This is a genomic window from Arthrobacter sp. TJ-238, from assembly GCF_058269215.1.
This window is the reverse complement of the sequence record NZ_JBZCNH010000008.1, coordinates 107961-153771: the sequence shown is the minus strand read 5'-3', so window position 1 is coordinate 153771 and position 45811 is coordinate 107961. Positions and strand designations below refer to the sequence as shown.

Annotated in this window: 46 protein-coding genes and 1 pseudogene (1 of these 47 running past the window's edge); 28 read left to right on the top strand and 19 right to left on the bottom strand. The window is 69.2% G+C overall.

What is annotated here, in order from left to right; all coding sequences use genetic code 11:
• Positions 1–593: LacI family DNA-binding transcriptional regulator (locus AC4D2O_RS16790; RefSeq protein ID WP_490908490.1), on the top strand; the 593-nt coding region annotated here is incomplete at its 5' end.
• A 312-nt stretch (positions 594–905) separates the two neighbouring features.
• Here AC4D2O_RS16790 and AC4D2O_RS16785 read toward each other — a convergent pair.
• Together AC4D2O_RS16785 and AC4D2O_RS16780 are read right to left on the bottom strand one after the other, a co-directional pair.
• On the bottom strand, positions 906–1598 hold the full coding sequence (locus tag AC4D2O_RS16785) for a FadR/GntR family transcriptional regulator (RefSeq protein WP_490908489.1): 693 nt from the start codon (positions 1596–1598) through the stop codon (positions 906–908).
• Between the two features lie 4 nt (positions 1599–1602).
• Positions 1603–1929: pseudogene (locus AC4D2O_RS16780) on the bottom strand (nitrite/sulfite reductase); the annotation flags it as partial.
• A 211-nt stretch (positions 1930–2140) separates the two neighbouring features.
• Between AC4D2O_RS16780 and fdxA the strand changes: the two are divergent.
• Together fdxA and cysK are read left to right on the top strand one after the other, a co-directional pair.
• The gene (fdxA, locus tag AC4D2O_RS16775) at positions 2141–2458 is read left to right on the top strand and encodes a ferredoxin (protein ID WP_490908488.1); all 318 of its coding nucleotides are present in this window, start codon (positions 2141–2143) and stop codon (positions 2456–2458) included.
• Positions 2459–2534: 76 nt separating this feature from the next.
• Complete coding sequence (gene cysK / locus AC4D2O_RS16770) at positions 2535–3470, top strand: cysteine synthase A (RefSeq protein WP_490908487.1); 936 nt, start codon at positions 2535–2537, stop codon at positions 3468–3470.
• A gap of 136 nt (positions 3471–3606) precedes the next feature.
• Here cysK and AC4D2O_RS16765 read toward each other — a convergent pair whose 3' ends face one another.
• Together AC4D2O_RS16765 and AC4D2O_RS16760 are read right to left on the bottom strand one after the other, a co-directional pair.
• The gene (locus AC4D2O_RS16765) at positions 3607–4404 is read right to left on the bottom strand and encodes a sirohydrochlorin chelatase (protein ID WP_490908486.1); all 798 of its coding nucleotides are present in this window, start codon (positions 4402–4404) and stop codon (positions 3607–3609) included.
• 171 nt (positions 4405–4575) lie between these two features.
• On the bottom strand, positions 4576–5373 hold the full coding sequence (locus tag AC4D2O_RS16760; RefSeq protein ID WP_490908485.1) for an alpha/beta fold hydrolase: 798 nt from the start codon (positions 5371–5373) through the stop codon (positions 4576–4578).
• 53 nt (positions 5374–5426) lie between these two features.
• Here AC4D2O_RS16760 and AC4D2O_RS16755 point away from each other — a divergent pair, with 53 nt between their 5' ends.
• The gene (locus tag AC4D2O_RS16755; RefSeq protein ID WP_490908484.1) at positions 5427–5957 is read left to right on the top strand and encodes a helix-turn-helix domain-containing protein; all 531 of its coding nucleotides are present in this window, start codon (positions 5427–5429) and stop codon (positions 5955–5957) included.
• A 123-nt stretch (positions 5958–6080) separates the two neighbouring features.
• Here AC4D2O_RS16755 and AC4D2O_RS16750 read toward each other — a convergent pair whose 3' ends face one another.
• Both AC4D2O_RS16750 and purB read right to left on the bottom strand, forming a co-directional pair.
• On the bottom strand, positions 6081–7523 hold the full coding sequence (locus AC4D2O_RS16750) for a lipase maturation factor family protein (RefSeq protein ID WP_490908483.1): 1443 nt from the start codon (positions 7521–7523) through the stop codon (positions 6081–6083).
• Positions 7524–7608: 85 nt separating this feature from the next.
• On the bottom strand, positions 7609–9039 hold the full coding sequence (gene purB / locus AC4D2O_RS16745) for an adenylosuccinate lyase (protein WP_490908482.1): 1431 nt from the start codon (positions 9037–9039) through the stop codon (positions 7609–7611).
• Positions 9040–9152: 113 nt separating this feature from the next.
• On the opposite strand from purB, the gene AC4D2O_RS16740 reads away from it, so the two are divergent.
• The 7 genes from AC4D2O_RS16740 to AC4D2O_RS16710 all read left to right on the top strand — a co-directional run bounded on the left by AC4D2O_RS16740 (position 9153) and on the right by AC4D2O_RS16710 (position 16038).
• Positions 9153–9458, top strand: coding sequence for a hypothetical protein (locus AC4D2O_RS16740; protein ID WP_490908481.1), 306 nt, complete (start codon positions 9153–9155; stop codon positions 9456–9458).
• A complete protein-coding gene (locus AC4D2O_RS16735) occupies positions 9455–10741 on the top strand; it encodes a hypothetical protein (RefSeq protein WP_490908480.1) in 1287 nt (428 codons plus the stop codon). Before AC4D2O_RS16740 ends, AC4D2O_RS16735 begins: the two co-directional genes overlap by 4 nt.
• Positions 10738–11892 (top strand): histidinol-phosphate transaminase, encoded by a 1155-nt coding sequence (locus tag AC4D2O_RS16730; protein WP_490908479.1) that lies wholly within the window; start codon positions 10738–10740, stop codon positions 11890–11892. The genes AC4D2O_RS16735 and AC4D2O_RS16730 overlap by 4 nt, the downstream gene beginning before the upstream one ends.
• A gap of 145 nt (positions 11893–12037) precedes the next feature.
• A complete protein-coding gene (pdhA, locus tag AC4D2O_RS16725; protein ID WP_490908478.1) occupies positions 12038–13252 on the top strand; it encodes a pyruvate dehydrogenase (acetyl-transferring) E1 component subunit alpha in 1215 nt (404 codons plus the stop codon).
• Positions 13252–14226, top strand: coding sequence for an alpha-ketoacid dehydrogenase subunit beta (locus AC4D2O_RS16720; RefSeq protein ID WP_334211233.1), 975 nt, complete (start codon positions 13252–13254; stop codon positions 14224–14226). The genes pdhA and AC4D2O_RS16720 overlap by 1 nt, the downstream gene beginning before the upstream one ends.
• Before the next feature lie 9 nt (positions 14227–14235).
• Entirely contained in the window at positions 14236–15807 is a 1572-nt protein-coding gene (locus AC4D2O_RS16715; RefSeq protein ID WP_490908477.1) for a dihydrolipoamide acetyltransferase family protein, read from the top strand.
• 9 nt (positions 15808–15816) lie between these two features.
• A complete protein-coding gene (locus AC4D2O_RS16710; RefSeq protein ID WP_490908476.1) occupies positions 15817–16038 on the top strand; it encodes a hypothetical protein in 222 nt (73 codons plus the stop codon).
• Between the two features lie 3 nt (positions 16039–16041).
• On the opposite strand, the gene AC4D2O_RS16705 is transcribed toward AC4D2O_RS16710, so the two are convergent.
• Positions 16042–17346, bottom strand: coding sequence for an aminotransferase-like domain-containing protein (locus AC4D2O_RS16705; protein ID WP_490908475.1), 1305 nt, complete (start codon positions 17344–17346; stop codon positions 16042–16044).
• A gap of 67 nt (positions 17347–17413) precedes the next feature.
• Positions 17414–18382 carry a LuxR C-terminal-related transcriptional regulator gene (locus AC4D2O_RS16700; protein WP_490908474.1) on the bottom strand — a complete coding sequence of 323 codons (969 nt, stop codon included), beginning with the start codon at positions 18380–18382 and terminating at the stop codon, positions 17414–17416.
• Positions 18383–18756: 374 nt separating this feature from the next.
• Between AC4D2O_RS16700 and AC4D2O_RS16695 the strand changes: the two genes are divergently transcribed.
• The 3 genes from AC4D2O_RS16695 to AC4D2O_RS16685 all read left to right on the top strand — a co-directional run bounded on the left by AC4D2O_RS16695 (position 18757) and on the right by AC4D2O_RS16685 (position 20182).
• Positions 18757–18897 (top strand): hypothetical protein, encoded by a 141-nt coding sequence (locus AC4D2O_RS16695; protein WP_490908473.1) that lies wholly within the window; start codon positions 18757–18759, stop codon positions 18895–18897.
• 86 nt (positions 18898–18983) lie between these two features.
• Positions 18984–19934, top strand: coding sequence for a lantibiotic dehydratase C-terminal domain-containing protein (locus AC4D2O_RS16690; RefSeq protein WP_490908472.1), 951 nt, complete (start codon positions 18984–18986; stop codon positions 19932–19934).
• 59 nt (positions 19935–19993) lie between these two features.
• A complete protein-coding gene (locus AC4D2O_RS16685; protein WP_490908471.1) occupies positions 19994–20182 on the top strand; it encodes a hypothetical protein in 189 nt (62 codons plus the stop codon).
• 173 nt (positions 20183–20355) lie between these two features.
• Here AC4D2O_RS16685 and AC4D2O_RS16680 read toward each other — a convergent pair whose 3' ends face one another.
• Positions 20356–20916, bottom strand: a complete 561-nt coding sequence (locus tag AC4D2O_RS16680) for an NAD(P)H-dependent oxidoreductase (RefSeq protein WP_490908470.1) — start codon at positions 20914–20916, stop codon at positions 20356–20358.
• Between the two features lie 114 nt (positions 20917–21030).
• Between AC4D2O_RS16680 and AC4D2O_RS16675 the strand changes: the two genes are divergently transcribed.
• From AC4D2O_RS16675 to AC4D2O_RS16665, 3 genes are all read left to right on the top strand, one after another.
• Complete coding sequence (locus AC4D2O_RS16675) at positions 21031–21639, top strand: TetR/AcrR family transcriptional regulator (RefSeq protein WP_490908469.1); 609 nt, start codon at positions 21031–21033, stop codon at positions 21637–21639.
• A gap of 78 nt (positions 21640–21717) precedes the next feature.
• Complete coding sequence (locus tag AC4D2O_RS16670; RefSeq protein WP_490908468.1) at positions 21718–22542, top strand: GAF and ANTAR domain-containing protein; 825 nt, start codon at positions 21718–21720, stop codon at positions 22540–22542.
• Between the two features lie 4 nt (positions 22543–22546).
• Positions 22547–23638 (top strand): Gfo/Idh/MocA family protein, encoded by a 1092-nt coding sequence (locus AC4D2O_RS16665; protein ID WP_490908467.1) that lies wholly within the window; start codon positions 22547–22549, stop codon positions 23636–23638.
• Positions 23639–23668: 30 nt separating this feature from the next.
• Here the strand turns inward: AC4D2O_RS16665 and ald are convergent, their stop codons facing one another.
• Positions 23669–24781 (bottom strand): alanine dehydrogenase, encoded by a 1113-nt coding sequence (ald, locus tag AC4D2O_RS16660; RefSeq protein ID WP_490908466.1) that lies wholly within the window; start codon positions 24779–24781, stop codon positions 23669–23671.
• 265 nt (positions 24782–25046) lie between these two features.
• Here ald and AC4D2O_RS16655 point away from each other — a divergent pair, with 265 nt between their 5' ends.
• On the top strand, positions 25047–26270 hold the full coding sequence (locus tag AC4D2O_RS16655; protein ID WP_490908465.1) for a PucR family transcriptional regulator: 1224 nt from the start codon (positions 25047–25049) through the stop codon (positions 26268–26270).
• On the opposite strand, the gene AC4D2O_RS16650 is transcribed toward AC4D2O_RS16655, so the two are convergent.
• Positions 26267–26689, bottom strand: coding sequence for a helix-turn-helix domain-containing protein (locus tag AC4D2O_RS16650; protein WP_490908464.1), 423 nt, complete (start codon positions 26687–26689; stop codon positions 26267–26269). The genes AC4D2O_RS16655 and AC4D2O_RS16650 overlap by 4 nt on opposite strands.
• 160 nt (positions 26690–26849) lie before the next feature.
• Here AC4D2O_RS16650 and AC4D2O_RS16645 point away from each other — a divergent pair, with 160 nt between their 5' ends.
• Both AC4D2O_RS16645 and AC4D2O_RS16640 read left to right on the top strand, forming a co-directional pair.
• A complete protein-coding gene (locus AC4D2O_RS16645; protein WP_490908463.1) occupies positions 26850–27113 on the top strand; it encodes a hypothetical protein in 264 nt (87 codons plus the stop codon).
• 138 nt (positions 27114–27251) lie between these two features.
• Positions 27252–28016, top strand: a complete 765-nt coding sequence (locus AC4D2O_RS16640) for a MerR family transcriptional regulator (RefSeq protein WP_490908462.1) — start codon at positions 27252–27254, stop codon at positions 28014–28016.
• A gap of 8 nt (positions 28017–28024) precedes the next feature.
• On the opposite strand, the gene AC4D2O_RS16635 is transcribed toward AC4D2O_RS16640, so the two are convergent.
• Complete coding sequence (locus AC4D2O_RS16635; protein WP_490908461.1) at positions 28025–29587, bottom strand: GGDEF domain-containing protein; 1563 nt, start codon at positions 29585–29587, stop codon at positions 28025–28027.
• Between the two features lie 279 nt (positions 29588–29866).
• Here AC4D2O_RS16635 and AC4D2O_RS16630 point away from each other — a divergent pair, with 279 nt between their 5' ends.
• Both AC4D2O_RS16630 and AC4D2O_RS16625 read left to right on the top strand, forming a co-directional pair.
• A complete protein-coding gene (locus tag AC4D2O_RS16630; protein ID WP_490908460.1) occupies positions 29867–30709 on the top strand; it encodes a DUF1206 domain-containing protein in 843 nt (280 codons plus the stop codon).
• Complete coding sequence (locus AC4D2O_RS16625; protein WP_490908459.1) at positions 30706–31080, top strand: DUF2256 domain-containing protein; 375 nt, start codon at positions 30706–30708, stop codon at positions 31078–31080. The genes AC4D2O_RS16630 and AC4D2O_RS16625 overlap by 4 nt, the downstream gene beginning before the upstream one ends.
• A 9-nt stretch (positions 31081–31089) precedes the next feature.
• Here AC4D2O_RS16625 and AC4D2O_RS16620 read toward each other — a convergent pair whose 3' ends face one another.
• Both AC4D2O_RS16620 and AC4D2O_RS16615 read right to left on the bottom strand, forming a co-directional pair.
• The gene (locus tag AC4D2O_RS16620; RefSeq protein ID WP_490908458.1) at positions 31090–32034 is read right to left on the bottom strand and encodes an alpha/beta hydrolase; all 945 of its coding nucleotides are present in this window, start codon (positions 32032–32034) and stop codon (positions 31090–31092) included.
• Positions 32035–32111: 77 nt separating this feature from the next.
• Positions 32112–33125: an SDR family NAD(P)-dependent oxidoreductase gene (locus tag AC4D2O_RS16615; protein WP_490908457.1), complete on the bottom strand. Its 1014-nt coding sequence runs from the start codon at positions 33123–33125 to the stop codon at positions 32112–32114.
• A 157-nt stretch (positions 33126–33282) separates the two neighbouring features.
• Between AC4D2O_RS16615 and AC4D2O_RS16610 the strand changes: the two genes are divergently transcribed.
• Positions 33283–33831 (top strand): TetR/AcrR family transcriptional regulator, encoded by a 549-nt coding sequence (locus AC4D2O_RS16610; RefSeq protein WP_490908456.1) that lies wholly within the window; start codon positions 33283–33285, stop codon positions 33829–33831.
• A 137-nt stretch (positions 33832–33968) separates the two neighbouring features.
• Positions 33969–34742, top strand: a complete 774-nt coding sequence (locus tag AC4D2O_RS16605) for an ANTAR domain-containing response regulator (RefSeq protein ID WP_490908455.1) — start codon at positions 33969–33971, stop codon at positions 34740–34742.
• Between the two features lie 37 nt (positions 34743–34779).
• Here AC4D2O_RS16605 and AC4D2O_RS16600 read toward each other — a convergent pair whose 3' ends face one another.
• The 5 genes from AC4D2O_RS16600 to rhaI form a co-directional block, all read right to left on the bottom strand.
• A complete protein-coding gene (locus AC4D2O_RS16600; RefSeq protein WP_490908454.1) occupies positions 34780–35169 on the bottom strand; it encodes a VOC family protein in 390 nt (129 codons plus the stop codon).
• A 166-nt stretch (positions 35170–35335) separates the two neighbouring features.
• Positions 35336–36598 carry an alpha-hydroxy acid oxidase gene (locus AC4D2O_RS16595; RefSeq protein ID WP_490908453.1) on the bottom strand — a complete coding sequence of 421 codons (1263 nt, stop codon included), beginning with the start codon at positions 36596–36598 and terminating at the stop codon, positions 35336–35338.
• Entirely contained in the window at positions 36595–38130 is a 1536-nt protein-coding gene (locus tag AC4D2O_RS16590; protein WP_490908452.1) for a rhamnulokinase, read from the bottom strand. The genes AC4D2O_RS16595 and AC4D2O_RS16590 overlap by 4 nt, the downstream gene beginning before the upstream one ends.
• Before the next feature lies 1 nt (position 38131).
• Entirely contained in the window at positions 38132–40210 is a 2079-nt protein-coding gene (locus AC4D2O_RS16585) for a bifunctional aldolase/short-chain dehydrogenase (RefSeq protein WP_490908451.1), read from the bottom strand.
• Between the two features lie 2 nt (positions 40211–40212).
• A complete protein-coding gene (gene rhaI, locus AC4D2O_RS16580; RefSeq protein WP_490908450.1) occupies positions 40213–41379 on the bottom strand; it encodes an L-rhamnose isomerase in 1167 nt (388 codons plus the stop codon).
• A gap of 232 nt (positions 41380–41611) precedes the next feature.
• Between rhaI and AC4D2O_RS16575 the strand changes: the two genes are divergently transcribed.
• The 4 genes from AC4D2O_RS16575 to AC4D2O_RS16560 form a co-directional block, all read left to right on the top strand.
• Positions 41612–42643, top strand: coding sequence for a LacI family DNA-binding transcriptional regulator (locus tag AC4D2O_RS16575; RefSeq protein ID WP_490908449.1), 1032 nt, complete (start codon positions 41612–41614; stop codon positions 42641–42643).
• A gap of 160 nt (positions 42644–42803) precedes the next feature.
• Positions 42804–44324, top strand: a complete 1521-nt coding sequence (locus AC4D2O_RS16570; protein ID WP_490908495.1) for a sugar ABC transporter ATP-binding protein — start codon at positions 42804–42806, stop codon at positions 44322–44324.
• Positions 44321–45367 (top strand): ABC transporter permease, encoded by a 1047-nt coding sequence (locus AC4D2O_RS16565; RefSeq protein ID WP_490908448.1) that lies wholly within the window; start codon positions 44321–44323, stop codon positions 45365–45367. The genes AC4D2O_RS16570 and AC4D2O_RS16565 overlap by 4 nt, the downstream gene beginning before the upstream one ends.
• Positions 45368–45467: 100 nt before the next feature.
• Positions 45468–45811: the 5' portion of an ABC transporter permease gene (locus AC4D2O_RS16560; protein ID WP_490908447.1), read on the top strand. The gene runs 745 nt beyond the window's last position; 344 of the gene's 1089 nt are visible here — the first part of the coding sequence; its start codon is at positions 45468–45470; its stop codon lies beyond the right edge, outside the window.

Below are 45811 nucleotides of genomic sequence, written 5' to 3'. Positions count from 1 at the left end.
TGGGCGGCAAGGTCGCGTTCATCAGCCAGGACGCGGCTCCGTTCGCCACCGTGCTCCTTGACAACTTCGGCGGAGCCCGGAACCTGGCCGTCACTCTCGTGGAGCTCGGCTACCGGGACATCGGCGTGGTGGCCGGGCCGCCGGAGATCCGGACGGCAGCGGATCGGCTTGCCGGGTTCATGGCAGGACTCGCGGACCACGGTATCTCCGTGCCGCCCGAGCGCATCATCCACACCGAGTTCACGCGCGACGGCGGCTACCGTGGCACCGAGCAGCTGCTCGCCTCGGGGGCGTCGGTGGACCTGGTGTTCGCCGTCAACGACGTCATGGCCGTGGGCGTCGTCTCGGCCCTGCGCGATGCCGGGATCGTGCCGGGCGAGGGGATCGGCGTGGCGGGCTTCGACGACATCCCCACCGTCCGTGACATCACGCCGGCGCTGACCACGGTGCGGATCCCCCTCGAGGACGTCGGGCGGCGCGCCCTCCGGCTGGCGACCGGAACCGCCTACGACGCCCCGGGCGAGGACACCGGTGATGGCCCTGCGCCGATTCCCACCGAGACGATCATCCGGGGAAGTACGCCCCGACGGTAGTCCGGACAGAGGACCGCATCCGGCTGTCGAACCTGCGGATACCAGGGTTGTAAATGCCACGACATGCCGGACTCATCGGCGGCACGACAGGATGGTCGGTCCGCCACCTGGAACTGCACGACATCTACTACCCGCGCTGAGGCCCGCGCCCCGTCCGTCGAGCGGCGCGCCGGCCTCAAACCGGACGGAACGAGCCGATCATCCGGTCCCTGCTCACCGGCATCGATTCCGGGCGCCTCCCGCTTCTGGACGATCTGCTTCGCCTGATTCGCGACCGGCACCGAATCCCCGCAACAGCAGAAGGGCTCCTGGTCACTCAGCGCGAACCGGAGCTAGGCGTGCCCGCGAGTTCGACAGGTGTGTCCGCATTGCAGCTGCGCTGCCCTGGGGATCCCTGCGTTGAATGGCGTCATGAACCGCCTGGTGCTCATCGAGCACGCGACCGTAGTGTGCGCCCTGTGCTTCTGGACCGCTGTGCATCAGACGGGTCTGAGGCATTGCGATCATCGTCGTTCCGAGGGACTCGAGCAGGTCGAGGTAGAAGCGGTTGTTCGCGGTGATGGCGATACGGCGGTGGAACTCGTAATCAGCCGTGACGGCTGCAGACGGTTTCTGCCGTGACGCAGCGAACGCATTCAGGGCGTCACCGATAGCCCCCAGCTGCGCCGTGGACCGGTGTTGCGCAGCCAGAGCGGCTGTCTCCGTCTCCATGCCTATGCGGAAATCCAGCAGATCAAGGCGGTCCTGGTGGCTGTGCGCCTCCTGGACCGGTGCGGTGAAGGGGCGGCCGCTCGGGCGGGTGAGGACGTACGTGCCCTTCCCCCGGTACTTCTCGACAAGTCCGGCGGTCTGCAGCCGGGACAAGGCTTCCCGGATCACGGTGCGGCTGACCCTGAATTCCTGCTCGAGTGCGCTTTCGGCCGGCAGTTTGTCTCCAGGGTGCAGCTGCCCGCTGATGATCTGCTGTCGGAGTGAATCGGCGACGGTGGTGCTGAGGTTGCTCATTTCCTCGCAACATCAAATATCTGTCCTCAAGCTCGTGCGGCTCAAGAGTTGCGGTCTTCCCGCCGTCGATGCCCGGCTTTCGCTGGGTATAAAGGCCCCACCAGCGAAAGCGGCCGTGCAGGTCGGTCTTCTCGATGGAATCGAAACCATGCTTCGAATACACCTGCTCGATCCGATCCCGGACGTTCAGGCCACTGACCTGCTGTTTCCATGCCTCATTCGCGTTCAGAGGAGCGGTCCCGTCGACCTTCCACTGCCCATTCGGCTTGCCTGTTTTCGCCGCGCCGAAACTGTTCCGGGCACTCAAAGAGGCTGCTGCTGAACTTGTCATACCGGGACAGTACGTGGACGCATGCCATGACACGAAGGAATTACCACGGTCTTAACCCGGAGTCTCACGCAGTAATACAAAGACGTCACTCGTCACATACCGCCATGAAGTGACTTACTCCCTGGTCGAGGAATGTCGCCCGTACAGTGTCTTCGTCAAGGGCGCACGACTTCGTCGCAGGCACGCGGAGTTCCGAGGAAAGGCGTGGGACGTGACCTACGTAATCGCGCAGCCCTGCGTGGACGTCAAGGACAAGGCCTGTATCGAGGAGTGCCCTGTCGATTGCATCTACGAGGGCGAGCGGTCGCTCTACATCCACCCCGACGAGTGCGTGGACTGCGGTGCGTGCGAACCCGTCTGCCCCGTCGAGGCGATCTACTACGAGGACGACACCCCCGAGCAGTGGGCCGAGTACTACAGGGCGAACGTCGAGTTCTTCGACGACCTCGGCTCGCCCGGCGGCGCCACCAAGGTCGGCAACACGGGCTTCGACCACCCGATCATCGCGGCCGTGCCGTCCCGGAATTAGCACTCCTCTCTCGCGGCCTCAGGCAGCACATCCCTTTCTTTCATCCGCTTACAGCACAGATCAGGCAGGTTCAGTCATGGCCCGGATTTACCACGACGTCACCCAGCTCGTGGGCGGCACCCCCTTGGTGCGCCTCAACCACCTGACCAAGGATCTGACTGCGGATGTGGTGGTGAAACTGGAGTTCTACAACCCGACGAACAGCGTCAAGGACAGGATCGGCGTCGCGATCATTGATGCCGCAGAACAATCCGTGGCCCTACGCCCAGGCGGAACAATCGTCGAAGGTACTTCGGGCAACACTGGAATCGCCCTGGCGATGGTCGGCGCGGCACGTGGCTATAAGGTCATCCTGACAATGCCCGAAACCATGTCCACCGAGCGCCGAGTGACGCTTCGAGCATATGGGGCGGAAATCATTCTCACCCCAGGCTCCGAAGGAATGCGAGGCGCCGTCGAGCGAGCGAAGGAGATTGTCGCGACAACGGACAATGCCGTCTGGGCCCAGCAGTTCGCCAACACCGCTAATCCCGAAATCCACAGGCTGACTACGGCCGAAGAGATCTGGGAGGATACTTCGGGTGCTGTTGATATTTTTGTCGCGGGCGTTGGCACCGGGGACACGGTGACCGGGGTCGGACAGATCCTCAAGAAATACAACCCCGAGGTGCAGATTGTCGCTGTCGAGCCTGCCGAGTCCGCCATCCTCAATGGTGGAGCGCCCGGTCCGCACAAGATTCAGGGCATCGGGGCGAACTTCGTCCCGGCTGTTCTGGACATCAACATCTATGACGAGGTCATCGACGCCTCCCTCGAGGACTCGGTACGAGTTGCCCGAGCCCTGGGAGCCGAGGAAGGTATTCTCGGAGGAATATCGTCTGGAGCCATCGTCTGGGCCGCCCTCGAACTGGCAAAGCGTCCGGAGAACGCCGGCAAGCTCATCGTGGCGATCGTGTGTGACTTCGGTGAACGCTACATCTCGACAGTGCTCTTCAACGACATCCAGGTTTGACGCGCGCTGGTTCATAAGTGCCGATCAGAATGCTCTCGTTGTTGCACTTCGATCCGCTTCTACGTTCGCCACGATGACTGGTCCGTGATGAATTTCGAATACTCCCTGGGCCGCCTACCCGGCATTCCGGGCGGGATCAGGCTGGTTGGGGAGAACCGCCCCTGAGGCACGTTTTCACGCGTGCCCGGCAGGGCCTGGAACACCCTCCCGCACCGACGGCCGCCTCCTCCCCCCGCAGGCGGGCAACGGCGTCGTCATACCGGCTGAGTGCGATCTCGGCGGTGACCGGATCCGGCAGCAGGGGAGCGCTGACGACGTCGGCGCCGGCCCTGGCCAGTTGATCGTGGAAGTACCCGGGGGCCAGAAGGTACGACGCCACCGCCACCGGCGAAACGTCCGAGCCGGTGCGGCAGGCCGCCACGGCCTCGGGCACGGACGGCGACGCTTTGGAACCGAATCCGGATAGCACGGGACCCGTGCGGAGTCCGGCAAGGACGGCCCTCACCTCGGCGACGTCCTCGGCGGCGCAGGCGTCCGAGGAACCGGCGGCGGCCAACACCATGGCGTGACCCTCGTCCACCCCGGCCTCGACAAGACGCTGGTGAAGCACCCGGGCGAGCCGCGGGTCGGGGCCCAGCGGAAGGGCGGACACCGTTTGCGGACGGCCCGCCGCCGCCCGGGCAATGTCTACCTTGACGTGGTAGCCGACCGACAGCAGCAACGGCACAATGACAGCCTCACGCCCGGGCGGAAGGGATGCGACGACGTCCACGAGATCAGGATCCTGCACATCCACGTACGCCTCGAGAACGTCGATGCCGGGCCGAAGGGCCGCGATGCCTGCCCGGACGGCGTCAATTTCACTGCGTCCCTGCACGTTGTCCGTACCGTGCGCGCAGGCGATCAGTACGGGGCCGGATCCGGAGAGAGTCATGAGAGCCATTCAAGCACCAGCGTGGGCTCATACGGCAGCCTCGCCCCCAGCGACAGCGCCCTCGGCGGGGTCCTCCTCCACCAGGCCCGTCCACCTACCGCAGTGCAGCTATGCCAAGGGCTCCTCGGGGTCCTCGGGATGACAGACAGCCACCTGGACAGCCGGAGGGTGTCAGGAGCCTGTCGAGGAGAGGGGAGTGAAGCCCGTCGGCAGCGTCCGGTGCTCGAGCCAGTGACGTGTGGCCTGCTCGAACAGCCGCGGCTGTTCGCCGACCCACCCGTGGTGCATTCCGGGCACGGTCCCGGCAACCGCGCAGGGGATCGTCGCTTGAATCGTCCTGAGCGATCGGAGGATGAGCGTGTGTTCGCTGCTGCCGGCTACCGCAAGAACCGGCACCTCCTTATGCGCCAGGGACTCCGGCAGTGTGAAGTGCAGTGCCTGCCCGTTGATGGTTCGCAGTGACTCACGGTCAGAGGCCTTCGCTGCGGAGCGGAAGCCGTCGACCTGGTCCGCCGGTACCTTGAGCATGCGTGCGTTCCATCGGATGAAGGGATCCGATTGCATCACCGGTGAGAGCAGGTGACCCGTCGCCTTCATCAGCCAGGGATGAGGAAAGGGCAGGACGTTCACCCCACTGACCATCACGCTGCGAACTCTCGAACTGGTTGCTGCAACTTCGAGCCCGACGTACCCGCCGAGGGAAAGCCCCACCAGATGCGCCCGACCACCCTCTGCACGGGCGGCAATGACCTGATCGACCAGGTCCGCCGTCTTCGCCATGGAAACCCAGGGCAGCCTGTTGCTGCCACCATGGCCGGGTAAGTCGGGAACGATGACATGGAACTGTTGCGCCAGGCCCTCACCAACGGAGTGCCACATCCATCCGCTGGTTGCCATGGCGTGCAGAAGGACGACCGAGGGGCCCCGACCACGACCTTGTTCATGCACCTGAACATCCTGCACGAGCATGGATCGATCATTCCCAAACTTGGGAATGTTGTCAACGGCGGCAAGATTGACTCATGGACGAGCGAACAATGACCGAGATCCTGTTCCATCCGATCCGGCTACGCATCGTGCAATCGATGCGCTCGGGCACGACCTGGTCTACCGCGGAGCTTCACCAGCGGATTCCGGACGTACCAGCGAGCACGCTGTATCGCCATGTGCGGACACTCTCGCAGGCCGGCATCCTGGAGGTCGTCGAAGAGCGCGCCGTGCGGGGCACCATCGAACGGCACTATGCCCTTGTTCACGGCGCAGGAAGTGTCACTCCTGAGCAGCTTGCGCATATGGACCGCGATCAACATGCCGCGGCCTTCGGCGCCTTCGTTGCCGGCCTCATAGCGGCCTTCAGCCGGTCCATGGAGAACCCAGGGTTCGACCTTCAACGCGACGGCGTCAGCTACCGACAGGTCCCAGTACAGCTGAGCGACACGGAGCTGGCGGATCTAGCCGCAGCGATCGACGGCGCGGTTGCTCGACTGACTCAGGCCCCTGACCCCGGAGACCGCCGAACGAGGCTGCTGACAATGATCGTCCTGCCGGAATAAGAGCCACCCGATCAACCTGTCCGCGTGGATGTCGGTCCTGGACGCCCTCACCCGAGCGAAGGCGCTGTGGCTGAGCTTTGTCCCTGCTCCCATCGTCGTCTCGAGCTGGTGCACCAGGTCGGCTCAGGATGCCTCGGCGCGCAGTGACGCCGCGTTGACGAGCACGCCCTGCGGTTCGCGGATCCACACCAGCCCCGTCTCCCGCTTCTCCTCCCGCGTCGCGAAGCGGTAGAGGAAGACGCGCGCCCGCACGTAGCGGGGCCGCGCGCCGTCGAACGGGTCCTTCCGCAGCAGTTTCAGGATCAACGGGTCCGCCTGCAGGAGCTTGACCAGGAACGGCGTGAACCAGCCGCCGTCGGACCCGAGCGCGAGGAACCACATCATCCAGTCCAGCCGCAGGTGGTAGGGCGCGAACTGGCGCGGCAGCCGGGACGGGTCCCCGGGCTTGCCCTTGAACTCGTACTCGCGCCATTGCGCGCCTGGCCCGGCGTCGTCGAGCGTGCCCTCCACGATCACCTCGTGGCGGACCTGCGTGACGCTGCCGAAGGCGCCGTACGCGTTGCCGAGGTGCCAGCGGTTGAAGCTCGCATTCATGAGCTGCCGGCGCGCGAACAGGTTCACCAGTGACGGCCAGCTCAGGTAGGCCAGGAGCAGCATCGCGAGGACGACGACGAGCGTGAACCACAGCGGCGTCGGCGCGTACTCACCGGACAGGTCGAGCGCCGGGAACACCGCCTCGTAGAAGGAGTCGGGCACGGCGCCGAACGCCAGGATGATCGTCAGCGTGTTGAGCCACGCGAAGTTGCCGGACAGCACCAGCCAGCCCTGCGTCACGATCATCACCAGCGCCGCGAATCCCGCGACCGGCTGGGGGGCGAACAGCAGGAACGGTACCGCGAGCTGCGTGACGTGGTTGCCCGCCACCTCGATGCGGTGCAGCGGCTTGGGCAGGAGGTGGAAGAACCGGCTGGCCGGATTCGGCATCGGCTGGGTCTCGTGGTGGTAGTACAGGGCCGTCAGGTCACGCCACGATCGGTCACCACGCATCTTGATCATGCCCGCGCCGAATTCGAGCCGGAACACGAGCCAGCGGATCATCAGCAGGACCAGGAAGGGCGGCGCCACCTCGTTCGACCCGAGGAACGCGACGATGAAGCCGGCCTCCAGGAGCAGGCTCTCCCAGCCGAACCCGTAGAACGTCTGGCCCACGTTCACGATCGAGGTGTAGAGCCACCAGATGAGGAGGAACGCCACGAGCGGCACCCAGGGTGGCCCGGCCTGGGGGAGCCCGAGGACCAGCAGGGCGGAGACGGCCGCTCCGGCCCACGCAACGGTGAGCAGCAGGCGGTCCGAGTAGTGCCGGCGGAACAGCGACGGGCCGGCGCGGCTGCCCGCCCGCTCGAGGAACACGGGAACGGGCATCAGCCCTTTCTCACCGAGGAGGGCGGGGAACTGGGCGACGGCGGACAGGAAGGCGACGAGGTACACGGCGGCCACGCCGCGCTGCACGATCTGGCGGCCCACCTCGTAGTCCTCGGCCGTCAGGACACCGGTCACCCACTCCATCCCTCCAGCGTTCTCCCCGTGCGGAGACGGCGTCAAGGAGGCATGCGAGCGCCGACGGAGAGCGCGTTCTGCTAGCGGTCCGGGCTCAGCCGAGGTGGTCCACGAGGCGGTCCGCGATGCCGGTGTAGCTCGCGGGGGACAGGGCGAGCAGGCGCTGCTGGGCCGCGTCACTCAGGCCGAGACCACCGACGAACTCGCGCATGCGGTCCGCGTCCACCCGGCGGCCGCGCGTGAGCTCCTTGAGCCGCTCGTACGGGTCGTCGAGCCCCGGCACGCCCGCGATCGCCTCGGCCCTCATGACCATCTGTACCGCCTCGCCGAGCACCTCCCAGTTCCCGTCGAGGTCCGCCGCGAGCACGTCCTCCGCGACGTCGAGCCGGGCCAGGCCCTTGGCGACGTTCGAGATGGCGAGCAGCGAGTGCCCGAGGGCCACCCCGATGTTGCGCTGGCTCGACGAATCCGTCAGGTCGCGCTGCCAGCGCGAGGTCACGAGGGTGGAGGCCAGGACGTCGAGCAGCGCCGAGGAGATCTCGAGGTTCGCCTCCGCGTTCTCGAAGCGGATGGGGTTGACCTTGTGGGGCATCGTCGAGGAGCCAGTGGCCCCCGCCACCGGGATCTGGGCGAAGTATCCGATGGAGATGTAGCTCCACACGTCCGTGCAGAAGTTGTGCAGGATCCGGTTGAAGCGGGCCACGTCCGAGTACAGCTCCGCCTGCCAGTCGTGCGATTCGATCTGGGTGGTCAGGGGGTTCCAGGAGAGCCCCAGGCCCTCCACGAAGGACCGGGACACCTCCTGCCAGTCGGCCTGGGGGGCCGAGGCGTAGTGGGCGGCATACGTGCCGGTGGCCCCGTTGATCTTGCCGAGGAACTCCGTGGCGGCGATGCGGTCGAGCTGCCGCGTCAGGCGGTGCGCGACGACGGCCATCTCCTTCCCCAGCGTGGTGGGCGTGGCCGGCTGGCCGTGGGTGCGGGACAGCATCGGGGTGTCCCGTGTGGACCGTGCGAGGTCCCCGATCGCCTGGACGAGACTGCGCGCGGCAGGGAGCCAGGTGCCGAGCACGGCGCCCTTGATCCCCAGGGCGTAGGAGAGGTTGTTGATGTCCTCCGAGGTGCAGCCGAAGTGGACGAGGGGCTTCAGGTGGGCGATACCGAGTCCCTCCAGGCGCCGCCCGAGGTAGTACTCCACGGCCTTCACGTCATGCACGGTGACGGCCTCGATCTCGCCGAGCTCGGCCACGGACGCGGCGTCGAAGGACGTGACGACGGCGCGGAGGCCGGCCTCCTGCTCCTCGGAGAGTGGCTCGGTCCCGGGCAGGACGGACCCGCGCGTGAGGTGGATGAGCCACTCGACCTCGACGTGCACGCGGTCGCGGTTGAGGGCCGCCTCGGAGAGATGATCGATGAGCGGGGCGACCGCCTCCCGGTACCGGCCGTCCAGCGGTCCGAGGGTCAGCGACGTCCCCTCGCCTCGGGACAGTGCAGCGAATTCGACGCGGGGGAGAGCGGAGTCAGCCATGCTCCCATCCTTTCATGGCCCGCGGAGCCGCCGGTGTCCACATAGCCGCCGGTCCCGCCGTCCCGCGCCGTTCCCCTTCCTAGCGTGGAGGGACGCCAGGAAGGGGAAAGGTCATGGACAGCACGCCAGGCGCTGCAGGATGGGAACCGGGAGTGGCCGCGAGTCGGCAGGTCGCGGGCATGGAGGCCGCCCTCCGGCGTCATGCGGAGCAGCTCCAGGGCATCCGGCGGCACGCGCTGTCGGTCTCCCTGCTCTCCTGGGAGTCGCCCGCCGGTGCCGCGTTCAGGGCCTATCTCTCAGAGCGGTGCACCGAGCTGTCGCGGACCATCGACCTCCTGGACTCGGCGGCAGCAGACCTGCGCGTCTACGGAGGTCTTCTCCTCGAGGCGGAGGTCCTGCAGGGGCAGGCGGCGCCGTGACGGACGGACTCCGCCCCGTCCAGGGCGACGACGGTCCGCTCACCGTCCGCGGAGGCGTGGGCGGCATCCGGTTCCAGTGGGAGGAGCTCGACGAGGCGGTGCGGGTGCTCTCGCTCCTTGCGACGGACACCGGGGGCGTCGCCGTCGCCCTCACCTTCCTCGACCGGGACCTCAGTGAGCTGCCCTGGCGGATCCTCCACCTCGATCCGCCCGGCGGCGTGGCGGGGCCGTCGTACCAGGCGGCCCTCGCGCACCTCGACGCCGCCTGGACCTCGGCGCTGGACAACGGCCGCGCGCTGTCCGTCACGAGGGACCGGCTGGGCGCGAGCCTGACGGCCTATCGTCTGGCGGACACGGCGGCCGACGCAATCATCGAGGCGGCCCGAGCCCGGCACGAGGCGGCGGCCCGCGCCCTCGCCCGCGGAGCCGTCCGCGGCGGCGCACTGGAGGTCGGTCCCATCAAGCTCCGCGGGCGGGATGCCGGTACGCCGGTCGCCTTCGACGGCACGGTCACCGGACTCGTCGATCGTCTGGCCGCCGTCGAGGCCGAGGACCCGGGGACCTTCGAGGTGCTCCGGGCCGGGACGGTCAGGGATCCCGTCTACGTCGTCGTGCTGCCGGGCACGCAGGAGGGGCGCATCCGCGGGCCGGGCAGCAACCCGTTCGACGCCGGAGGGGTCGCGGAGGCGTTCGGGGAGGACAGCCGGTTCACCGACGCAGCGGTGCTCGAGGCGCTCGGGCGGGCGGGCGCTCGCGACGGCGATGCGGTCATCGTCGCCGGCTACAGCCAGGGCGGACTCCACGCCGTGAACCTCGCTGGGTCGGGCGGGGTCGGCGAGCGGTTCGATGTGCAGGTGGTCCTGACCGTCGGCTCGCCCACCGGGCTGCACGCGGCGGGTGCGGGCGAGTACCTGCACCTCGAGCACCACGACGACGCCGTGCCGCGGCTCGACGCCCTGCCCAACGCCGATGGCCGCCACCGGACCACCGTGGAGCTCGACACCCCTGTGCCGGGCCCCGCCCGCACGGAGGACGGCTCGCAGGAGCCGCGTGGCCTCGGAGCCGCCCACGCGCTGGAGAACTACGCGGTCGGGGCGCGGCTGGTGGATGCCAGCGACGCCCCGTCCCTGGCGCCGGCGTCGTCCCTGCTGGCCACTGCGGCGGCCGCGGGGACGGCCCACCGCTACTCCTTCACGGCCACCCGGAAGCCTCTGCCGGCGCGGGACGCCGGCCTCCGGACCCCGCGCGCCTCCCGGGACGGCGGGTCTAGGCTGAACCCATGACGTCGATCGATGACCTTCCGGCACCCCCCTCCGACCAGGCGGATCCCCGCAGCGACGCCGGCATCCGGCCGCGCGGCGTCCTCGGGAAGCTGCCGCGCTACGCGGCGGGCAAGCCGCCCGTCGTCGTGGAGGGACTGGAGAGCTTCAAGCTCTCCTCGAACGAGAACCCGCTGCCGCCCCTCCCGGCCGTGCTCGAGGCCATCGCGGCCGAGACCTCCATCAACCGCTACCCTGACCCCCTGACGACGGCCCTGCGGACCGAACTGGCGGCGTATCTGGGCGTCCCTCCCACCGACATCGTGACCGGCGCGGGCAGCCTCGGCGCTCTGAACCAGATCCTCGCCACCTTCGCCGGGCAGAACGACTTCGACGCGCCCGACGAGGTGGTCTACGCCTGGCGGTCCTTCGAGGCCTACCCCATCAGCGTGGGCCTCGCCGGCGCCACGGGCGTACAGGTCCCGGTCAGGTCGGACGGGACCCACGACCTCGAGGCGATGGCCCGGGCTGTCACCGACCGCACGCGCGTGGTCCTGCTCTGCACGCCGAACAACCCCACCGGCCCGATCCTCACGCGGGACGAGGTGGTCGGCTTCCTCGCGGAAGTACCCGCGCACGTCGTCGTCGTCATCGACGAGGCCTACCAGGAGTTCGTCCGGCGCGACGACGCCGTCGACGGGATCGAGCTGTACCGGGAGTACCCGAACGTCATCGTCCTGCGCACCTTCTCGAAGGCCCACGGCCTCGCGGGACTGCGGGTCGGGTACTCCGTCGCGCAGCAGGGGCTCACCGAGCACCTCAGGGTCTCGGCGGTGCCGTTCGCGGTGTCGCAGGTCGCCGAGCATGCTGCCGTGACCTCCCTGCGCCACATCGACGCGGTGGAAGCCAGGGTGCAGTCCATCGTGGACGAGCGGACCCGCGTGGTCCGCGGGCTCCGTGACCTCGGCTGGGCCGTTCCCGAGGCGGAGGGGAACTTCGTCTGGCTGGCGCTCGGCGAGCACACGCAGGACTTCGCCGCGCGGGCTGCCGAGCGGGCGCTCTCGGTCCGCGCCTTCGGCTCGGAGGGCGTGCGCGTCTCGATCGGGGAGGAAGCGGCCAACAGCCGTTTCCTCGAGCTGTGCGGAGAGTACAGCCACCGCCCGGCCGCAGGGTGAGGCGATGCGACCCCGTCTTAAATAGGCCTAAGGGCGCGCGCTGATTAGTCTTGGTCGAGGTGCCGCCGGAACATATGTTCGGCGGTGTATGACTTACGGCACACATTCCTCTTACGGAATGTACAGCGTCGGGTAAGGAGCAGAAATGAACAGCAGCCGATTGCCGGCAGCGGAATTCGAGGCCGAGGAGGTCCTGCGTGCCACGCTGCCCGCGGAGCCCGACGGGGAACACGGCGTCGTGACGCTGCAGGTCCTCGCGGCCGACGGGACCATGGCCCGCAGCCTCACCGCCACGATCGCCGGCGAGCACGTCGACTTCTCGCCCTACCTCGCAGCGGACGACGCGGGGCACCTGCGCTCGCTGTACCGCGACATGTTCCTGATCCGCCGCTTCGACCAGGAGTCCACCGCCCTGCAGCGCCAGGGGCAGCTGGCACTCTGGGTCCCGCTCACCGGGCAGGAGGCGGCGCAGATCGGCTCCGGGCGGGCCCTCGCGCCGCAGGACTATGCGTTCCCCACGTACCGGGAGCACGGCGTCGCCCTCACCCGCGGCGTCGAGCTGTCCGACATCCTCCGCCTTTTCCGGGGCGTGACGAACGGCGGCTGGGACCCCCGCGAGCGGAACTTCCACCTGTACACGCTGGTGCTGGCCGCGCAGTCCCTGCACGCCGTCGGCTACGCCATGGGGCTGCAGCGGGACCAGCTCGCCGACCCGTCGCTGCCCCGGGCCGCCTCCATCGCGTACTTCGGCGACGGCGCGAGCTCGGAGGGCGACATCCACGAGTCCATGGTGTTCGCCGCCTCCTTCGACGCCCCCGTGGTGTTCTTCTGCCAGAACAACCAGTGGGCCATCTCCGTCCCGTCGAGCGTGCAGGCGAAGGTGCCCCTCGCCCAGCGGGCCAAGGGCTACGGCTTCCCCGGTGTGCGGGTGGACGGCAACGACGTCGTCGCCGTCGAGGCGGTCACGCGCTGGGCGCTCGAGCACGCGCGGTCCGGCAGGGGCCCGGTGCTGATCGAGGCCTACACATACCGGATGAGCGCCCACACCACGGCCGACGATCCGACGAAGTACCGACTGACCCAGGACGAGCAGGAGTGGCTGCCCCGCGACCCGCTGATCCGCCTCGAGGCGCATCTCCGCGCTGCGGGCCTCGCTGACGACGCCTTCTTCGAGGACCTCGGCGCCGAGGCCGCCACCATGGCCGCCGATCTCCGTAAGGCGGTGCTGGCCATGACCGCACCGGACCTCGAGAGCCGCTTCGCCGCGGTCTACGCCGAACCGCATCCGCTCATCCAGGAGGAGCTGCGGTTCTTCCAGCAGTACGAAGCCGGCTTCGCCGACGAAGGGAAGCACGCCTGATGGCGACGATGACCATCGCGAAGGCGATCAACGAAGGGCTGAGGGCGTCGCTCGAGAACGACCCGAAGACGCTCCTCATGGGCGAGGACATCGGCGAGCTCGGCGGCGTGTACCGCGTGACCGACGGCCTGAAGAAGGACTTCGGCGCCCTGCGGGTGGTCGACTCGCCGCTCGCGGAATCCGGCATCATCGGCACGGCCATCGGGCTCGCCCTGCGGGGCTACCGCCCCATCTGCGAGATCCAGTTCGACGGCTTCGTGTTCCCCGGCTTCAACCAGATCACGACGCAGCTCGCGAAGCTCCGGACGCGCAGCGATGGCATGCTGAGCGCGCCCGTGGTCATCCGCATCCCCTACGGAGGCGGGATCGGCAGCGTGGAGCACCACTCGGAATCGCCCGAGGCGCTCTTCGCCCACACCGCCGGGCTGCGCATCATCACGCCGTCGAATGCACAGGACGCGTACTGGATGATCCAGCAGGCCGTCACCTGCGAGGACCCGGTCATCGTCTTCGAACCCAAGCGCCGCTACTGGCTGAAGGGCGAGGTGGACACGTCGGCCCCGGTCGGGGATCCGTTCTCCGCCCACGTCCTGCGGTCCGGAACGGACGCCACCATCGTCGCGTACGGCCCGCTCGTTCCCGTGGCGCTCGCTGCCGCCGCGGCCGCGGAGGAGGACGGGCGCAGCGTCGAGGTGATCGACCTCCGGTCCATCTCGCCGATCGACTTCGACACCGTCACCGAGTCCGTGACCCGCACCGGCCGGCTGATCGTGGCCCACGAGGCCCCGACCTTCGGCGGGATCGGCGGCGAGATCGCCGCACGGATCTCCGAACGCGCCTTCCTCTCGCTCGAAGCACCCGTCATCCGCGTGGGCGGCTTCCACATGCCCTACCCCGTGGCCCGTGTGGAAGAGCAGTACCTGCCGGACATCGACCGCATCCTCGAGGCACTCGACCGTGCCTTCGCATACTGAAGGACCCCCATGACGCTCAATACGTTCAACCTGCCCGATGTCGGAGAGGGCCTCACCGAGGCGGAGATCGTGCAGTGGAAGGTGGCACCCGGCGCCACGGTGTCCGTCAATGACGTCATCTGCGAGATCGAGACCGCGAAGTCCATCGTCGAACTCTCCTCGCCCTACGCGGGCACTGTCGCCGAACTGCTCGTCGCCGAGGGCGAGACAATCGAGGTCGGCACCCCGATCATCTCCGTCGAGGACGCAGCCGCGGTGCCCGGCACGGCGCACGACGGCGGGCCGGTTCCTGCCGGTGCCGCCGACGACGCCGCCGGTGCCGCCGATGATGCCGCCGACGCCGCCCCGCTCCCCGTCCCCGAGATGCCGGGCGAGTACGCGAGCCCCCGCGCCGGGGCGGGCGCGCCGGCCGCTGCGGCGCCCGGTGCCGCAGCTCCCGAATCCACCCCGGACGCCGCTCCAGGACCGCTCGTCGGCACAGGACCGAAGGCCGACGCCGTCAAGCGCCGCCCCCGCAAGCCGCAGGCGGCACAGGCGACCGGGGCCGATGCTCCGCGCGCCCCTCGAGTGGACGGGCCGAGCCCTGCCGGCGGGGCAGCCCAGGGCGTTCCGGCTCCGCGCCCGGCCGGAGAGCCGGCATCGCTACCGCAGCCGGCCGAGGCGGAGCACCCCGCCCGGGTGAACCCGCTGAACCAGCTCATCAATCGCGTGCTGGCCAAGCCGCCGGTCCGCAAGGCCGCCCGGGATCTCGGCATCAACCTCGCCGACGTCCCGGCCACGGGGACCGCCGGCGAGGTCACCAAGCAGGACCTCATGAGCTACCAGTCCCAGCGCGACGCCGAACAGGACGGGGCCGATTCGTTCTGGGCGGAGCGGACGCTGCTCGGCGGCGGCCGGATCGAGCGTATCCCCGTCAAGGGCGTGCGCAAGGCGACGGCCCGGGCGATGGTGCAGAGCGCCTTCACGGCCCCGCACGTCAGCATCTTCGTGGACGTGGACGCCTCCCGCACCATGGAGTTCGTCAAGCGCCTCAAGGCGTCCCGGGACTTCGAGGGCATCAAGGTCTCACCCCTGCTGATCCTCGCGAAGGCCGTCATCTGGGCCGCTGCGCGCAACCCCTCCGTCAACGCCACCTGGGCGGAGGACGAGATCCTCGTCAAGCACTTCATGAACCTCGGCATCGCCGCCGCGACGCCGCGCGGCCTCATGGTCCCCAACATCAAGGACGCCCAGGACCTCTCCCTCAAGGAACTGGCGCTGGCGCTGAACGACCTCGCGACGACGGCGCGGGCCGGTAGGACGCAGCCCGCCCAGATGCAGGGCGGAACGCTGACCATCACCAACATCGGGGCGCTCGGCATCGACACCGGAACGCCGATCATCAACCCGGGGGAGGTCGCGATCGTGGCGTTCGGCACCATCAAGCAGAAGCCCTGGGTGCTCGACGGCGAGGTCATCCCGCGCTGGATCACCACGCTGGGCGGCTCCTTCGACCACCGGGTGGTCGACGGCGACCTCAGCGCCCGCTTCATGGCCGACGTCGCCTCGATCCTCGAGGAGCCGGCCCTGCTGCTCGACTAGGGTGGGCTCATGAACCAGCCCCTCCCCGGCGACGGTCCCCGGCGGCCGCGCCCGCGCTACCCGCTGAACAGGCTCCTGCTCGTGGTGCTGATCGGGTTCGTCGCGTCGATCGTCCTGCAGGCGGCCTTCCCCGGGCTGGGCACGGTGGCCAGGCTGTCCATCCTGCTGATCGTCGCGGCGCTCATCTCCCTCGCGGTGACGCTGCGCCAGCGGAGGCGCCCGCCGCGGTAGCGATCAGGCGGACGCGGTCCGGTTCTCCTCGATCGCCGTCCGCAGGATCGGCGCGAGGCGCCGCACGCCCTCGACGATGTCCTCGGGGGAGACGGCGCTGAAGGCCAGGCGGAGCTTGTTGGACGGCTCGTCGGACGGGGTGAACGCGGCGCCGGGGATGAACACGACGCCGGCGTCGATGGCCGTGTACAGCAGCGGGTAGGTGTCGATGCCTTCGGGGAGGGTGACCCAGACGAAGAACCCGCCGTCGGGGGTGGTCCAGCGCACGCCGTCGGGCAGTTCCTCCGCGAGGGCACCGAGCATCGCGTCGCACCGCTCGCGGTAGAGGTCACGCATCGAGTGGAGGTGGCCGCGCCAGTCGTAGTCCGTCAGGTAGGCGGTCACGAGCATCTGGGTGAGCGGCGACGGGCAGAGCACGACGGCCTCGCAGGCGAGGTAGAACCGGCGGTAGAGGTGCCTGGGCACCAGCGCCCAGCCGAGCCGCACGCCGGGCGCGAAGATCTTCGAGAAGGAGCCCAGGTAGATGACGTCGTCGGGATTGCCCGCGCGCATGGGCTTCAGCGGTTCGCCGTCGAAGCGCAGCATGCCGTAGGGGTTGTCCTCGAGGACGAGGATGTTGTGTGCACGGCAGATGTCGACGACCCGCTGGCGGCGGTCCGCCGCCATCGTGATGCCGCTCGGGTTGTTGAAGCTGGGGATCGTGTAGAGCAGCTTGATGGTGCGGCCCTGCCCCTCGAGGTCGGCGATGGTGCGTTCCAGCTCGTCCGGGATCAGTCCGGCGTCATCCATCGGGATGGTGACGGCGTCCACCTCGTACGCCTCGAACGTGTTGAGGGCGCCTACGTAGGTGGGGTCCTCGCAGAGGATCACATCGCCCGGGTCGCAGAACACCTTGGCCGCGACGTCCTGGGCCGACTGTGAGCCGGTGGTGATCACGACGTCCTCCGGGCTGGCGCCCTCGATGCCCTCGGCGGCCATGACGTCGCACACCAGCCGGCGCAGCTCCTCCATGCCCTGGCCCCCGCCGTACTGCAGGGCCTCGAGGCCGTGCTCGGCGATGATCTTCTGGGCTGTCCGTCCGAGGTCCTCGAGCGGGAGTGACTTCAGGTACGGGCTCCCGCCGGCCAGGGACACGAGCCCCGGACGGATGGAGATGTCGAAGACGTCCCGCACCGCGGACTGCTTGATGTTCGCTGCCCGCACGGAGAACAGCGCATCGTGCCGGTTGGCGGAGTCGACGGCCCTTTCGAGGGCTGCCTCTGTCTCGGCGGGCAGGAGGTCGGCGGGGGCTTCGCTGGAGGACGTCACGCCCAGAGTCTAGGCGGGGGTTCACCGTCAGGCAACAGGTGTTGCACAGGAGTGCGTTGCGGCGAACCTAGACCCAGCCCGCGTCCCGTGCCTTCAGCGCGGCCTGGAAGCGGCTGTCCGCGCGCAGGGTGTCCAGCATCCAGGCGATGTGCCGCCGGCACGTCCTCACGTTGATGTCCAGGCGCCGGGCGATCGACTCGTCGGACAGGCCGTTGGCCAGTCCCTGGATGATCGAACGCTGCAGGCTGCTCAGGGGCGACTCGACGCGCTCGGGTGCGAGGAAGGATTCGCTGATCTCCCAGGCGACGTCGAACAGGAGCGTGAAGATGTTGATCAGGCTGGAGTCTCTGATGACCAGGGCGGCCTTGTCCTCCCGCGTGAGCTGACGCCCCACGAGCGCCAGCTTCTCGTCGAAGATGAGCATGCGCAGGGGGATGAACGGGAGGACGCCGAACTCGCCCCCGCCGGCCGCGATCGCCTCGACCGCCCTGCGGGTGGGTACGTGGTCGCGCAGGCTCGTGTCGTACAGGGTCCGGCGTCGCACGCCGTGCTCCAGCAGTTCGAGATCCTTGCGGATGCTCTCCTCGTGGACGTCCGCCGTCGAGCCCTGGCCGGGCTGCGCGATGTAGACCTTCTCGGTGACGTCCCGCCCGTAGTCGATGAGCACCCGGTGGATGAGGTGGGGGTCCTCGAGCGTCTCCACGGAGGTGCTGGCGAGAACGCTCTTGCGCGCTTCGAGGAAGGCGGGCAGGAGGCTGGAGAGCTCGCGACGCTGGCTGCTGATGCGCGCCTTCAGGTCCTGGAGGGAGCGTTCGTCGGCGTCGACGAGATCCGCGAGGGCGACGTCGGGCGATACCGCCACGAGACCGTCCGGTCGTCCCGCCTCAGGGCTGAGCAGCCGGCGATTGGAGAGTTCGGCGATGGCCGCCTCGATACGGCGCAGGGTCAGGCCCAGGGCATCCGACGCTTCGGCGCGCGTCCAGCCGGGATGCCCGACGGCGTAGCGGTATACCTCGAGCGACGTGGCGTCCAGCATGGGCAGTCCTTGTCCGGGCCACCGGTGCGGTAGCGGCATCGTCACAAAGCGAAAAACATGACGTGTCCAGTTAATGACAGATCAGGGAGGCTGGCAATTTCATGAGACCGAAGACGCCGTCCAGACCCGCCATTCCGCGGATTTCCCGACTGCGAAGCAGCGTACCAGCAGCGCCGGCGACGTGTCCGCGTCCTGTTTGCGCCATGTCCGCAAACGGCCATGCGTACCGCTGGACACCGCCTCCCGGCGGCCGACATTCTGGGTGAGCCAGCCCGCAGGGAAGCCCCGCAAAGGGACCCGCAGGGACTCCGGACGCTGCGGACCAGCAGCGCACCACAGCTCGACCTCCCGGGAACGGGCCAGGAAGGATCGCGATGAAGAAGGTATTCGGCGTAGTTGCGGGCCTGCTGATCGTGGGGGCAGCCGTGGCGCCGGCACAGCAGTCGGTCGACGCAGCGAGTTGGGACTGGCCCAAGGGCCAGATCACGGCAGGCAGCTGGGACTGGCCGAAGTAAACGGGGAGACCTCGGACTAGAGCCCGGAGCCTCCCCCCGAGAACCCGCCCCAGCGGGGGTGATCACAGACCCTGAAGGAGAGAGCCATGAGCCAGGTGACCGCCGTTCGAACCGCCTCACGAACGGTCGTCAGCACTCAGTGGTGGCATCTCTCCCTCTCGACGGGTGGCTTCGATGTAGCGGACGGCATCATCGAAGAGCTGGTCACCCCGCTGGTGGCGCAGGCACAGGCGCTCGGCGCCAAACGCTGGTATTTCAGCCGGTACGAGGACGCCTCGACGGGTGTCGTCAGTCAGGTCCGGCTGAGCATCCATGCCCACCCGCGCGTCCTCGACCGCCTCCGCGCGTTCCAGAGGGTGCTCCAGACCCGCAGTTCCCGCGCATTGCCGCTGCTCGTGGTGCGCCAGCACATCACCGCACCGGCCAGCAACACCTACTACTCCGGCGGCCAGGAGCCGGCCGACCCCCAGCTCGAGGCCAACCTTGTGAAGTACGGCGGCGTGGAGGGCCTCCACCTCGCCGAGGAGGTCTTCGAGCTCAGCTCAGAGCTGGCCATCTGGGCCAACCAGCGCTTCCCCCGCATGCAGAGCCGCTCGGCACTGGGCGCCCTGGTGCTCTTCGATGCTGCGCAGGCCATGATGCGCGGTCCCCGATCCGCGGGCTGGCCCGACCGCCGTCGCCTCACCTGGGATCTCTACTGGGACGGCCACCTGCGCACCTGCACGGCCGACGTCGGCCCGCGTGCCTCCGGGGTACGCGAGGCGATGACGGCGCAGGTCGCATCCAAGGCCACCGGATTCCATGCCCTCATGGCGGCCACCGCCTCCGAGCCGGCGGTGCAGAACTGGCGACGCCGCTGGTTCCGAACCCTCGACACCTACCTGTACCGTGCGGACAAGGTCCGCGTCAGCCGTAGCGCACAGCACCTCACGGTGTATCAGGCGCACATGGCCCTCAACCGCCTCGGGTTCGTCGCCCGCGAGGAGGCGGCGCTGGGACTGTATGCGCGGACGTGGAATCCCAGGCCCACCTCCTGAACGATGGTCCGGATCCCCTGTCGGCCGGCCCGCCAGAACCACGAGCGAAGGACTGCATCATGAACGCAAGGAACACCATCGTGCTGGCCGTCGATGCAGACCTCTCGGAGGTCCTCGGCTGCTCGTCGGAGGACGTCGAGTCCATGCAGAACGACGGCGTGCTGGAGCCGCAGGGCCAGCTGTGGGAGATCGGCCCGGCGCAGGAATACCTGCGGGACGCCGTCTGGGCCGACAGCCTCTGGCACTGACCTGCCCTTCCCCGGCTGCGACGGACACCTGACAGAAACGGCATATCTGACAGAAACGGCATATCTGACAGAAACGGCACGACGCCGGTGCGGGCACCGGCGTCGTGCCGTTCAGGTTGTTCAGGTCGAACTGTCCGGGTGGACCCGACCGGGTCGGGCCGGATCGGGCCGGACTAGGCCGCGATGGGTGCGGTTGCTCCTGCGAGGGCGTTCAGCACGTCGGTGACGGCGCCGGCTACCTCGGCGTCGTCCTTCGGGTGGAGCTCGGCGAAGCGCGTGATCGAGCCGCCGATGGAGAGCTTGACGCCGTCGACGACGGTGGCGCCGGCGACACCGAGCGCGCGGCGGGCCTCGTCGTGCGCCCAGACTCCGCCGTACTGGCCGAAGGCCGAGCCGATCACGGCTGCGGGCTTGCCCGAGAGGGCACCTGCACCGTAGGGGCGGGACAGCCAGTCGATGGCGTTCTTGAGCACGGCCGGCATGGTGCCGTTGTACTCGGGGGAGACGAGGAGGATGGCATCGGCGTCGCCCGCGGCGGCGCGGAGGTCGTCCGCGGCTTTCGGGCGGTCGGTATCGTTGTCGATGTCCTCGTTGTAGAACGGGATGTCGCTCAGGGCATCGAAGCCGACCACCTCGACAGCGGCGGGCGCGTGCTCGGCGGCGGCCTCGGCCAGCTGGCGGTTGATGGAGCCTTCCCGCAGGCTGCCGACGAGGGTGAGGATCGTGGTGGACATGAAGACTCCCGTGGTTGGGTGACCGTAGGTCGGTACTGACAGAGGACGCGGCGACCGCATCTGAACAACTTAAGCGGACCACGGTCCGTTTTATTCCGCGGCTATAGTGGCGGCATGCAGGGCGAGGGATTGCTCCGGGTCACGGGCGACGACGGAGAGCGCACCGACGCGGCGCGCAACCGGCGTCTCCTGCTCGACGCCGCGGCCGAGATCGTCGCCACGTGCGGGGCGGAGAAGCTGACCACGGACGCCGTCGCCCGGCGCGCCGGAGTCGGCAAGGGCACGGTCTTCCGCCGCTTCGGCAGCCGCGCCGGCCTGCTGCATGCGCTCGCGGACGAGGCCGGGCGTTCCTTCCAGCAGTCCTTCATGGCGGGTCCGCCCCCGCTCGGCCCGGGGGCCGAGCCGCTCGAGCGGCTCATCGCCTTCGGCGAGGCGAGCATCGGGCGGATGCTCCTCGACGGGCAGATCCTCCGTGCGGCGGAGCAGCGGGGCGGACCGGACCCCGAGCACCCGACGCAGCAGCTCATCCGCCTGCACCTGGGCATGCTGCTGCGTGAACTGGGCGTGCATGACCCGGAGCTCGCGGCCTACCAGCTGGCCGCGTTCCTCAACGCAGGGCTCCTGCTCCACCTCCAGGAGCACCGGGGCATGTCCGATGCCCGCCTTGCCGCGTCCTGGCGCGTGCTCGTCACGGGCCTCGCAGCAGCGCAGGATAACGTGTAGCACCGTCCCGGCCCTCTTGTACACTGGCAAAAAAACACCGGCATTTCCGCGCGGTGCCGAGGTGAGGCTGGTGCGCGCATGGAGGAGATCCCGGAAGAACCGTCCGGCGTGCTCGAGGCCGCCGGAGGCGACGTTCCCGGGCCCCACCTGCACATGGTCCCGCGGGAACTCCCGGCCCCCTCACCCGCGGAAGCCGCCGCGCGACTCCAGGACCTCCTGGTCGACCACCCCGACGTCCGGGCATTCCTGCAGGAGCTCGCCGAGTTCGCTGCGGACGCCCTCGGTCAGGACGGCAACACGTACTGCGGCGTCACGCTGCAGCGCTCGCCGCACGAGCAGCTGACCGTCGGCAGCAGCGATGCGAAGGCGCGCGCCATGGACGAGGTCCAGTACGAGCACGACGACGGTCCGTGCCTGCACGCGCTGCGCGTGCACGGCGAGGTCCTCATCCGCGACACCCGGTCGGAGGACCGCTGGCCCGGCTTCATCGAGCATGTCGCCGCACGCGGCGTCGGTGCCATGTTCTGCCTGCCGCTCGATCTCGAGGGCTCGTCGCGCGCGGCCGTCAACCTGTACGCCGAGGACGCGTCCGTGTTCACCGACGAATACCGGCGGGTGGCGCGCGCGTTCGCGGTGCAGGCGTCGCAGGCCCTGAAGCTGGCCGTGCGCGTGGCCCGGCACGCAGCGACGGCGGAGGACCTCCGCTCCGTCCTGCAGTCGCGGACCGAGATCGACCTCGCCGTGGGGATCATCATGGGGCAGGACCGCTGCTCGCAGAAGGAGGCCTTCGACAAGCTGCGCCGGGCGTCCAACGCCCGCAACGTCAAGGTCCGCGTGCTCGCCGGCGGGATGGTCGCCGGCTTCAACGGCTCCCTCCCGCGCGCCCACTTCGATTCGGCCTGAGGGCATGCCGCCGATGCCGACGCCGACGCCGGGTGCGGTGAGGGCCGTGCTGGTCGGGTTCGGCCACGGCGGGCGCGTCTTCCATGCCCCGCTCATCGCCCACGACGCCGGCCTCCACCTCGCCGCCGTCGTCACCCGCAGTCCGGATCGCCGGGCGGGGGCCCGCGCGGCCTACCCGGATGCCGTCGTCGTCGCCACGCTGGAGGAGGCGCTGCGCGCCGTACCGGACCTGGACCTGGCGGTGATCTCCACGCCCCCGGCCACGCACGCGGACCTCGCCGCCGAGGCGCTCGGCCGGGGACTGCACGCCGTCGTGGACAAGCCTTTCGTGGTGCGCGCGGCCGACGGCGAGCGCCTGATCGGGACGGCACGGACGGCGGGGCGGCTGATCGTCCCGTTCCACAACCGGCGGTGGGACGGCGATTTCCTGACCGTGCGGTCGCTGGTCGCCTCGGGCGCGCTGGGCGGCGTGCTGAGGTTGGAGTCGGCGATGGAGTCCTGGAAGGGGCCCAGCACGAAGCGGTGGAAGCGGGACGCGGGAGCGGCGGTCGGCGGGGGCGTGCTGTACGACCTCGGACCGCACCTCGTCGACCAGGCGCTGGTGCTCCTCGGTCCGGCCGTCCCGGTCTTCGCGGAGCTGAGGGCGGATGGTGACGGCGCCGCGGAGGACTCGCTGTTCCTCGTGCTCGAGCACGAGGGCGGCGTCATGAGCCACCTCCACGCGGGGACGCGCGTGCCGCTGGCGCGTCCGCGGTTCCGCGTCACGGGTGCGGCTGCCGGCCTGACGATCACCGGCACCGACCCGCAGGAGGGACTGCTGGCGGCAGGTGTCCTCCCGGGGGATCTCCCTCACGCCGCGGCCGGCCGGGCGGGCACCCACGGCCGGGGGAAGCTGGGGCGCGCCGGGCGGACCGAGCCGCTGGCGATCGAGCCGGGCGCGTACCCGTTTTTCTACGCCGGCGTCGCCGCCGCGATCAGGGGCGAGGGTCCTCCGCCGGTGCGGGCGGAGGATGCCCTCGCGGTGGCGCGCATCATCGAGCAGGTCCATGCGTCCTTCCCGATCGGGAGAGGAAACCGCCAGGGCAACCTGCCCTGAGCCTTGGGAGCCGGTCCTGACGAGGGTCGACTAGACGAGTGCCGCCGGGTCCGCCGCGAGCTCGAGGCCGTGCGCCTGCGACACCGAGTGGTGTGCCACCTGGCCGGCGGCGACGTTGAGCCCGCGGGCGAGTGCGGGATCCGCCTCGAAGGCGCCCCGGACGCCCTTGTCCGCCAGCGCGACGGCGTAGCGCAGTGTCACGTTGGTCAGGGCGTAGGTGGAGGTGTTGGGGACCGCGCCCGGCATGTTGCCCACGCAGTAGAAGAGTGAGCCGTGCACGGTGAACGTGGGGTCCTCGTGCGTGGTGACGCGGGAGTCCTCGAAGCATCCGCCCTGGTCCACGGCGATGTCCACGAGGACGCTGCCGGGCTTCATGCGTGCCACGAGGGCGTTGGTCACGAGCTTGGGCGCACGGGCGCCGGGGATGAGGACCGACCCGATCACCAGATCCGCCTCCAGGACCGATTTCTCGATCTCCAGGGAGTTCGAGGCCACGGTTCTCACCCGGCCGGCGTAGAGCGCGTCGATCTCGCGCAGGCGTGCGATGTTGATGTCGAGGATGGTCACCTCGGCGCCGGTGCCGACGGCCATCGCCGTCGCGTTGGTGCCCGCGACGCCCGCTCCGAGGACGACGACCTTGGCGGGGCGGACGCCGGCGACCCCGCCGAGCAGCAGGCCGGGGCCTCCGGCCGGTGCGGTCATGACCTGGGCGCCCACCTGGACGGAGAGGCGGCCGGCGACCTCGGACATCGGCGCGAGCAGGGGCAGCGCACGCCCGTCCTGCACGGTCTCGTACGCGATGGCGGTCACGCCGGCGTCGAGCAGTGCACGGGTCAGTTCGGGCTCGGCGGCGAGGTGGAGGTAGGTGAAGAGGATGAGCCCACTACGGAACCGGTGGTACTCGGAGGCCACCGGCTCCTTGACCTTCAGGACCATGTCCGCGCGCGCCCAGACGTCGTCCGCCGCGTCGACGAGCTCGGCGCCCGCGGCCTCGTACTCGGCGTCCGTGATGCTCGAGCCCACGCCCGCGCCCCGCTCCACGAGCACGGTGTGGCCGTGGGCCCGGAACTCGTGCACGCCGGAGGCGGTGATGGCCACACGGAACTCGTTGTTCTTCACTTCTTTGGGGACGCCGATGATCATGGGGTTCTCCAGGCTGCGATCGGGCGGACGGGGATGGTTCCAGAATAGGGACCACTCCGGCGGCGTCACCGCCCCTTTCCTCCGGCCGCCCAGGAGCCGTCGGCGGGCGATTCTGCGCCGTCGGCTCCTTGCCGCGCGGCGACGGGCTTCTCGCGCACTGTGACCCAGGGCACTAGCAGATACCCGTTTCCGCCACCATCGACAGATGTCGAGTCCCCGAGCGGCAAGTGTCGTCCTTCGCGTTCTGCCCGCCTATGGTGGGAGGGTGCAGAACCAGGCCATCGACGAGGTCGTCGAGTCGATCGCGCAGTCGCTGGGACGGGGGGTGTCCCTCGAGGACCCCGACGGCGTCCTCCTCGCGTACAGCAGCCATCAGGCCACCGCCGACCGCGTCCGGGTCAACTTCCTGCTCAGCAAGAAGGTCCCCGCCGACGTCAGCGAGTGGCAGCTCCGCCACGGCATCGCCCAGGCGGTGCGCGCCGTCGCCGTCCCCGCCAACGAGGACCTCGGGATGCTGGCGCGCGTCTGCGTACCGCTGCTCGTCCGGGGCTTCCGCGTGGGCTACCTCTGGGTGCAGCAGCAGTCCAGGGAGGACCCCGCCGCCGGTATCCTGGCCGCCCTGCCCGCGGTCCGTCCCCTGATCGACCGTCTGGCCGAGCTCCTCCTCGAGACGGACACGGCGTCCTCCGAGCGCCGGACGCAGCGCGAAGCCACCTTCCTTGCCGCGTGCCGTGGCATCGCCGCCGCGGCCGACGAGCTGCGCGGCTGGCGCGAACTCGGAGGCGATGGCCCGTGGCGCCTGGCCGTGGCGCATGAACCCCGGCCCGCGCCCTCCGACGAAGGCGACCCGCACGAGGCCGCCCTCCTGCAGCGCACCCTTGCCCTCCAGGCGACGGTCGGGGTCGTCCCCGTGTTCTTCAGCGCCGGCGCCACCGGCTTCTCGGTGCTCCTGTGCGCACCCGATGTCGGCCGTGCCGCGCTGCAGCAGGTCCTCGAGCGGTATCGGGGCGAGACCGCGAAGCGTGCGGGCCGCCCTGTCGGCCGGGTCGTGCTCGGGCTGAGCGAATCCGCGGCAGACCCCCGCGACCTGGCCGAGGCGTTCCATCAGGCGCGCCACGCCGTCCAGGCCGCCGCGGTGGACCCGCAGCTCGGCGACGTGTGCTCGTACGCGGACATCGGCGTGTACCAGTTCCTCGGGACCGTCGGGTGGCAGGCGCCGACGCACGGCAGCATCCACTTCGCGGAGCTGAGCGAGGCCGACCGTGTGGATGAGCTGCTGCCCGTCCTCGAGCTGCTGTACGACAAGAACGGGTCCGTGCAGGACGTCGCGGCCCAGCTCCACCTGCACCGCAGCAGCGTCTACAACCGACTGTCGAGGATCCGGTCCGTGATCGGCGTCGACCCGCTCGCCGGGATGGTGCGGCTGGAACTGCATCTCGCCCTCAAGGCGCGCCGGTGGAGGTCCCGGCCCCGGTTCGAGCTCGCCTAGGGGCGGTCAGGTGCCGGCGCCTGATGCGCGTCGGCGTCCGGTGAGGCTTCCCGCCGGCGCAGCTGGCTGCGGAGCCACTCCTCGACGTCGGACCTCCGGAGGCGCCGGTGCGAGCCGCGGTACTCGACCGGGAGCGTGCCGGCATCCGTGAGCTTGCGGAGATAGCTGTGCGAGATGCCGGCGAGCTCTGCCGCCTGCGACGTGGTCAGCAGTTCGGCCACCGAGGTCACCTGGACGGCGTCACCGTCGGACAGGCGTGCGAGCAGGTCGACGACGGCGGCCTGTGCCTCGTTCGGCAGTCTGTGGGCGGTACCGTCCACGAAGACGGTCACGTCCGCGCTGTCGGTGAGTGCACGGCGGAGCGGCCCCGCCTGCTCGGGCGGGAGTGCCGCTGCGGATCGTGGCGCCCTGGCTGTCATGGGGCCATTGTGCCAGCAGGGAGTACCACTCCAGTAGGCAAGGCACGCCCGGTGCGGGACCCGCCCTTCCGCTATGAGTACTGCGGGTCTAATGTGTGCGTATAAATACCCCCATCTACTTGCAACCAGCGTCGGCTGCAAGACCGAAAGGGTGCATCCCATGACAACTCTTGATCACGGGCGTAGCCTCCGCTTGGGCGGCTATCCCACCACGCTCGGTGAGAAGGGTGAGCTCCCCTTCTGCCCCACGTGCCGTACCGACGACTACCTGATCTTCGAGGAGTTCGTGCCCGCACGCCAGGCCGAACACTCCACCGATCTGCTCCCCGCCAGTACGAGCTACACCTGCTCCGAATGCGGCACCTTCAACGCCCACGCGGTTCCGCTGTCCTGGCGTCCGCCGCAGTGGTTCTGGTACAGCTGACCGCCTTCGCCCTCTCTTCCTCGACCCGCGCGGTAGTGGTGCCGCTGAAACTCCTCCACCCCGGCCATTGACCTTGACGTTGCGTCAATTCATACGCTGGGAGTGTCCCGGCGCCGATCGCCGGGAGGAGGAGGCCAGGTGGACTACCCGATCAGCACCGTCGCCCGGCTGACCGGTACCACGAGCCGGGCGCTGCGCCATTACGGCGATATCGGCCTGCTCACACCATCCCGGGTAGGGATCAACGGCTACCGGTACTACGACTCGGCGGCGCTCGTGAGGCTCCAGCGCATCCTGCTGCTGAGGAACCTGGGGTTGTCCCTGCCGACCATCGCCGAGGTCACGGACGCCACCCGTGCGGAAGTGCCGGCCGAGGTGCTGCGGGCCCACCTCGAATTCCTCCGCGGCGAGCAGGAACGGCTCGACCGGCAGATCACGGCGGTCCTCACCACGGTGGAGGCCCTCGAACGAGGAGAAGAACCCATGCCAGAAGACATGTTCAACGGATTCGACCACACCCGCTACCGGGACGAGGTCGAGGAGCGATGGGGGCGCGAGGCCTACGCCGAGGGCGACGCCTGGTGGCGCGGCAAGTCCCAGGAGGAGAAGGACGCCTTCGGGAGGGAGGCCACGGACCTCAACGCCGACTGGACGGACGCGGCATCGCGGGGCATCGCGCCGACGAGCCAGGAGGCGGTGGCCCTCGCAGGGCGCCACGTGGGCTGGCTCACCGGGATCCCGGGGACGCCGAGGAACGAGGACGGCTCCCTGCCCTCGGAGTACGTTCGAGGGCTCGGGGAGATGTACGTCGGTGATCCACGGTTCGCGGCGAACTACGGCGGACGCCAGGGCGCCGAATTCGTGCGGGCCGCCCTCGAGGAATGGCTGGTCCGCCAGGACTGACCTGCGTGCTACCAGAGGCCGACGGCGCGGTCCCGCCCTGCGCGTTTGGCCCTGTAGAGGTTCAGGTCGGCTTCGCGCAGGAGCGCATCCGACGTCGAGCCCGCCCCACAGGCGGCGAAGCCGAGGCTTGCCGTGAGTCGCAGTCCGTGATGGACGTGCGGCCACCGGAGCCCGCGGACGGCGGCCAGCACCTGCTGCGCCACCTGTTCCTGGTCGGCGTGCTGGTGGAGCACCAGGAGGAACTCCTCGCCGCCGATCCGGGCTACATGCCGCACCCCGGGGCATGCCTCGAGGCAGGAGGCGACGGCGACCAGGACGTCGTCACCCGCCGGATGTCCGAAGCGGTCGTTGACCTGCTTGAAGTGGTCGAGGTCGAGGAGCGCCAGTGAACCGGTCGACGGTTCGCTCGTCTGCCAGGTGCGGATGACGTCGGGCAGCGAGTCCTCCACCCAGCGCCGGTTGCGCACCTTGGTGAGGGGATCGATCGCGACGGCGGCTTCCGCCTGCTCCGCCCGCGCGAGGGCCTCGGTGACATTCTGTTCGGCGAAGAGGTGGTCCACCTGGGAGCGTCTGGCCTCGATCCACCGACCCCGCGCCGCCTGGTGGAACTGGCGGTGCAGCTCGTAGGCGAGACGGAAGTCCGCGCCGGACGCCGCGATGGCAGCGCGTTCCTCGAGGATCATGGAGGCGACTTCCTCGAGTGCATGACGCGCAGTGATGCGCTCCGCCCTGTCGAGTGCGGAACGCGCGGCGGGGAGATCACCGACCCCGTGCTGCGCCTGTGCCAGCAGGAGCATCCGGATGGCGCGCGTCTCGGGCTGCTGACTCGAGGGATCGTCGTCCGCGAATCTCTCGAGCACATCGAGGGCTTCCAGGGGACGGTTTCCGGCGAGATGGCCGCGGGCGAGGACATCGGCCAGGTCGGACTCGAGATCGGGGGATGCGGCTAACGCGGATTCGACCCGCCGCATCCAGAAGCGCGCCTCCTCGGGCATCGCGTCGTCGAGCGCGGCGTGGAACGCGTTGGACGCCAACTGGCTCATGAGCTCATGATCGTCCAGCTGCTCCGCGAGGCTGAGCGCCCTGCGGGACACATCGAAGCCGTGCTGCAGGAGGCCCGCACCCAGGAGGCCGAGGGCCTGGCGCGTCAGCAGCTTCGCCCGAAGGCGGGGCAGCTCGGAACCGTCGAGCAGGGAGACGGCGATCGTCGCCTGTTCGGCCCCCGATCCGGAGTGCCCGGCAATGAGGTCCATCATCGCGATCAGGGCATGGCAGCGGCTGGCCAGCCGCGCGTCGCCCTGTTCCCGTGCCCATTCGAGGATCTCCTGCCCGCGCGTCCGGGCCCCGGGAGCGCCCTCCGTGCGGGCCAGGGCATCGAGGGCGGTCACCTCCGCCCAGAAGGCCACGTCGAGTCGGCCGAGGTCTTCGGCGGCACCGCGGATCTCGGTGGCTTCGCCCACCACGCGGGGGAGGTCCGCGCTGATCTCCATCACTTCCAGCAGGGCGGTGAGGTCCCGTTCCTGTGCGAGGCGCAGGGAACCGCCTTCGATCACGGCGTCGTCGTTGGTCATGCATGCTCCTGGTCGTCGAGGCAGCGCTGAAGAACCGACCTTGGAGGAGTGCTGAGACCTTGGCGTGCGCTGACGTGCCGGTGATGCCGGCGAGTCCAGTCTGCCGTGGCGCGACCGTTCACTCAAGGGTTGCGGCCGTTGTCTTCGTAATGAAGTGCAACTACCTGGCTCCGTGGAGAACGTCCGGCACCGGACGTCGGCATCGCCTATGCTCCTGTGCTGAAGACACCACCAGAGAGCCCGGAGAGGGAGGGGCTCCGGGCGACGCCGGGAGGACGGGTGACCACCGACAGCAGTGCGGACCAGCAGGGGCTGGTCGGCCGGGCAGCCGACGCCGTGGAGCAGGCGACTGACACGCGCGCTCTCGATGTCGCCGCGCGGCTCGGTTTCGCGGCACTCGCTGTGGTGCACATCCTGATCGGTCTCATCGCGTTGCGCCTCGCCTTCGGAGGCAACGGCGAGGCGGAGCCGACCGGGGCACTGGAGGAAGTGGCCGAAGGGCACCTCGGTACCCCGGCCATGTGGATCTGCGCCGTGGGATGTGCGGGCCTCGCCCTGTGGCAGCTCAGTGAGGCCACCCTGCGGGCACGGCATCTGCCCACCGGCAAGCGCATCGGCAAGCACGTCTCGTCCGGCGCGCTCGCCGTCATCTACGGGTCGATGGCGGGGACCTTCGCGCGATTCGCCCTCGGGGACGGGCCCGACTCCTCCGAGTCGACGGTGGACTTCACGCGGACCCTCCTGGCCTCGGACATCGGGCTCTTCCTCGTGTTCGTCACCGCCGCGGTGCTTCTCGGCATCGGCGTGCACTTCGTGGTCAAGGGACTCCGCCGCGGGTTCCGGCCGGAGCTCCGGAAGTTCGAGGACACCCGCCGCGGACGCGTGGTCGAGGTGTTCGGCGTCGTCGGGCATGTTGCCAAAGGGCTGGCGCTGCTCCTCGTGGGCGGGCTGTTCGTCCTTGCCGGCCTGCACCGCAATCCGCAGGAATCCACCGGGCTCGACGGCAGCCTCAAGGCGCTCCAGTACCATCCCATGGGCGTGTACGTGCTGACGATCATTGCAGTGGGGCTCGTCTGCTACGGCGTCTTCGCCGTCATCCGCGCCATGTTCGGCCGCATGTGAGCGGTGCGGGGCACGAGCAGAGAATCTGCCGCTCCTGCGGTCGCCGTATCGAGTGGCGGAAGAAGTGGGAGCGGAACTGGGAGTCGATCGCCTACTGCAGTGACTCCTGCCGTGCACGGAAGATACGGCCCATCGACGCCGCGCTCGAGGAGTGGCTCCTGGCGCGCCTCGACGGCACACCGCGCGGTACGACGGTCGACCCGGCGGACGCCGCGACGGCCCTGGCCACCGGCGGCACGAGCCTTGCGGAACCCGCCCGCCGCGCGGCCCGTCGCCTCGTCGGTCGCGGACTCGCGGAGATGGTGCAGCGCGGCGCCGTCGTCGACCCGTCGACGGCGCAGGGCCCGGTGGCCCTGCGGGCACCCCGCTGACGACTCCCGCTAGGCCAGTGCGTCGCGCAGCTCCTGGCAGAGCTCGCCGAGTGCCTGCGGGACGGCCCTGCTGATGCGGGGGAATGCCATGAAGCCATGGGGCATTCCGATATAGGTCGTGGTCCGCACGGCGGACCCCGCCGACTGGAGGGCCGCGGCGTAGCGGAGGCCGTCGTCGCGCAGCGGATCGTGTTCGGCCACCTGCACCAGGGCCGGCGGAAGCCCGGTCAGGTCGTCGGCGAGCAGGGGCGACGCATAGGGGTGCCGTGGGTCCTGGTCCTTGAGGTAATGGCCGCGGAACGCCAGCATGTCGGCCTTCGTGAGGATCGGGGCGTTCGCGTTCTCCTCGATGGACGGGCTCGCCATGGTCATGTCGGTCGCGGGGTACACCAGCCCCTGGAAAGCGATGGCGGGGCCTGACCGGTCCCGGGCCATGAGGGCGACGACGGCAGCCAGGTTCCCTCCCGCGCTGTCGCCCACGACGGCGACGCGGGTCGTGTCGGCGCCGAGCTCGGCCCCGCGAGCGATCAGGTCGACGGTCGCCGCGTAGGCATCCTCCGCTGCGGCCGGCCACCGGTGACCGGGCGCCAGCCGGTAGTCGAGGGACGCGACGACGGCGTGCGCGTCGCGGGCGATGCTGCTCGCGAACCAGTCGTACGTGTCCAGGCTCCCCGAGGTCCAGCCTCCACCATGGATGAACACGACCAGCGGGGGAGTGTCGTCCGACGTGGGCGGATGATAGGTCCGGACCCGGATGGTCCCGTCGGCGCCGGCAGCCGAGGTGTTACGTACCTCCACGCCCCTGGCGAGCCCGCCGAGCAGGAGGTCGGTCAGCGGGTTGTGACCGATCACCCGGCGCTGGTCCGCCAGGATCTGGTCCTCGGAGCGCCTGGTCACGGAGGCCAGGCCGATGAGCCGACCCAACAGCCTTGTCCGCAGGTCGATCCTCGTCATTCCTTCACCTTCCCGATCGTTCATGGACAGCACAGCAGACCGCTGGCAGGAGGTCCCTCGGTACCTCGTCCGTCCGGTCAGACGACCGACCAGCCGCCGTCGGAGGGCAGGATGGCGCCGTTGATGTTCACTCCGTCGTCGCTGAGCAGGAACGAGATCGTGGCCGCGAGGTGTGCCGGGTCGGCGATGCTGGGGATGTTGACGCGGGCACCCTCCAGCCGGGTGGATCCGTATGCCGAGGGCGTGCCCGGCATGGGGATGCCGGTGGCGACGCCCCCCGGGGCGACGGCGTTGATGCGCAGGCCTTCCTTCGCGTACATGAACGCGGCGCTGCGGGTGATGCCCACGACCGCGTGCTTCGACGCCGTGTAGGCGACGCCCGATGCGGAGCCGCGCAGGCCCGCCTCGGAGGCGACATTGACGATGGAGCCGTGACCGGCGTCGAGCATGACCGGCAGGACCGCCCGCGTGAGGCGCATGAGTCCCTCGACGTTGACGGCGAAGACCCGCGACCACATGGCGTCCGATACCTCGTGCAGCGGGCTGAAGTCGTCGTTGATCCCCGCCACGTTGGCCAGGGCATCGATCCGGCCGTCCGCGCCGGAGATGATGCGTTCCACAGCCGCCGGGTCGGTGAGGTCGGCCGCGATCGGGACGACCTGGCGGCCCTGGAGGGTTGCAGCGAGATCCTCCACACGGTCAGCGGCGATGTCGACGGCGAGTACACGCCCGCCCTCCCGGGCCACCCGTGACGCGGTGGCGCGGCCGATGCCCGATCCGGCGCCCGTGACGATCACGGTACGTCCCTCGAAGCGTCCCGGGATGATGCGCTCCTGCCAGACGGAAGCATCCATCTCCGGGATCACGCCCCCGTTGACCTGCTTGACCAGTCCGTCGACCGCTTCCTGCGGCAGGGCGCCCTGGCTCAGGGCGACCAGCTGCTGCAGGGGCATGGAGCGAGCCGGCCCGAGGGCGGCCTCGTCAGTGCCGGCCTGCGCCAGGAAGCCCCGCAGGACCGGCCCGCCCTCGGGGTGGCCGAGCCACTGCTCGATCGTGCTGTGGGCGGTCAGGGTGGCAGGGGTCTGCGTCATTGCTGGTCCTTCCGACGGTCCGCGAGCAGGGGTACTCGTTTCAGCAGGCTACATTCAACACTGTTGAATGACTAGCCCCACCGCCGGGAATGTTCCTTGGGCCCGTCGGCACGGAGGGGCCGGCCGGCGGCGCGAAGCCTGGAGCTAGTGTTGGAGCATGATCGAGGGCAGGGCCGAGACGCGCACGGCGATCCTCCGTGCCGCGCGCACCCTGTTCCTCGAGAAGGGCTACGCCGGCGCCTCGGTGCGATCGGTGGCGTCGGCCGCCGGCGTGGATGCCGCCCTCCCCATCCACTACTTCGGGACGAAGGAGGCCTTGTTCCTCGAGGCCATGCCGTCGATGCCCGACTACCAGCCCCTGCTCGAGGGGGATCCGGACAGCCTGGGCGAGCGCTTCGTCCGGTACGTACTGGAGGAGGACGGGCACCTGCGGCCCCTCTATCTCACGCTCCTGCGCGCCAGTGACGCCGGAGCCGTGGGTGAGCAGCTGCGGCACCTCCACGAGACGACCTTCGTCGCTCCCCTCGAGACCCGCCTGGTCGGTCCGGATGCGGACCTCCGTGCCCGGCTGGCTGCAGCACTGGTCGGCGGGCTGATGTACGCGCTGTGGGTCGTGGGGGACGAGCGGCTGCTCGCGGAGGGGGAGGACGTCATCATCCGTCGGTACGGAGCGCTCCTGCAGCAGCTGATCACGCCGCTGCCATAGGCCCTGCACGGCTGGGTAGGACGATGGTGCGCGTCGAGGTGTCCGCGCGTGTTGCTCGGTGGGTAGTTATGATTGGAGGCTTGAGCATCGGTCTCATTCCAGGAATGTCCCGGTGCTGGAAGGGAGAAGGACACGAGGTGGAGCGGCGCGTAAGTGCAGGCGCGGGAGAAGCAGTCGATCGCATCAAGGCTCATGCTCGGGGCATCTTCGAGGCAACGTCGTCGGCGTATTCGCTGATGGATCCCGAGTACGTGATCATCGACGTGAATCCGGCGTTCGCCGATCTGGTGGGGGTTTCCGCTGCCGATCTGGTCGGGCGCCAGGCTTTCGAGGTGTTCGCCGAGAGCCCGTCACAGTCCGGGCAGGAACCGGCCAGGGTGATGCGCGAATCACTCGAACGGGTGAAGAGGACCGGACAGAGGGACAGCCTGCTCCTGCACCGTTTCGACATCCCCGATCCTGCCCGCCCCGGCGCGTTCCTCGAGCGGTATTGGAGCCCGGTCAACAGCCCCGTCCTGGACGACGAGGGTCGGGTGGTCGCTCTTCTGCAGGAGGTGCACGACGTCACCGAGCACCGCGCGGACCTCGTCCGACTTCTGGATTACCTCAGTGCTGATCCGGACGCATCCGACGCGGACCGGAATCAGCGCTTCACGGAGTACTCGGCGGCGACCATGGTGACCTCCGGGCTCTATCGCTCCGCGCGACAGGAGGTGGAGCAGCTGCAGGAAGCGATGAGCTCGCGGGCCGGCATCGAGCAGGCCAAGGGCATTCTCATGGCCCAGCATCACTGCACCAGCGAAGAGGCCTTCCTTCGGCTGCAGAAGATGTCCAACGACACGAACGTCCGGCTGAGGGATGTCGCAACCGCCATCATCTACCAGGCGAAAGCACCCCGCAGCGGCGGATAATCACCACGCACTCCCCGAGGCATTGCCTGGCGCTGCGTCAGCCGGCGACCTGCGCGAGCTGCAGGAGGTTTCCGACCGTGTCGTCGAGTACGGCCACGATGACGGGGCCCATGTCGGTCGGCGGTTGCGTGAACGTGACGCCGAGTGCGGAAAGCCTGTCGTACTCGGCCTGTACATCGGGAACTCCGAGGACGCAGAACGGTATGCCGTCAGCAGCGATCGCATCGGTGAAGGGTGCGGTCGCCGGGTGGCCCTTGGGCTCGAGGGAGATCTCAGTGGCGTCCGCACGGTCAGGGTCGATCACCGTGAGCCAGCGGTGCTCGCCCATCGGGATGTCCGCGGACACGACGAACCCCAGTTGCTGCGTGTAGAAGTCGAGGGCCCGTTGCTGGTCGTCGACGAAGATGCTCACTGCTTGGAGTTTCATGATTCAGCCTTCCGGGGTGGCCATCGATCGAGGATCACGGCCAGGGGTGAGGTGTCGATGGTGTGGAACCGGTAGCGAACGCTGCGCCCGGAGTGCACGAGTCCGGCTTCCTCGAGGACGTCGAGGTGATGCGCCGCCGCCTGGTGTGACGGAGTGAGGTCATGATTCAGGGCGAGGCCAGGGCGTCCCGGTGCACCTGTGCCACCGGCGTGAGCCGGGTGAGCTGGGTGACGTGCTTGGGCCCGAGTTCCCCGATGGAGGACACCCCGAGCAGGCGCATGGTGCGCTCGATCTCGTCGCGGAGGATCGCGATGGCCCTGTCCACGCCTTCGCGGCCGCCGGCCATCAGCCCGTACAGGTAGGCGCGGCCGATGAGGGTGAACTTCGCGCCCAGGGCCATGGCGGCGACGATGTCGGCTCCGTTCATGATGCCGGTATCGACCATGATCGTGGCGTCGGCGCCGACCTCGCGGACCACCTGCGGGAGCAGGTGGAACGGGATGGGGGCGCGGTCGAGCTGGCGGCCGCCGTGGTTGGACAGGATGATCCCGTCCACGCCCAGGTCCACGAGACGGACGGAGTCCTCGACGTTCTGCACGCCCTTGATCACGATCTTCCCCGGCCACAGGTCGCGGATGACGGCGAGATCGTCGTAGCTGATCGTCGGGTCCATCGCGGCGTTCAGCAGGTCTCCCACCGTTCCGCCGGTATCGGTCAGGGACGCGAACTCGAGTTTCGGAGTCGTAAGGAAGTCCACCCACCACCAGGGCCTGGGTACGGCGTTGAGGATGGTGCCGATGGACAACTGGGGAGGGATGGAGAATCCGTTGCGCTTGTCCCGGAGGCGGGCGCCGGCGACGGGCGTGTCGACGGTGAACATGAGCGTGTCGAAGCCGACCTCGCCGGCGCGCTTCACGAGGTCGTAGGAGATCTCCCGCTGCCGCATCACATACAGTTGGAACCAGTTGCGCCCGGTCGGGTTGGCCGCCTTCACGCCCTCGATCGACGTCGTGCCGAGGGTCGAGAGGGTGAAGGGGATGCCGGCTGCGGCGGCCGCCCCGGCGCCGGCGGTCTCGCCCTCGGTCTGCATGAGCCGGGTGAAGCCGGTCGGGGCGATGCCGAAGGGCAGGGCGCTCGGCCCACCGAGGATCTGGACCGAGGTGTCGACGTGCTCGGCCGGCCGGAGGATCGAGGGGTGGAACTCGATGTCCTCGAACGCCTGCCGGGCGCGGGCCAGGGACAACTCACCCTCAGCGGCGCCGTCGGTGTAGTCGAAGGCGGCCCTGGGGGTGCGGCGCTTGGCGATCGTGCGCAGGTCCGCGATGGTGAGCGCCGCCTCCAGGCGCCGCTTCTTCCCGTTGAGCTCGATCTTCTTGAACTGCATCAGCTCGAGCATCTCCGCGGGAACGGGGAGTTGGCGCTTGATCATGGGGAAGTCCTTCCGATGGGGACGGCTGTGAGGCCTGTGGTGCGGGGTGAGGCGAGAGAGCGTGGCTCGTAGTAGGCCGGTTCCCTTCCCGCCGCAACGAGACGTCTGAGGCTGCTGAGGCCGCCGTCGACGTGGCCGCTGGCCCGCGCCTGGACGAGAAGGTTGCCGAGCGCCGTCGCTTCGACCGGTCCTGCGATGACCGGCTTGCCCGTAGCGTCGGCTGTCAACTGACACAGGAGCTGGTTCTGGGATCCGCCTCCCACGATGTGCACCACGTCCACTCGTGTGTCGGTGAGGCGTTCAGCGTCGGCGAGGGTTCGTGCGTATCCGGCTGCCAGGCTGTCGAGGATGCACCGGACTATTGCTGCAGGCTCATCCGGCACACTCGTCCCGGTATTGGCGGCGGCTTGCTGGATGCGCCTCGGCATGTCGCCAGGAGCGATGAAGGAAGGGTCGTCGACGTCGACCTGTGGTCCATCTGCCGGCAGCGCGGCTGCGGCAGCAAGAAGGGAGTCGAGCGACTCATCGATGCCCTCCTCCGCCCATGTGCGTCGGCATTCGCTCAGGAGCCAGAGGCCGCCCACGTTGCGCAGGTAGCGGATGGTCCCGTCCACTCCCCGCTCGTTGGTGAAGTTCGCGGCCCGGCTTGCCTCGGTGAGGACCGGGTGCCGGAGCTCCAGCCCCACGAGCGACCATGTTCCGGAGGAGATGTACGCAAAGTGCGGTGATCGGGCGGGTACCGCAGCCACGGCTGAGGCGGTGTCGTGGGACCCCACGGCAACGACCTTCGTCGATGCCGGTAGATCGGTGCGCTCGGCGATCTCGGGAAGCAGGGTACCGATAGGCTGACCAGCCTCTACCAGAGGCGGGAACAGATCCTTCGGTAGCCCCAGGGCCTCATGGAATTCGGTAGCCCACTCTCCGGCGACAGCATCGAACAGGCCCGTGGTGGACGCATTCGTCGATTCGGTGCGGCGTTCACCGGTGAGCCGGTAGCCGATCAGGTCGGGGATCAGCAGGGCCTGAACGCCTTCCAGCGTCCGCTCGGCCGCCAACTGGTAGACCGTGTTGAAGGGCAGGAACTGCAGGCCCGTCGTGCTGTAGAGGCGTGCCTGGTCGACCTTCCGGTGCACCTGATCGATGGTCACTCGAGTGCGGTCGTCCCGGTAGCTGATGGGTTGAGCCATGAGCTCACCTGCCGGATCCACCAGACCGTAATCGACTGCCCACGTGTCGATCCCGATACTGATGATCTGCTCGCCTCGCGCGGCTGCGACCGTTGCCGCCTCGGTGAGTCCGACCAGAACCTCCTCCAACAGCGCATCGAGGTCCCAGCGAAGATGCCCGTCGAGAGTGACGACGCCATTGGGGAACCGATGCATGACCTCCATCTCGATTCGCCGGTCCTCTGAGGGCTCCTGCATCCCGTTGTCAGGGTCTGTCAGCCGTCCGAGGATCACGCGGCCGGAGGACGCCCCGATGTCGACGGCGGCGAACGCCTGCCTCTGGGCCCTGCCCGGATCGTCCGTCATGTCAGCGCAGGAAGGCGGCGGCGACGCCCGCGTCCACGGGGATGTGCAGGCCCGTGGTGTGCGAGAGTTCGTCGGAGGTGAGGACGGCGACGGCGTTCGCGACGTTCTCCGGCAGCACCTCGCGCTTGAGGAGGGTCCGCTGCGCGTAGTACTCGCCGAGCTTCTCCTCCTCGACGCCGTAGACCGCTGCCCGCTTGGCGCCCCAGCCGCCGGCGAAGATGCCGGAGCCGCGGACCACGCCGTCGGGGTTGATGCCGTTGACGCGGACGCCGTACCCGCCGAGCTCGGCGGCGAGGAGGCGGACCTGATGGGCCTGATCGGCCTTCGTGGCGCTGTAGGCGATGTTGTTGGGCCCGGCGAAGACCGAGTTCTTCGAGGAGATGTAGATGATGTCACCGCCCATGTCCTGCTCGATCAGCACCTTCGCGGCGGCCTGCGACATGAGGAAGGAGCCCTTCGCCATGACGTCGTGCTGCAGGTCCCAGTCCTTCTCCGTCGTCTCCAGGAGCGGCTTGGAGATGGACAGCCCGGCGTTGTTGACCACGAGGTCGAGACCCCCGAAGGCCAGGACGGCGGCCTTCACGGCCTGGAGCACCTGGGCCGCGTCGGTGACGTCCGCCTGGACGCCGATCGCGACATCCGGGCCGCCCAGTTCCGCGGCGACGGTGGATGCACTGTCGATGTTCAGGTCCGCGATGACCACGCAGGCGCCCTCGGCGGCCAGGCGCGTGGCGATCGCCTTGCCGATGCCCGACGCCGCACCCGTCACCAGCGCTATGCGCCCCGCGTGGGACTTGGGCTTGGGCATGCGTGCGAGCTTGGCCTCCTCGAGGGCCCAGTACTCGATGCGGAACTTCTCGCTCTCCTCGATGGGGGAGTAGGTGGAGATGGCCTCCGCGCCACGCATGACGTTGATCGCGTTGAGGTAGAACTCACCGGCCACGCGGGCAGTCTGCTTGGTGGATCCGAAGGAGAACATGCCGACGCCGGGTACCAGCACGATCGCGGGGTCCGCACCGCGCATCGCGGGGGAGTCCGGGGTGGCGTGGCGCTGGTAGTACGCGGCGTAGTCCGCCCGGTACTCGGCGTGCAGCTCGCGCAGGCGCAGCAGGCAGCTCTCGACGTCGGCGCCGGCCGGGAGGTCGAGGACCAGCGGCTTGACCTTGGTGCGGAGGAAGTGGTCGGGGCAGCTCGTCCCGAGTGCGCCGAGGCGCGGGTGGTTCGCGGAGGCGAGGAAGTCCAGCACGCGGGGGTCGTCGGTGAAGTGGCCCACCTGGGCCCTGTCCGTGGAGGCGAGGCCCCGGATGGTCGGGGCCAGCGCTGCGGCCTTCGCCCGGCGTTCCTCCGGGGGCAGCGCGGCGTAGCCCTCGAGGGCGGCGCCGAAGGGTTCCGTCCGCCCGTGCTCGGCGATGTAGCGTTCGGCGGTCTCGATGATCCACAGCGAGTTCGCCTCGGCCTCCTCGGAGGTGTCGCCCCAGGCCGTGATGCCGTGGCCGCCGAGGATTGTTCCGATGGCCTCGGGGTGGGCCTCCTTGATGGCCGCGATGTCGAGCCCGAGCTGGAAGCCGGGCCGGCGCCAGGGCACCCATACGACCTTCGGCCCGAAGATCGTCGTGGTCAGCGCCTCGCCGTCGGCGGCCGTCGCGACGGCGATACCCGAGTCGGGGTGCAGGTGATCCACGTGGGCGGCGTCGACGAGGCCGTGCATGGCCGTGTCGATGGACGGAGCGGCTCCGCCCTTGCCGTGCAGCGTGTAGTCGAAGGCCGCGACCATCTCGTCCTCGCGCTCCACGCCGGGGTAGACGCTCTGGAGGGCCCGCATCCGGTCCAGCCGCAGCACCGCGAGCCCGGATTCCTGCAGCGTCCCGAGGTCGCCGCCCGAGCCCTTGACCCAGAGCAGCTCGACGTCCTCACCGGTCACCGGGTCCAGCCCGCTGCCCTTCGCCGAGGTGTTCCCGCCGGCATAGTTCGTGTTCCGCTTGTCGGCGCCCAATCGGTTGGAGCGCCCGATGAGCTCCCTGACAGTCGGGTTCGTGGGACCGTCGGTGGAAGCGGTGGTGTGCCCTGTCGTCGTCGTCACTGTCATGCTCCCCATCCGGCCTGCAGGCCGCCCTGTCGTTCGGTGTTGATCCGGTCCTGGTAGCCGCTCGCCCGGTAGGCCGCCATCGGGTCTCCGGGCAGGCCCTTCGCCTCGCGCCACTGTGCCAGGGCGGGCCGGACGTCCGTGTAGAAGGCGTCCATCAGGACGGCGTTGGCCCCGAGGACGTCCCCGGACTCCTGCGCCGCGGTCAGCGCGGTGCGGTCGACGAGCAGCGCGCGCGCCGTCATCTCCTGCACGTTCAGCACGGAACGGATCTGACCGGGGATCTTCTCCTCGAGGTTGTGGCACTGGTCGAGCATGAGCGCGATCCCGCTCGAGGGGTCCAGACCGCCGCCGCGGACGACCTCGGCCATGATGCGGAAGAGCTGGAACGGGTCCGCGGCGCCGACGATGAGGTCGTCGTCGGCGTAGAAGCGCGAGTTGAAGTCGAACGAGCCGAGTTTCCCGAGACGGATCAGCTGGGCCACGATGAACTCGATGTTGGTCCCCGGTGCATGGTGCCCGGTGTCGAGGCAGACGAGCGCCTTCTCGCCGAGCTGCAGGCAGTGGGCGTAGGAGGTGCCCCAGTCGGGCACGTCCGTGTGATAGAACGCCGGCTCGAAGAACTTGTACTCGAGCACGAGCCGCTGGTCCTCGCCGAGCCGGTCGTAGACCTTCCGCAGCGAGTCCTGCAGCCAGTCCTGCCGGGAGCGCATGTCGGCCTGGCCGGGATAGTTCGAGCCGTCGGCGAGCCAGATCTTCAGGTCCCGGGAACCGGTGACGTTCATGACCTCGATGCACTCGTACATGTGGTCGATCGCCTTGTTCCGCACGGCGGCGTCGCTGTGCGTCAGGCTGCCGAACTTGTAGTCGTCGTCCTGGAAGGTGTTGCTGTTGATGGTGCCCAGCCGCACGCCGTGGTCGGCGGCGTGGGAGGCGAGGATCCCGTAGTCGTCCACCTTGTCCCAGGGGATGTGGAGTGCCACGCTCGGGGCGAGGCCGGTCAGCCGATTGACCATGCCCGCGTCGGCGATCTTCTCCTCGACGGAGCGTGGGGTGCCTGGTGTCGCGAACACCTTGAAGCGTGTTCCGGAGTTGCCGTAGGCCCAGGAGGGAACCTCGATGGCGAGCTGGTCCAGCTCCGCAGCGATGTCGTCGATGACAGTCATGTACTCTCTCCAGCGTTGAAGGGTGAGCGGCCGCCGGGTGCTCGGGGCACCGCCGGCGGCGGGAGTTCGGGTGTTGTCGCCTGCCCGGAACGGGCCGGGAAGGGGTATCAGGAATCGACGCGCCTTTGAATCGTTTCATTGGCACGTTTCAAAGTTATCCTTGCCTGAGACCGAGTGTCAACAGTCCTGCCGGCCACCCGCGCCACGGCCGGACGCGAGCTTCGAGGTAGCCATGGAGAGCCGAACCGTCAGCATCAAGGACGTCGCGGACCGCGCAGGAGTGGCGGTCGGCACCGTGTCCAACGTTCTGAACCATCCCGCGCGCGTCTCCGCCGCCACGCGGGAGCGCGTGCAGGAAGCGATCGACGACCTGGGGTTCGTCCGCAACGACGCCGCACGGCAACTGCGCGCGGGCCAGAGCCGCACCATCGGGCTGATCGTGCTCGATGTCGGCAATCCGTTCTTCTCCTCGCTCGCCCGCGCCGCGGAGGACTGCGCGGCCGAGAACGGCAGCACCGTGGTCCTCGGCGACAGTGGCCAGGATGCCGACCGCGAGGCCCGCTACATCGACGTCTTCGAGCAGCAGCGCGTCCAGGGCATGCTCATCTCGCCCGTCGGCGACGTCGGGCCGCGCGTCGAGGCCCTGCGCGCGCGCGGCATGCCGGTGGTGCTGGTGGACCGGACGGATGCACAGCGACGCTGCAGCTCGGTGTCCGTGGACGACGTCGCCGGAGGGTACATGGCGGTGCGCCACCTCCTCGACGCAGGGCGGCGGCGCATCGTCTTCGTAGGGACCCGGGCCGATTACCGCCAGGTGGCGGACCGGCTGGCGGGAGCACGCCAGGCGGTCGAGGAATGCGACGGCGCCGTCCTCGAGGTCGTCGAGGCCGAAGCGATGACGGTCCTGGCCGGCCGTGAGGTCGGCGGTGAGATCGCGCAGCGCAGCAGGGAGGAGTTGCCGGACGGGATCTTCTGCGCCAACGATCTCCTCGCGATCGGCGTGATGCAGGCCGTGCTGCTGATCCGCGGCCTGCGGATCCCGGAGGACATCGCCCTCATCGGCTACGACGACATCGACTTCTCGACCTCCGCGGTGGTGCCTCTGTCGAGTGTCCGGAAGCCGACCGCACTCATGGGGCGCACGGCCATCGAGCTCCTCCTCGAGGAGATCGAAAGGCCCGCATCACGACGACGGCAGGTCATCTTCGACCCGGAACTCGTCGAGCGCGGCAGCACCCAGGCGCCGGTCCACGCGGTCGGCTGACCGCTTCCGGTGCTCCTCCGCCCGAGGTAACAGGTCCGTCTCGGGCTGTTGACGGTGATGTGGCTCACGCCTACTATTCGATGTGAACCGTTGCTCTGAAACGATTCATTTGCCCTGAGGAGTCGCATTGACGCACTTTGCCGGTCATGGCAGCGAGGCCATGGACCAGACCGACCCGGAGCGGACCTCGGTGCTGAGCCTCCGGGGAGCGCTGAAGACGTTCGGTCCGGTCGTCGCCCTCGCGGACGGCACCATCGACCTCTCAGCCGGCGAGATCCACGCCCTGGTGGGTGAGAACGGTGCGGGCAAGTCCACGCTCGTGAAGATCCTCGCCGGGGTGCACCAGCCCGATGCGGGCGAGTTCCTCGTCGCGGGCCAGGCCGTCACCTTCCGCAACGTCGCCGACAGCAAGGCCGCGGGTATCTCGGTCATCTACCAGGAACCCACGCTGTTCCCCGATCTCACGGTGGCCGAGAACATCTTCATCGGACGCCAGCCGAAGGGCCGCTTCGGCCTGATCAGCCGCGTCGAGATGCGTCGACGCGCCAAGGAGCTGTTCGATCAGCTCGGCGTCCCGATCGATCCGGACCGCGTGGCGGAAGGGCTCTCCATCGCCGATCAGCAGATCATCGAGATCGCCAAGGCCATCTCCCTCGACGCCCGCGTGCTGGTCATGGACGAACCCACGGCGGCGCTCAGCGGCGTCGAGGTGGACCGCCTCTTCGCCGTCGCACGCCGCCTGCGGGACGCGGGCAGCGGCATCCTCTTCATCTCGCACCGCTTCGACGAGGTCTTCGGCCTCTGCGACCGCATCACGGTCATGCGCGACGGCACCTACATCGCCACCCATGAGACTGGTACGACGTCCGTCGAGGCGATCGTCCGCGAGATGGTGGGCCGTGACATCGACGCCCTGTTCCCCAAGACCGAGACGGAAGCGGGCGACGTCGTCCTGCGGGTCAACGGGCTGACCCGCCCGGGCGTGTTCCACGACATCGATTTCGAGGTGCGGGCCGGCGAGATCGTGGCCCTCTCGGGGCTGGTCGGCGCCGGGCGTACCGAGGTGGCCCGCGCGGTCTTCGGCATCGACCGCTACGAATCCGGCACCGTCACGATGGCCGGGCAGCCACTGCGCCGCAAGGACCCCCGCGCCGCGATCGACGCCGGTATCGGCTTCGTGCCCGAGGACCGGCGCAAGCAGGGGCTCGTCATGGACCTCTCGGTGGAGCGCAACGCGACCCTCACGCTCCGGCACTCGCTCGCCCGGTTCGGCATCATCAGCGGCCGCGCCGAGCGCGAGGCCGCCGAGACCTGGGGGAAGCGCCTGCAGGTCAAGGCAGGCTCGCCCGAACACGCCGTCTCCACCCTGTCCGGCGGCAACCAGCAGAAGGTGGTCCTCGCGAAGTGGCTCGCCACGGACCCGAAGCTGCTCATCGTCGACGAGCCCACCCGCGGCATCGACGTCGGGACCAAGGCCGAGGTGCACCGCCTCATCTCCGAACTCGCCGGTCGCGGGATCGCGATCCTCATGATCTCCTCCGAGCTCCCAGAGGTGCTCGGCATGGCGGACCGCGTGCTGGTCATGCGGGAGGGCCGGATCACCGGCCGCCTCGACCGAGCCGAGGCCACAGCAGAGACCGTCATGCACGCCGCCACCGCATCCCTGGAGTCCTCGCGATGAGCCTCGACAGCAAGAGCGCGGCCCCCGCGCACCCCACCCCCGGGCACTCCCGTCCCTCGGCGCTCGCCTCCTTCCTCAGGCTCCGCGAACTCCCGGTGATCCTCGCCCTCGTGGTGCTCGTCGCCGTGACCGCGGCGCTCAACCCGCTGTTCCTCAGCGAGCAGGGCATCAAGGACCTGCTGCTGAACGCGACCATCCTGATGATCCTCGCCGTCGGCCAGACGCTCGTGATCATCACCCGGAACATCGACCTGTCCGTCGGTTCCATCCTCGGCCTCGTGGCCTTCGGCACCGGCAGCATCTTCGTGGCCGCCCCGAACCTGCCGATCATCGCGGTGTTCGTCCTCGGGATGCTCTTCGGCGCGGTCCTCGGGGCCCTGAACGGCCTGCTGATCACCATCGCGAAGGTCCCGGCCCTCGTCATCACGCTCGGCACGCTCTACATCTTCCGCGGTATCAACAACGCCTGGGCGGGCGGCACCCAGTACTTCGCCGGTGACCGCCCCGAGGCGTTCGGCAACCTCTCCGTGGACACCGTCCTCGGGTTCCCCGTGATCACGCTGATCGCCGTGGTCGTCGTCGGGATCGTCGCGGTGTACATGCTGGGCACGCGGCCGGGCCGCGATCTCTACGCCATCGGCTCAGACCCCGATGCGGCGCGCCTCTTCGGCATCCCGGTCACGCGCCGGGTCCTGCTCGCCTTCGTGGTGAACGGACTGCTCGCCGGCCTCGCCGGCGTGCTGTACGCCAGCCGCTTCAACTCGGTGGGGGCGACCACGGGCTCCGGCCTCGAGCTCGACGTCGTCGCCGCGGCGGTGGTGGGTGGTGTCGCGATCTTCGGTGGTAGCGGCACCGTGGTCGGGGCCGCGATCGGAGCCCTCCTGCTGACCACCATCACCAGCGCCCTGACGGCGCTGCGCGTGGACAAGTTCTGGCAGCAGGCCATCGTGGGCATCCTGATCCTCGCTGCCGTCGTCATCGACCGCCTCGCCAGCGTGCGGTCCGCCCGCAAGCTCCGGATCGCGGAGGCGCGCAATGTCTGACCGACTCGACGCCCAGCCAGGACCGGCGGCCGGCTCCGACGCCTCCGTCCAGCCCGCACGGGATCGGCCGGAGACCGGCTCTCCAACGAAAGGCACGCGCATGGCCGCCCCAGGAACCAGGACCTCCGAGGAGAAGACGGCACGCCGGCCGGCTGCAGGGCGGGCCGACACCACCAAGGTGCTCGCCGTCCCCAAGGGCCGCACCGGCGCCGCGCGGATCCTGCTCGGACGCGACGCGATCATGATCTACGTGCTCGTCGTCGTCGTGCTCTACGCGAGCATCGTGATCCCGCGCTTCGCCTCGCCGGTCACGGTCGGTTTCCTGCTCCTGGACGTGATCCCCACGCTGCTCATCGCCCTGCCGATGACGCTCGTGATCATCTCGGGGGAGATCGATCTCTCGGTGGCCAGCATCGCAGGGCTCACCAGCGCACTCATGGGTGT

Excerpts from the sequence above, each read along its gene's own strand:
- AC4D2O_RS16785 (WP_490908489.1), bottom strand. The coding sequence starts at position 1,598 with ATGAGCAACCTCAGCACCACCGTCGCCGATTCACTCCGACAGCAGATC.
- cysK (WP_490908487.1), top strand. The coding sequence starts at position 2,535 with ATGGCCCGGATTTACCACGACGTCACCCAGCTCGTGGGCGGCACCCCC.
- AC4D2O_RS16765 (WP_490908486.1), bottom strand. The coding sequence starts at position 4,404 with ATGACTCTCTCCGGATCCGGCCCCGTACTGATCGCCTGCGCGCACGGT.
- AC4D2O_RS16760 (WP_490908485.1), bottom strand. The coding sequence starts at position 5,373 with ATGCTCGTGCAGGATGTTCAGGTGCATGAACAAGGTCGTGGTCGGGGC.
- AC4D2O_RS16755 (WP_490908484.1), top strand. The coding sequence starts at position 5,427 with ATGGACGAGCGAACAATGACCGAGATCCTGTTCCATCCGATCCGGCTA.
- AC4D2O_RS16750 (WP_490908483.1), bottom strand. The coding sequence starts at position 7,523 with ATGGAGTGGGTGACCGGTGTCCTGACGGCCGAGGACTACGAGGTGGGC.
- purB (WP_490908482.1), bottom strand. The coding sequence starts at position 9,039 with ATGGCTGACTCCGCTCTCCCCCGCGTCGAATTCGCTGCACTGTCCCGA.
- AC4D2O_RS16740 (WP_490908481.1), top strand. The coding sequence starts at position 9,153 with ATGGACAGCACGCCAGGCGCTGCAGGATGGGAACCGGGAGTGGCCGCG.
- AC4D2O_RS16730 (WP_490908479.1), top strand. The coding sequence starts at position 10,738 with ATGACGTCGATCGATGACCTTCCGGCACCCCCCTCCGACCAGGCGGAT.
- pdhA (WP_490908478.1), top strand. The coding sequence starts at position 12,038 with ATGAACAGCAGCCGATTGCCGGCAGCGGAATTCGAGGCCGAGGAGGTC.
- AC4D2O_RS16720 (WP_334211233.1), top strand. The coding sequence starts at position 13,252 with ATGGCGACGATGACCATCGCGAAGGCGATCAACGAAGGGCTGAGGGCG.
- AC4D2O_RS16715 (WP_490908477.1), top strand. The coding sequence starts at position 14,236 with ATGACGCTCAATACGTTCAACCTGCCCGATGTCGGAGAGGGCCTCACC.
- AC4D2O_RS16710 (WP_490908476.1), top strand. The coding sequence starts at position 15,817 with ATGAACCAGCCCCTCCCCGGCGACGGTCCCCGGCGGCCGCGCCCGCGC.
- AC4D2O_RS16700 (WP_490908474.1), bottom strand. The coding sequence starts at position 18,382 with ATGCTGGACGCCACGTCGCTCGAGGTATACCGCTACGCCGTCGGGCAT.
- AC4D2O_RS16695 (WP_490908473.1), top strand. The coding sequence starts at position 18,757 with ATGAAGAAGGTATTCGGCGTAGTTGCGGGCCTGCTGATCGTGGGGGCA.
- AC4D2O_RS16690 (WP_490908472.1), top strand. The coding sequence starts at position 18,984 with ATGAGCCAGGTGACCGCCGTTCGAACCGCCTCACGAACGGTCGTCAGC.
- AC4D2O_RS16685 (WP_490908471.1), top strand. The coding sequence starts at position 19,994 with ATGAACGCAAGGAACACCATCGTGCTGGCCGTCGATGCAGACCTCTCG.
- AC4D2O_RS16680 (WP_490908470.1), bottom strand. The coding sequence starts at position 20,916 with ATGTCCACCACGATCCTCACCCTCGTCGGCAGCCTGCGGGAAGGCTCC.
- AC4D2O_RS16675 (WP_490908469.1), top strand. The coding sequence starts at position 21,031 with ATGCAGGGCGAGGGATTGCTCCGGGTCACGGGCGACGACGGAGAGCGC.
- AC4D2O_RS16670 (WP_490908468.1), top strand. The coding sequence starts at position 21,718 with ATGGAGGAGATCCCGGAAGAACCGTCCGGCGTGCTCGAGGCCGCCGGA.
- AC4D2O_RS16665 (WP_490908467.1), top strand. The coding sequence starts at position 22,547 with ATGCCGCCGATGCCGACGCCGACGCCGGGTGCGGTGAGGGCCGTGCTG.
- ald (WP_490908466.1), bottom strand. The coding sequence starts at position 24,781 with ATGATCATCGGCGTCCCCAAAGAAGTGAAGAACAACGAGTTCCGTGTG.
- AC4D2O_RS16650 (WP_490908464.1), bottom strand. The coding sequence starts at position 26,689 with ATGACAGCCAGGGCGCCACGATCCGCAGCGGCACTCCCGCCCGAGCAG.
- AC4D2O_RS16645 (WP_490908463.1), top strand. The coding sequence starts at position 26,850 with ATGACAACTCTTGATCACGGGCGTAGCCTCCGCTTGGGCGGCTATCCC.
- AC4D2O_RS16635 (WP_490908461.1), bottom strand. The coding sequence starts at position 29,587 with ATGACCAACGACGACGCCGTGATCGAAGGCGGTTCCCTGCGCCTCGCA.
- AC4D2O_RS16620 (WP_490908458.1), bottom strand. The coding sequence starts at position 32,034 with ATGACGAGGATCGACCTGCGGACAAGGCTGTTGGGTCGGCTCATCGGC.
- AC4D2O_RS16615 (WP_490908457.1), bottom strand. The coding sequence starts at position 33,125 with ATGACGCAGACCCCTGCCACCCTGACCGCCCACAGCACGATCGAGCAG.
- AC4D2O_RS16610 (WP_490908456.1), top strand. The coding sequence starts at position 33,283 with ATGATCGAGGGCAGGGCCGAGACGCGCACGGCGATCCTCCGTGCCGCG.
- AC4D2O_RS16600 (WP_490908454.1), bottom strand. The coding sequence starts at position 35,169 with ATGAAACTCCAAGCAGTGAGCATCTTCGTCGACGACCAGCAACGGGCC.
- AC4D2O_RS16595 (WP_490908453.1), bottom strand. The coding sequence starts at position 36,598 with ATGATCAAGCGCCAACTCCCCGTTCCCGCGGAGATGCTCGAGCTGATG.
- AC4D2O_RS16590 (WP_490908452.1), bottom strand. The coding sequence starts at position 38,130 with ATGACGGACGATCCGGGCAGGGCCCAGAGGCAGGCGTTCGCCGCCGTC.
- rhaI (WP_490908450.1), bottom strand. The coding sequence starts at position 41,379 with ATGACTGTCATCGACGACATCGCTGCGGAGCTGGACCAGCTCGCCATC.
- AC4D2O_RS16575 (WP_490908449.1), top strand. The coding sequence starts at position 41,612 with ATGGAGAGCCGAACCGTCAGCATCAAGGACGTCGCGGACCGCGCAGGA.
- AC4D2O_RS16570 (WP_490908495.1), top strand. The coding sequence starts at position 42,804 with ATGGACCAGACCGACCCGGAGCGGACCTCGGTGCTGAGCCTCCGGGGA.
- AC4D2O_RS16565 (WP_490908448.1), top strand. The coding sequence starts at position 44,321 with ATGAGCCTCGACAGCAAGAGCGCGGCCCCCGCGCACCCCACCCCCGGG.